Annotated in this window: 49 protein-coding genes, 3 tRNA genes and 2 pseudogenes (1 of these 54 cut by a window edge); 24 read left to right on the forward strand and 30 right to left on the reverse strand. The window is 72.6% G+C overall.

Annotation, left to right across the window (positions count from 1 at the left end; translation table 11 throughout):
* Nucleotides 1-114: 114 nt before the first annotated feature.
* The 10 genes and pseudogenes from nirD to ABZ948_RS09810 all read right to left on the reverse strand — a co-directional run bounded on the left by nirD (nt 115) and on the right by ABZ948_RS09810 (nt 13,137).
* A complete protein-coding gene (gene nirD / locus ABZ948_RS09765; protein ID WP_359758389.1) occupies nt 115-465 on the reverse strand; it encodes a nitrite reductase small subunit NirD in 351 nt (116 codons plus the stop codon).
* Entirely contained in the window at nt 462-3,068 is a 2,607-nt protein-coding gene (gene nirB / locus ABZ948_RS09770) for a nitrite reductase large subunit NirB (RefSeq protein ID WP_359758390.1), read from the reverse strand. The genes nirD and nirB overlap by 4 nt, the downstream gene beginning before the upstream one ends.
* Nucleotides 3,068-4,285 (reverse strand): NAD(P)/FAD-dependent oxidoreductase, encoded by a 1,218-nt coding sequence (locus tag ABZ948_RS09775; protein ID WP_359758391.1) that lies wholly within the window; start codon nt 4,283-4,285, stop codon nt 3,068-3,070. The genes nirB and ABZ948_RS09775 overlap by 1 nt, the downstream gene beginning before the upstream one ends.
* Before the next feature lie 250 nt (nt 4,286-4,535).
* Nucleotides 4,536-6,902, reverse strand: coding sequence for an SAV_2336 N-terminal domain-related protein (locus tag ABZ948_RS09780; protein WP_359758392.1), 2,367 nt, complete (start codon nt 6,900-6,902; stop codon nt 4,536-4,538).
* A 4-nt stretch (nt 6,903-6,906) separates the two neighbouring features.
* Nucleotides 6,907-7,977 carry an AAA family ATPase gene (locus ABZ948_RS09785; protein WP_359758393.1) on the reverse strand — a complete coding sequence of 357 codons (1,071 nt, stop codon included), beginning with the start codon at nt 7,975-7,977 and terminating at the stop codon, nt 6,907-6,909.
* Nucleotides 7,974-10,004: a VMAP-C domain-containing protein gene (locus tag ABZ948_RS09790; RefSeq protein WP_359758394.1), complete on the reverse strand. Its 2,031-nt coding sequence runs from the start codon at nt 10,002-10,004 to the stop codon at nt 7,974-7,976. The genes ABZ948_RS09785 and ABZ948_RS09790 overlap by 4 nt, the downstream gene beginning before the upstream one ends.
* Complete coding sequence (locus ABZ948_RS09795) at nt 10,001-11,254, reverse strand: hypothetical protein (RefSeq protein WP_359758395.1); 1,254 nt, start codon at nt 11,252-11,254, stop codon at nt 10,001-10,003. The genes ABZ948_RS09790 and ABZ948_RS09795 overlap by 4 nt, the downstream gene beginning before the upstream one ends.
* 77 nt (nt 11,255-11,331) lie before the next feature.
* Complete coding sequence (locus ABZ948_RS09800) at nt 11,332-11,868, reverse strand: hypothetical protein (RefSeq protein ID WP_359758519.1); 537 nt, start codon at nt 11,866-11,868, stop codon at nt 11,332-11,334.
* 96 nt (nt 11,869-11,964) lie between these two features.
* Nucleotides 11,965-12,195, reverse strand: a pseudogene (locus ABZ948_RS09805) (winged helix-turn-helix domain-containing protein); the annotation flags it as partial.
* Between the two features lie 48 nt (nt 12,196-12,243).
* Nucleotides 12,244-13,137 carry an NAD(P)-dependent oxidoreductase gene (locus ABZ948_RS09810; protein WP_359758396.1) on the reverse strand — a complete coding sequence of 298 codons (894 nt, stop codon included), beginning with the start codon at nt 13,135-13,137 and terminating at the stop codon, nt 12,244-12,246.
* A gap of 105 nt (nt 13,138-13,242) precedes the next feature.
* Here ABZ948_RS09810 and ABZ948_RS09815 point away from each other — a divergent pair, with 105 nt between their 5' ends.
* Complete coding sequence (locus ABZ948_RS09815) at nt 13,243-13,635, forward strand: winged helix-turn-helix transcriptional regulator (RefSeq protein WP_359758397.1); 393 nt, start codon at nt 13,243-13,245, stop codon at nt 13,633-13,635.
* Here the strand turns inward: ABZ948_RS09815 and ABZ948_RS09820 are convergent.
* Together ABZ948_RS09820 and ABZ948_RS09825 are read right to left on the reverse strand one after the other, a co-directional pair.
* On the reverse strand, nt 13,573-14,313 hold the full coding sequence (locus ABZ948_RS09820; protein WP_359758398.1) for a class F sortase: 741 nt from the start codon (nt 14,311-14,313) through the stop codon (nt 13,573-13,575). The genes ABZ948_RS09815 and ABZ948_RS09820 overlap by 63 nt on opposite strands.
* 111 nt (nt 14,314-14,424) lie before the next feature.
* On the reverse strand, nt 14,425-14,946 hold the full coding sequence (locus ABZ948_RS09825) for a GVDTG sorting domain-containing protein (RefSeq protein ID WP_359758399.1): 522 nt from the start codon (nt 14,944-14,946) through the stop codon (nt 14,425-14,427).
* A 269-nt stretch (nt 14,947-15,215) separates the two neighbouring features.
* On the opposite strand from ABZ948_RS09825, the gene ABZ948_RS09830 reads away from it, so the two are divergent.
* Nucleotides 15,216-15,836, forward strand: a complete 621-nt coding sequence (locus ABZ948_RS09830) for an NADPH-dependent FMN reductase (protein ID WP_359758400.1) — start codon at nt 15,216-15,218, stop codon at nt 15,834-15,836.
* Between the two features lie 254 nt (nt 15,837-16,090).
* Here the strand turns inward: ABZ948_RS09830 and ABZ948_RS09835 are convergent, their stop codons facing one another.
* A complete protein-coding gene (locus ABZ948_RS09835; RefSeq protein ID WP_359758401.1) occupies nt 16,091-16,576 on the reverse strand; it encodes a gamma-glutamylcyclotransferase family protein in 486 nt (161 codons plus the stop codon).
* A gap of 138 nt (nt 16,577-16,714) precedes the next feature.
* Between ABZ948_RS09835 and ABZ948_RS09840 the strand changes: the two genes are divergently transcribed.
* On the forward strand, nt 16,715-18,361 hold the full coding sequence (locus tag ABZ948_RS09840; RefSeq protein ID WP_359758402.1) for a M4 family metallopeptidase: 1,647 nt from the start codon (nt 16,715-16,717) through the stop codon (nt 18,359-18,361).
* Here ABZ948_RS09840 and ABZ948_RS09845 read toward each other — a convergent pair.
* Nucleotides 18,348-20,624, reverse strand: a complete 2,277-nt coding sequence (locus ABZ948_RS09845) for a molybdopterin oxidoreductase family protein (RefSeq protein ID WP_359758403.1) — start codon at nt 20,622-20,624, stop codon at nt 18,348-18,350. The two genes, ABZ948_RS09840 and ABZ948_RS09845, sit on opposite strands and share 14 nt — an antisense overlap.
* A gap of 419 nt (nt 20,625-21,043) precedes the next feature.
* Between ABZ948_RS09845 and ABZ948_RS09850 the strand changes: the two genes are divergently transcribed.
* From ABZ948_RS09850 to ABZ948_RS09860, 3 genes are read left to right on the forward strand one after another with little or no spacing between them, the layout of a single operon-like run.
* The gene (locus ABZ948_RS09850) at nt 21,044-22,564 is read left to right on the forward strand and encodes an amino acid adenylation domain-containing protein (RefSeq protein ID WP_359758404.1); all 1,521 of its coding nucleotides are present in this window, start codon (nt 21,044-21,046) and stop codon (nt 22,562-22,564) included.
* Nucleotides 22,561-23,817: a ferredoxin reductase domain-containing protein gene (locus ABZ948_RS09855; RefSeq protein WP_359758405.1), complete on the forward strand. Its 1,257-nt coding sequence runs from the start codon at nt 22,561-22,563 to the stop codon at nt 23,815-23,817. The genes ABZ948_RS09850 and ABZ948_RS09855 overlap by 4 nt, the downstream gene beginning before the upstream one ends.
* A gap of 20 nt (nt 23,818-23,837) precedes the next feature.
* Complete coding sequence (locus ABZ948_RS09860; protein WP_359758406.1) at nt 23,838-24,605, forward strand: enoyl-CoA hydratase-related protein; 768 nt, start codon at nt 23,838-23,840, stop codon at nt 24,603-24,605.
* Between the two features lie 89 nt (nt 24,606-24,694).
* Here ABZ948_RS09860 and ABZ948_RS09865 read toward each other — a convergent pair whose 3' ends face one another.
* Nucleotides 24,695-25,003, reverse strand: a complete 309-nt coding sequence (locus ABZ948_RS09865; RefSeq protein ID WP_359758407.1) for a hypothetical protein — start codon at nt 25,001-25,003, stop codon at nt 24,695-24,697.
* A gap of 157 nt (nt 25,004-25,160) precedes the next feature.
* Nucleotides 25,161-25,859, reverse strand: a complete 699-nt coding sequence (locus tag ABZ948_RS09870) for a SanA/YdcF family protein (protein WP_359758408.1) — start codon at nt 25,857-25,859, stop codon at nt 25,161-25,163.
* Nucleotides 25,860-26,072: 213 nt separating this feature from the next.
* Here ABZ948_RS09870 and ABZ948_RS09875 point away from each other — a divergent pair, with 213 nt between their 5' ends.
* The 5 genes from ABZ948_RS09875 to ABZ948_RS09895 all read left to right on the forward strand — a co-directional run bounded on the left by ABZ948_RS09875 (nt 26,073) and on the right by ABZ948_RS09895 (nt 33,113).
* Complete coding sequence (locus ABZ948_RS09875; protein WP_359758409.1) at nt 26,073-26,846, forward strand: sirohydrochlorin chelatase; 774 nt, start codon at nt 26,073-26,075, stop codon at nt 26,844-26,846.
* A gap of 132 nt (nt 26,847-26,978) precedes the next feature.
* Nucleotides 26,979-28,256: a deoxyguanosinetriphosphate triphosphohydrolase gene (locus ABZ948_RS09880; protein WP_359758410.1), complete on the forward strand. Its 1,278-nt coding sequence runs from the start codon at nt 26,979-26,981 to the stop codon at nt 28,254-28,256.
* Nucleotides 28,257-28,420: 164 nt separating this feature from the next.
* Nucleotides 28,421-29,686: an NAD(P)/FAD-dependent oxidoreductase gene (locus ABZ948_RS09885; RefSeq protein ID WP_359758411.1), complete on the forward strand. Its 1,266-nt coding sequence runs from the start codon at nt 28,421-28,423 to the stop codon at nt 29,684-29,686.
* Nucleotides 29,687-29,799: 113 nt separating this feature from the next.
* On the forward strand, nt 29,800-31,725 hold the full coding sequence (gene dnaG, locus ABZ948_RS09890) for a DNA primase (protein WP_359758412.1): 1,926 nt from the start codon (nt 29,800-29,802) through the stop codon (nt 31,723-31,725).
* Between the two features lie 86 nt (nt 31,726-31,811).
* Nucleotides 31,812-33,113: an RNA polymerase sigma factor gene (locus ABZ948_RS09895; protein WP_359758413.1), complete on the forward strand. Its 1,302-nt coding sequence runs from the start codon at nt 31,812-31,814 to the stop codon at nt 33,111-33,113.
* 86 nt (nt 33,114-33,199) lie between these two features.
* Here ABZ948_RS09895 and ABZ948_RS09900 read toward each other — a convergent pair whose 3' ends face one another.
* From ABZ948_RS09900 to ABZ948_RS09915, 4 genes are all read right to left on the reverse strand, one after another.
* The gene (locus tag ABZ948_RS09900; protein ID WP_359758414.1) at nt 33,200-35,128 is read right to left on the reverse strand and encodes an ABC transporter ATP-binding protein; all 1,929 of its coding nucleotides are present in this window, start codon (nt 35,126-35,128) and stop codon (nt 33,200-33,202) included.
* Nucleotides 35,128-36,861, reverse strand: coding sequence for an ABC transporter ATP-binding protein (locus tag ABZ948_RS09905; protein ID WP_359758415.1), 1,734 nt, complete (start codon nt 36,859-36,861; stop codon nt 35,128-35,130). The genes ABZ948_RS09900 and ABZ948_RS09905 overlap by 1 nt, the downstream gene beginning before the upstream one ends.
* Nucleotides 36,862-36,963: 102 nt before the next feature.
* Nucleotides 36,964-38,412 carry a xylulokinase gene (locus ABZ948_RS09910; protein WP_359758416.1) on the reverse strand — a complete coding sequence of 483 codons (1,449 nt, stop codon included), beginning with the start codon at nt 38,410-38,412 and terminating at the stop codon, nt 36,964-36,966.
* Nucleotides 38,413-38,565: 153 nt separating this feature from the next.
* A complete protein-coding gene (locus ABZ948_RS09915; RefSeq protein WP_190048557.1) occupies nt 38,566-38,871 on the reverse strand; it encodes a YtxH domain-containing protein in 306 nt (101 codons plus the stop codon).
* A 158-nt stretch (nt 38,872-39,029) separates the two neighbouring features.
* Here ABZ948_RS09915 and ABZ948_RS09920 point away from each other — a divergent pair.
* From ABZ948_RS09920 to ABZ948_RS09935, 4 genes are all read left to right on the forward strand, one after another.
* Nucleotides 39,030-39,102: transfer RNA gene (locus tag ABZ948_RS09920), tRNA-Asn, on the forward strand.
* A 5-nt stretch (nt 39,103-39,107) separates the two neighbouring features.
* Nucleotides 39,108-39,180, forward strand: a tRNA-Asn gene (locus ABZ948_RS09925).
* 178 nt (nt 39,181-39,358) lie between these two features.
* Nucleotides 39,359-39,432 (forward strand) — tRNA-Ile (locus ABZ948_RS09930).
* A gap of 253 nt (nt 39,433-39,685) precedes the next feature.
* On the forward strand, nt 39,686-39,874 hold the full coding sequence (locus ABZ948_RS09935; protein WP_359758417.1) for a hypothetical protein: 189 nt from the start codon (nt 39,686-39,688) through the stop codon (nt 39,872-39,874).
* 272 nt (nt 39,875-40,146) lie between these two features.
* On the opposite strand, the gene ABZ948_RS09940 is transcribed toward ABZ948_RS09935, so the two are convergent.
* Both ABZ948_RS09940 and ABZ948_RS09945 read right to left on the reverse strand, forming a co-directional pair.
* The gene (locus ABZ948_RS09940; protein WP_359758418.1) at nt 40,147-40,509 is read right to left on the reverse strand and encodes a hypothetical protein; all 363 of its coding nucleotides are present in this window, start codon (nt 40,507-40,509) and stop codon (nt 40,147-40,149) included.
* A 53-nt stretch (nt 40,510-40,562) separates the two neighbouring features.
* The gene (locus ABZ948_RS09945; protein WP_359758419.1) at nt 40,563-40,985 is read right to left on the reverse strand and encodes a hypothetical protein; all 423 of its coding nucleotides are present in this window, start codon (nt 40,983-40,985) and stop codon (nt 40,563-40,565) included.
* A gap of 60 nt (nt 40,986-41,045) precedes the next feature.
* Between ABZ948_RS09945 and ABZ948_RS09950 the strand changes: the two genes are divergently transcribed.
* The 3 genes from ABZ948_RS09950 to ABZ948_RS09960 all read left to right on the forward strand — a co-directional run bounded on the left by ABZ948_RS09950 (nt 41,046) and on the right by ABZ948_RS09960 (nt 43,634).
* Nucleotides 41,046-41,804 (forward strand): GntR family transcriptional regulator, encoded by a 759-nt coding sequence (locus tag ABZ948_RS09950; RefSeq protein ID WP_359758420.1) that lies wholly within the window; start codon nt 41,046-41,048, stop codon nt 41,802-41,804.
* Nucleotides 41,805-42,055: 251 nt separating this feature from the next.
* The gene (locus ABZ948_RS09955; RefSeq protein ID WP_359758421.1) at nt 42,056-42,565 is read left to right on the forward strand and encodes a hypothetical protein; all 510 of its coding nucleotides are present in this window, start codon (nt 42,056-42,058) and stop codon (nt 42,563-42,565) included.
* Nucleotides 42,566-43,097: 532 nt separating this feature from the next.
* A complete protein-coding gene (locus ABZ948_RS09960) occupies nt 43,098-43,634 on the forward strand; it encodes a hypothetical protein (RefSeq protein ID WP_359758422.1) in 537 nt (178 codons plus the stop codon).
* A 492-nt stretch (nt 43,635-44,126) separates the two neighbouring features.
* On the opposite strand, the gene ABZ948_RS09965 is transcribed toward ABZ948_RS09960, so the two are convergent.
* A complete protein-coding gene (locus ABZ948_RS09965; protein WP_359758423.1) occupies nt 44,127-44,552 on the reverse strand; it encodes a PASTA domain-containing protein in 426 nt (141 codons plus the stop codon).
* 197 nt (nt 44,553-44,749) lie between these two features.
* Here ABZ948_RS09965 and ABZ948_RS09970 point away from each other — a divergent pair, with 197 nt between their 5' ends.
* A complete protein-coding gene (locus ABZ948_RS09970; RefSeq protein ID WP_359758424.1) occupies nt 44,750-44,932 on the forward strand; it encodes a hypothetical protein in 183 nt (60 codons plus the stop codon).
* 31 nt (nt 44,933-44,963) lie between these two features.
* Nucleotides 44,964-45,296, forward strand: a pseudogene (locus ABZ948_RS09975) (site-specific integrase); the annotation flags it as partial.
* Between the two features lie 297 nt (nt 45,297-45,593).
* On the opposite strand, the gene ABZ948_RS09980 reads toward ABZ948_RS09975, so the two are convergent.
* Nucleotides 45,594-46,475 (reverse strand): helix-turn-helix transcriptional regulator, encoded by an 882-nt coding sequence (locus tag ABZ948_RS09980; protein ID WP_359758425.1) that lies wholly within the window; start codon nt 46,473-46,475, stop codon nt 45,594-45,596.
* A 169-nt stretch (nt 46,476-46,644) separates the two neighbouring features.
* On the opposite strand from ABZ948_RS09980, the gene ABZ948_RS09985 reads away from it, so the two are divergent.
* Together ABZ948_RS09985 and ABZ948_RS09990 are read left to right on the forward strand one after the other, a co-directional pair.
* Nucleotides 46,645-47,055, forward strand: a complete 411-nt coding sequence (locus tag ABZ948_RS09985) for a (R)-mandelonitrile lyase (RefSeq protein ID WP_359758426.1) — start codon at nt 46,645-46,647, stop codon at nt 47,053-47,055.
* Between the two features lie 48 nt (nt 47,056-47,103).
* Nucleotides 47,104-47,871 (forward strand): SDR family NAD(P)-dependent oxidoreductase, encoded by a 768-nt coding sequence (locus ABZ948_RS09990; protein ID WP_359758427.1) that lies wholly within the window; start codon nt 47,104-47,106, stop codon nt 47,869-47,871.
* A gap of 9 nt (nt 47,872-47,880) precedes the next feature.
* Here the strand turns inward: ABZ948_RS09990 and ABZ948_RS09995 are convergent, their stop codons facing one another.
* From ABZ948_RS09995 to ABZ948_RS10010, 4 genes are all read right to left on the reverse strand, one after another.
* Nucleotides 47,881-48,786 carry a hypothetical protein gene (locus ABZ948_RS09995; protein WP_359758428.1) on the reverse strand — a complete coding sequence of 302 codons (906 nt, stop codon included), beginning with the start codon at nt 48,784-48,786 and terminating at the stop codon, nt 47,881-47,883.
* 14 nt (nt 48,787-48,800) lie between these two features.
* The gene (uppS, locus tag ABZ948_RS10000) at nt 48,801-50,654 is read right to left on the reverse strand and encodes a polyprenyl diphosphate synthase (protein WP_435857475.1); all 1,854 of its coding nucleotides are present in this window, start codon (nt 50,652-50,654) and stop codon (nt 48,801-48,803) included.
* Between the two features lie 41 nt (nt 50,655-50,695).
* Nucleotides 50,696-50,830, reverse strand: coding sequence for a hypothetical protein (locus tag ABZ948_RS10005; RefSeq protein WP_359758429.1), 135 nt, complete (start codon nt 50,828-50,830; stop codon nt 50,696-50,698).
* 160 nt (nt 50,831-50,990) lie between these two features.
* Nucleotides 50,991-51,734: an ANTAR domain-containing protein gene (locus ABZ948_RS10010; RefSeq protein ID WP_359758430.1), complete on the reverse strand. Its 744-nt coding sequence runs from the start codon at nt 51,732-51,734 to the stop codon at nt 50,991-50,993.
* A gap of 185 nt (nt 51,735-51,919) precedes the next feature.
* Here ABZ948_RS10010 and ABZ948_RS10015 point away from each other — a divergent pair, with 185 nt between their 5' ends.
* On the forward strand, nt 51,920-52,276 hold the full coding sequence (locus tag ABZ948_RS10015; protein WP_359758431.1) for an STAS domain-containing protein: 357 nt from the start codon (nt 51,920-51,922) through the stop codon (nt 52,274-52,276).
* Nucleotides 52,273-53,226 (forward strand): anti-sigma factor RsbA family regulatory protein, encoded by a 954-nt coding sequence (locus tag ABZ948_RS10020; RefSeq protein ID WP_359758432.1) that lies wholly within the window; start codon nt 52,273-52,275, stop codon nt 53,224-53,226. Before ABZ948_RS10015 ends, ABZ948_RS10020 begins: the two co-directional genes overlap by 4 nt.
* 18 nt (nt 53,227-53,244) lie before the next feature.
* Here the strand turns inward: ABZ948_RS10020 and ABZ948_RS10025 are convergent, their stop codons facing one another.
* Entirely contained in the window at nt 53,245-54,282 is a 1,038-nt protein-coding gene (locus ABZ948_RS10025; protein ID WP_359758433.1) for a rod shape-determining protein, read from the reverse strand.
* A 168-nt stretch (nt 54,283-54,450) separates the two neighbouring features.
* Nucleotides 54,451-56,701: the 3' portion of an SAV_2336 N-terminal domain-related protein gene (locus tag ABZ948_RS10030; protein ID WP_359758434.1), read on the reverse strand. The gene runs 2,213 nt beyond the window's last position; only the last 2,251 of its 4,464 coding nucleotides appear in the window; its start codon lies beyond the right edge, outside the window; its stop codon occupies nt 54,451-54,453.

A 56,701-nucleotide genomic window follows, 5' to 3' on the forward strand; every position in this document is an offset into this window, starting at 1 on the left:
GCTTCACCGCCGCGGCCGCGATCTCGTCCAGCGTCGCCTGGACCGAGTCCTGCGCCCGGCCTCCATGGCCGGCGGGGATCCCGCGCGTGGTGGGTCGCTTCTGTGTCCGGACCGTCAGGCGGTGCGGACCTTGTACACCGTCACCTGTACCGTCTCGTCGTCCAGGCACTGCCCGGAGGCCAGGTCGAAGCGCTGCTTCAGCAGCGGGGAGGCCACGAACGGGCGGCCCTGGTGGGTGCCGGTCAGGCCGCGGGACAGGACCGCGGCACCGGTGAAGGGGTCGCGGTTGTCGACGGCGAACAGCTCGCCGGAACGGTCGCGGAAGATCGCCGCCTGGCGGCCGTCCGGCAGCAGTGCCGCCACCCCGCGGCCCGGGAGCAGCATGCTCAGGTCGCAGACGGTGAACCAGTCGCCGTCCAGGGCGAGCTGGACCTTCAGGTCGGTCGTCTCAGGTGCCAGGGTCATCGCTGGGCGCTTCCTTCCAGAACGTCGGCGGGTCGCATACCGATGGACAGCAGCGGCAGGTCGGGCTTCATCTGGTCGCGCTCGGGCACGAAGGCGACGACCGGGTCCGGAGTGTCCGGCGCGTTCACGAAGGACACGAACCGGGCGAGCTTCTCGGGGTCGTTGATGGTCTCGGACCACTCGTCGCGGTAGTGCGCGACATGGTCGGCCATCAGCTTCTCCAGCTCGTCGCAGATGCCGAGCGAGTCGTGGACGACGACGTCCCGCACGTGGTCCAGGCCGCCCGGGATCCGCTCCAGCCAGGTCGAGGTGCGCTCCAGGCGGTCGGCCGTACGGATGTAGAACATCAGGAACCGGTCGATCAGGCGCACCAGTTCGGCGTCGGACAGGTCCTGCGCGAGGAGGTCCGCGTGGCGCGGGGTGGCGCCGCCGTTGCCGCCGACGTAGAGGTTCCAGCCGTTGGCGGTGGCGATCACGCCGAAGTCCTTCGACTGGGCCTCGGCGCACTCGCGCTGGCAGCCGGAGACCGCCGACTTCAGCTTGTGCGGGGAGCGCAGGCCCCGGTAGCGCAGCTCCAGGTCGATCGCCATGCGCACCGAGTCCTGGACGCCGTAGCGGCACCAGGTCTGGCCGACGCAGGACTTCACCGTGCGCAGGGCCTTGCCGTAGGCGTGGCCGGACTCGAAGCCGGCGTCCACCAGCCGGGCCCAGATCAGCGGCAGCTGCTCGACGCGCGCGCCGAACATGTCGATCCGCTGACCACCGGTGATCTTCGTGTAGAGGCCGAAGTCGCGGGCGATCTCGCCGATCACGATCAGCTTCTCCGGGGCGATCTCGCCGCCGGGGATGCGGGGGACGACCGAGTACGAGCCGTTCTTCTGCAGGTTGGCCAGGAAGTGGTCGTTGGTGTCCTGCAGCGCGGCCTGCTCGCCGTCCAGGACGTAGCCGCTCGCGCCGATGGTCGGGGCGAGGGAGGCGATGATCGAGCCGACGGCCGGCTTGCAGATCTCGCAGCCGTCGCCGCCCCGGGCCCCCTCGCGGCCGTGGCGGTCCAGCAGCTCCTGGTAGGTGTTGATGCGCAGCGCGAGGACGATCTCGTACAGCTCCTCGCGGGTCTGCGAGAAGCAGCCGCACAGGCCCTTGTCGACCTCGACGCCGGACGCCTCCAGCTCGGCGTTGACGAGCTGGCCGAGGACCTTGACGCAGGAGCCGCAGGTCGTACCGGCCTTGGTGCACTTCTTCACCTCGGGCACGGTGGTGCACTGGTGATCGGTGACCGCGCCGCGGATCGTGCCCTTGGTGACGTTGTTGCAGGAGCAGATGATCGCGTCGTCCGGCAGCGCCGTCGGGCCGAGCTGGGCCGGGGCGCCGGCGCCGGCGGGCAGTACGAGCGACTCGGGCGAGACCGGCGGGACCGAGCCGGTGAACGCCTTCAGCGTGCCGTAGGCCTCCGCGTCGCCGACCAGGATGCCGCCGAGCAGCGTGCCGTCGCGGCCGATGACCAGCTTCTTGTACAGGCCCGCGCGGGAGTCGGAGTAGACGACGTCCAGGCAGTCCTCGGCGGTGCCGTGCGCGTCACCGAAGGACGCGACATCCACGCCGAGCAGCTTCAGCTTGGTGGACAGGTCGGCGCCGGTGAAGGCGGCCTCGTCGGCGGCGATCGTCGCGGCGGCCGTCTCGGCCTGCTCGTAACCGGGCGCGACCAGGCCGTAGACCCGGCCGTCCGCCGCCAGCGCGCACTCGCCGATCGCGAACACGTGCGGGTCGGAGACCGTGCGGCACTGCTCGTCGACGGTGATGCCGCCGCGCTCGCCGACCGTCAGGCCGCAGTCGCGGGCCAGCTGGTCGCGGGGGCGGACACCGGCGGAGAACACCACCATGTCGGTGGCGAGTTCGGAGCCGTCGGACAGCTTCATGCCGGTCACGGCGCCGTCCTCGCCGACGACGATCTCCTGCGTGCCGACGCCGGTGTGGACGCTCAGGCCCATGTCCTCGATGGTGCGCAGCAGGGCGGCGCCACCGCCCTCGTCGACCTGGACGGGCATCAGCCGGGGCGCGAACTCCACGATGTGCGCGTCGACTCCGAGGCCCTTCAGCGCGCCCGCGGCCTCCAGGCCGAGCAGGCCGCCGCCGACGACGGCACCCGTGGTGGCCTTGCTCTTCGCGTACGCCTCGATCGCGAGGAGGTCCTCGATCGTGCGGTAGACGAAGCAGCCCTCGGCGTCCTTGTTCGGCACCGGCGGCACGAACGGGTAGGAGCCGGTGGCCAGGACGAGGACGTCGTAGTCGAAGACCTCACCGGACCTGGCGGTGACCTTGCGGACCTCGCGGTCGACGGTGATCGCCGGGTCGCCGACCCGGAGCTCGATGCCGTGCTCCTCGATGAACGCCATGTCCGTCATGGACAGGTCCTCGGGCGTCTTGCCCGAGAAGTACGAGGTCAGCTGGACCCGGTCGTACGCCGGGCGCGGCTCCTCGCAGAGCACGACCACGCGGTGCGTGGCGGTCAGGCCGCGCTCGGCGAGCGCTTCGAGGAAGCGCTGGCCGACCATGCCATGGCCGACGAGCACGATCGTGGGGTTCGCCCCCGGGGTGGCCGTCATCAGGAGCCTCCATCATTGGTGAGCAGGTGGAGCAGCGGGCCGCCGTCGGAGGGGAGCGGCTCTGCTCCCTCCCAGGCGCGGGCGAGCGCGCCGACGGTGCCGAGTTCGCCGACGAGGACCCCGCCGACCAGGCGGTCGTCGCGGACGACGACCTTGCGGTAGGTACCGCGGGTGGCGTCGGCGAGCTGGACGACGTCGTCGCCCGGCAGCGCCTCGGTCTCGCCGAACGCGGCGAGGTCGAAGGGGCTGTCGTGCCCCGTGAGGGTGAGCCGGGTCAGGGACCGCGTGCCGGTGTACCGGGCGGTCGCGTCACCGGCCAGCAGCTCGGCGAGCGCGTCGGCCTGCTCCAGCGCGGGAGTGGCGAGACCGTAGAGGACGCCGTCGTGCTGGGCGCAGTCGCCGATCGCGTGGATGTACGGGTCGGAGGTGCGCAGTTCGTCGTCGACGACGATCCCCTTGCGGACCTCGAGTCCGGCGGCCTGCGCGAGTCCCACCCGGGGGTGGACACCGCAGGCGACCACGACGAGATCGGCGTCGAGCGCGTACCCGTCGGCCATCTCCACCGAGCGGACGGCACCGCCGACGCAGCGCACGTCCCGCACGCGGCACTCGGTGTGCACCTCCACGCCCAGGTCGGTCAGGTGCCGGTGGACGAGCCCGGAGGCGCCCGGGTCGAGCTGGCGTTCCATCAGCCGCTCGGACTGCTGGGCGAGCACGACCTGGGCGCCGCGCAGGGCGAGCGCCCGGGCCGCGGAGACACCGAGGAGCCCACCGCCGATGACGACGGCCTTCGCGCCCGGCCGGACCGCCTTGGACAGGCCCAGGCAGTCGTCCATGGTGCGGAACGCGTGGACGCCCTCGGGCAGTTCGTGGTCCTCGGTGAACAGCCCGCGCAGCGGCGGCAGGACGGGGTTGGAGCCGGTCGCGAGCACGAGCCGGTCGTATGCGATCACGGAACCGTCCGCGCACGTGACGGTCCGCTCCGCCCGGTCGATGCCGGTGACCCGGCCGCGCCGCAGCTCGGCGGGCGCGGGCAGGGCGATCACCTCGGGGCTGTAACGTCCGGCCAGCACTTCGGCGAGCAGCACCCGGTTGTACGGCCGGTGCTCCTCCTCGCCGATCAGCGACGCGGGCGTGCCGAGCTCACCGAGCCGCCGGGCGAGCCGTACGCCCGCGAGGCCGGTGCCGATCACCACCACACGCTCATTCGAGGTCATGTCCTTGAGCGTGCGGTGCCGGTGTTACCCGGCAGCATCACCTCTGTTTCCCACGCGGAACGCTGCCCTCAGCGGGGGCGAGGGGTGGGTGTGAGGGTTCCTGGTGGGAGGCACCGGCGGGCTGTGAGGAGGCCCCGCACAGGGCTCCGATCATGCCCGGCATATCGCTGACCATGATCGTCCGGCTCTGCCTCGCGGCCCCCGCGACCGGCCCGGCGACCCGTCGCTAGATCCTCTTCGTCCGGGTCGCCTAGTCCGCACCGAGCAGGTTCCACCAGGAGTCGAACCAGGACCGGGTCTCCGCGACCCGGTCCTCGGGCAGCAGGCGCAGCGGGTGGGGATCCGGCCCGGGGACGTGGAAGTAGGACGTGAGGGCGGTCCGGTCGTTGATCAGGTACACCTCCGTGGGGGGCGGGGACGTGGACGTGCGGAGCTCGAACTCCACCGCGCCCCGCTCGCGGTTCGGCGCGTCCTCCAGCAGGCGCCGCAGCTCCTCGACGTCACGGCCGTCCCCGTCGCCGCCCATGCGCAGCACCCGTACGCGGATCGAGGCAGGCGTCACCGCACCCTGGTCGACCCTCGACAGCTGTGGCCTCAGCGCCGCCAGCAGTGCCGTGGCGCCGGCGACGACCGCGTCGATCCTGACGTCGCGGGCCTCGAACGCGTCCCGGAGGGCCTCGCCCAGCCCGGCGTCCCGGGCCTGGCCGGGTTCGTCCGGTACCTCGACGGGACGCGGGCCCGGGACGATGACAGTGGCACCGCTGCCCTGCCGGGACTCCACCAGTCCCATGGCCTCCAGTTCCCGGATGGCTCGCTGCACGGTTCCGCGTGACACACCGAACCGTTCGGCCAGCCGGAATTGCGAGGGGAGCCTGCTCCCCTCCGGGTGGACGCCGGAGAGGATCTCTTCCCGCAGCACGGCGGCCACGGCCAGGTACGCGGGACGCGGCGGGGAGTCGTCGTCCGTGCCGGGAGCCGCCGTGTGGGCGAAGGGGAGGGCGTCGGAGGCGATCGTGCGGGTCCCGGCCCCGGCGGACGCGCGCCGGACCGCCGGGAAGTCGCTGCCCGTGGGGAGCCCGTCCAGGTAGGCGGACACCTCGCGGTGGACGAGTGCCCGCACCGAGGTGATCTCCTGCCGGAGCCGGCTGCCCTGGAGCGTGTCGCGGACTCCCGGGAGGAAACGGAACTCCAGGTGCGCCGGGTCGGCCCGGTGGTACGCCTCCCACGGTTCCAGCAGCCCGCCCAGCGCGACCTCGGCGAGGTGCCCGTGGTCCGAACCGGGGAGCATGGCGCGTCGGACGAGGTTCATCACCGGGAGCGTGAGCGGCACGGCCGACAGGTATCCCGCCAGCTCCCTGGCGGCCGGGGAGGCGCTCTCCTCGAACCAGCGCACGGCACGCAGCGCGGCCTGGTCCGCGTCGTCGGTTCGGGCGGCCCTCGCGTCCCGCGGCCGGAGCCGAGGTTCCTCGCCGGTCTGGCCCGCAGACCGGTCCGCGTCGAGCGGGAGGCACGGCAGGCGGTGCCGGCGCCCGCTGCCGGAGACCAGCGAGGCGAGGACGGACAGGGCCCGTGGAGACATGTCGACCACCGGCAGGGCGACCCTCGGGGCGGCCGGCGCACCCGTGGGCCGCCACGTCCGGCCGGCATGCGGCACGGCCGGGCTCCAGGAGGCGGTGGGGGAGGCCGGACCGGTGGCGCGCAGCAGACAGGGGACCGGCTGGACGGCACACCGGCCCCACAGACGCCGGGGCAGGACGTTCAGCAGCGCCACGGCTCGATGCGCGCACCACTGGCCGACGACCCCGCGCAACTCCGGCCGGAGCCAGGCGTCGGACACCGTGTCGGTGACGAGCAGGACCAGGCCGTGGCCTCGGCCGGCGGTGACCTCCCGGGGGCGGCGGGGCTCACCGCCGGGCCTGGTGGACACGGTGATCCGCGCGCCCGGCCCCCTGCTGCCGGAGACGTTCAGGAACCACATCCGCACCGTGCGGAAGAGGCCGGTCTGTGTGAGGAGCGTGCGCAGTTCGGCGATCACGTCGTGCCACAGCAGCATCGAGCGGTGCGTGTCGACGACCAGGGTCAGATCGAGCCAGTGGTCCCGGGCCGGGCGCAGCACCGGCAGCAGCACGCGGTGGTCGACGCTGGCCGACACCGTCGGCTCCTCGTCCAGCTCCATCCGGTTGCCGGGGACGCGGCGACGGCCCAGGGGGCGGAGCGCACGCATCACGGCGAGCGGATCGTCCAGGGAAGAGGCCCGGCGGACCCGGACCGGCGTGCCGCGCTCCGGCTGCGGACCGGGCGACTGCGGCGCACCGGGCGCGTCGCGCGGGTCAGGAGGCCGGGGGCCGGCTGCGGACCTTCCCGGGCCGGGTCCGGGGGAGGTGAACAGGGCGGCGCCCGTGGGCGGGTCGGCGGGAGGTTCCGGCAGGGACGGCCCGGCGGGGCGGGGCGCCGGGGCACCGTCCGTCCGACCGGTCGCGGAGCTCTCGGGGCGGCCGTGCGCCGGGTCTGTGTCCGGTTGCGCCATGCACCGGGCCAGCCACAGGATGTCGGCGAGTTCCTCGGCGCCCGCCTCCGCTCCCGCGTCCGCGATGGCCCGGCGCAACCGGTCGATCACGGCGTCACTGACGGGGGTTGCCGGTCAGCTGCTGCATCGCGATGTCCAGCAGCCTTCCGGAGTCGGCGGGATCGGACCAGGCTCCGCTCAGGCGCAGTTGGATGGCGTTGAGCAACTGGTCCGTCGCGAGGTCGCCGTCGGCCTGCCGGTCGAGGAACTCCTGGATCAGCTCGCGGCAGGGTTCCTCGGTGGGTGACACGTTGAGCCGTCGGCGGACGATCTCTTCCAGTTTCTCCTTCTCGGGCGGCTCGATGTGCAGCCGGATGCACCGGCGCAGGAACGGCGGCGGGAAGTCGCGTTCGCCGTTGCTGGTCAGGATGACGACCGGGAAGGTCCCGCACTGCACCTGACCGCGCTCCACCCGCACCTGCGGGGCCGGGTCGTCCTGTGTGCCGATGCGTACCCGGGGGTGATGCGCGGCGGCCCGGGCCAGTTCGGGGATCTCGAAGGAGCCCTCCTCGAAGACGGTCAGCAGATCGCCGGGGAGGTCGAGGTCGCCCTTGTCGATCTCGTCGACGAGCAGCACGCGGGGCTGTTCCTGGGGCAGGAGCGCGGTGCCCAGGGGGCCGAGCCGCAGATAGGGGGCGATCGACGCCGCACCGGAGGAGGCCCGCCCGGTCCGCCGGGAACGTGCCGCCCGCAGGCTCGACGGGCCGCGCGGCTCGGCCGCCAGCCGGCGCAGGTTGGCGTCGTGCAGCCGCCCGAGGGCGTCGTACTGGTAGAGGCCGTCCCGTACGGCGGTCCGGCTGCTGACCGGCCAGCGCAGTACGGGCCCCAGGCCGAGGTCGGCGGCGACGCTGTACGCCAGCGTGGACTTGCCGACCCCCGGCTTGCCGGTGACGAGCAGCGGGCGGCGGAGGTACAGGGCGGTGTTGACGACGTCGGTCGCTGAGTCGTCCGGGACGTAGCCGAGTCCGCGCCGCCGGGTCTCCTCCCAGGCGGCCCCGCTCGTGGGCGGCCGGTAGTCGGGGTCCTGGGTGCCGGTGAAGCGGCGCCAGGGCGGCAGGCTGTCGCTCAGCCGCTCCAGCCGTTCCGCGCGCGATCCCGGGCCTTGGTAGATCCACCAGTGCTTCACTGCGCCTCCGTCCTGGGCGATGTCCTGTGCGGCGGGTCCACTTCCAGTCGCTGGAGCAGGGGTCTTCGGTTCGGGTCGTCCCACAGGAGCGCCAGGGGATGACTCCGGCCCTCCTCCGTGGCCGAGGCGCCGGCCTGGATGCGCAGCTTCAGCAGGGTCCTCGGCAGCCTCCGCAGGTCGAGGCTCCGGCCCCCGGGGGATGCCAGTCCGGTGGCCAGGTCGCCGGTGCCGGCAGGGCCTTTCGGCGGTCCGCTCCGGTGCCACAGGGCTATCGGGACGCCCGAGGCGACCACGGCGCCCAGCGCCTCCGGGAGCCGCTCGCGGTCGACCTGCACCAGGACCCCCACCGGGAAATCGGCGAAACGCAGGAACGCGGCCAGGTTGGGAGGCATCCCGTCCTCGGTGATGAGCCAGATCGGGTGGCAGGCGTCGAGCGTGGGCGACTCCCACTGGCCTTCGCCGTGCGCCTCGAACGACCGCCACTTGTCTCGCCACTTGGCTGCGGAATCATCTCTCGCGTCGGGGCAGCGCACGACGACCTCGTACAGCTGGCCCACCTCCTGGGGCAGCCCGCCCTGCCCGAAGGGCATCGACCATGTCTCGAACTCCTCGTCGAGCAGCTCCACCGGGATGTGGAACTCGACCCGCCCCGTGCCCTTGGCGCTGTCCTTCGCGGCGACGGCGCCGATGCGTGCGCCGAGTTGGCTCCGGGCGTCGGACAGCGCGACGGGGTCCGGGGACTCCCACTCGAACGAGAACGTCCTCCGGTAGAGCCAGACGCGTACGAAGTACCGGCCCTTCTCGTCGGCCTCGGCGAGTTGCACGTGTACCTGCGCCGGCTCCGCCGGGCGTTCCGGCGCGGCGGCCACGGGCCGGGCGCCGATCCGCTCCCGGGTGCGGTCGACCCAGTCGTCCAGCCGGGCACCCCACTCACGGTCCTCGGCGTGAGCGGCCAGGTACCGGACGAACGGCAGGGTGAGCGGCTTGCCCGGCCTGCCCTGCCGGTCGTCGAGGTCGCGGACGAACTCCGTCAGGCTCCCGGCGGGCGTGGCCTCCTGCGGGGGAGCGGCGCAGCCGCAGACCTCGAAGGCCCACCGGTAGGCGTCGTGGACACAAGGGGGTGCCTCACGGCCCCGCGTCAGGGCGGCGAGGTCGTTCCAGGCCTTCTGGTCCAGCAGGGGCGCCGTGCCCGAACTGTCGGTCCAGTCGCCGCCGTAGGCCTCGAAGTCGCCCCATCCGCGGATCAGGTAGGACGGTCTCTGCCAGGCTTTCTGCCGGGCGCACAGCACGTCGAAATCCGCCTGGAGCCCGCGCGTCACGTCGGGCAGGGCGCGGACGCCCTGCCCGACCGTCATGCCGTTCAGGGCGTCCAGCAGCTTGTCGGTGAACAGGCCTGCCCGGCGTTCCTCCTCGTTCCTGGCGGCCTCGCCGGGCCGGGCGGCGTAGAGGACGAACTGGCCGCGGCCGTCGGCGCGATCGCCCCCGCCGTAGTCGACGCTCCAGAAGTTGAGGCGGGGCGAGCGACGGCGGTCCACGCGGCAGGCGTCGGTCATGGCGATCTGGTGCCGGAAGCGCCTGCGGTCCACGCCGGTCGATCCCCACCAGCGCAGCGCCGCCTCCAGGTTGAGGTGGACGGTGTGCGGGCCGGTGGCGTCGGCGTACGGCAGCAGGAGGTGCCCGTCGTCGTGGAAGCCGTGTCCCGCCCAGTAGATCCACAGCAGGTCGCCGTCGCGCGAGGGGAGGTCGTGGAACAGGGCCCGCTTGATGTTCTGCTCGGTCGCCGGCTGGTGGCTCGGCAGGCCCCGGCCGCAGGCCAGGTCGGTGTCGGGCAGCGGTGAGAGGAACAGGCGCAGGTTGGCGGGCGGTACCCGGCCGGAGCCGGTGAGCCACGCGGCGAAGCGCTGGGCGTCGCGGGCCGCACCGGGCAGCCGCCAGCCGTCGTCGACCGTGTAGGACTCCACCCCCACCACCAGGGCGTAGGTCCGTTCGGCGGCGACGTCGGGCAGGTCGTCGGCGCGGTGGCTCACTCGGCGGCCCCCGGCTCCGGCCTGCCGGAGGCCGGGAGCGCTTCGGCGATGCGCTCGTACAGCGCCTCGATCTTCCAGTAGGCGCCGTGGGACAGCGGAAACGGCTGACGGCTGGTCACCTCGTGGTCGCTCACCCGCGCGTCGTCGGGGAACACCGGCGCGGCCCGGAACGCGAGCAGGTCCTGCCGGTCGTAGATGTTCAGCCACCGCGGGAAGCCCGGTGGGAGGCCGGCACCGGGCGGCAGTCCGGTGAGGGCGCCGCACTCGTGCAGGAAGGGCGCCTGCGATCCGACCGTGACGAGCAGCCGCACGTCGGACAACGGCGCCTGCCGTATCGCCGCCATCGCGAGCAGGTCCACCAGCGCGATCCCACCGAGGCTGTGGCCGATCAGGACGGCCGGTCCCGTGCCGGACCTGATCACGCCTTCCAGGTGGTCCCGCAGCGGCCCGCCCCGCGCCTGGTAGCGCAGGATGTCGCCGAGCGCGGGTGCCGAACCGTCGGTGAGGGGTGCCCGCCAGTGGTTCAGCGCCGGCTGGGTCAGGATCCGCAGGGCCAGGGTGCCGAGCAGGGCCGTGGCCCGCCCGCCGGGCGCCCGTACGGTTCCGCCCAGGAGTCCGCCGAACAGGTCCGCCAGCCGGTCCCGTTCGGCGCCCGTGCACATGGCCTCGTCCTCCGCGGCGGCGAGCAGACCGGCCGTCACGGCCCGGGCGGCGGCAGCGGCCACCTCACGCGCGTCGACGGGATCCCGGGCGCGGACGCAGGCCTCGGCGAGCTCCGTCGAGCCCGCGACGCGGTGCAGCACCGGGCCGTAGTGTCCGGTGACCCCCAAGGAGTCGAGCAGGACGGGCAGTTCACCCGTCGTCGGGCGATGTGCCGCGAGGTCGGCGAGGCGCCGGGCGACCGTCTCACCGGGGGACCGCACCCCCGGCATGCCGTAGTCCTCGCCGCCGGACGCCGCCGCCAGCACCCGCAGTTCGCACAAGGGGTCGGCCAGCAGCAGCGACCACAGGGCGACCTCCTGCTCCAGCGGCCCGGCCGCCGGGACGTCGTCGAGCACTCCCCGCGTCACCCGCTCGGCGGGGACCGATCTCAGCCCGCCGGTCACCGTCACGCCGAAGTCCCCTCCCCAGTAGCAGGGGACCGGGTCGGCGTCGGGGAGGTGGTCGCGCAGAGAGCGGGCGACCTGGTCGAACGTCGCGTCGAAGCGCTTCTGCCGGACGCCCGTGCCGTGCACGAAAAGGACCCGCAAACCCGTTCCCCCCTCGGTCCCTCCCTCTGCGGGCTACGACCATAGCGCGGCACGGGCAGCCGGAAATCGGTCTTGCGTCAGCCCGTCCTGGACGGCTCCGCGTTCGCCCACGCGTGCTCGTACCACCGCTGGGCGCTGTCCACGACGGCGACGCTCTCGGGGTCGGGGCGCTCGCCGGCCACGGAGTGGTGGTGGAGGGGCGAGCCCAGACCGAGGATGTCGTGGACCTCGATCTCGTCGGAGGAGTCGAGGACCACCCGGCGCCGTATGACCTCGTAGTAGCCCGTGAGGACGTCGGTGGTGTTCAGCAGGTAGAGCTTCTGCAGGGGAGCGACCGGGGTCTCCGCCGTCTCGAACCGCACGTTCGGCACCAGCCCCTCCGTCCGGAGGCCATGGAGGGAGGCCCGGATGGAGGCCGTGGTCCTGGCCGCCACCTGCCGCAGCCGGTCGAGTGCCCTGCGGTCTTCGGGTTCCCCCACGGTCGTGAGCAATCGGAGATCACTGCCGACTCGGGCCAGCAGCAGCCGCACGCTGATCGACTCGGGCCGGATCTTCCCCATCCGGACCCTCTCGGCGGACAGCCGCAGGTGCGGGTCGAGCGTCTCACCTGTCAAGGAGAAGGCGTCGATGGTGACGGCCGGTGACTCGAAGGCTGCCTGGACAAGGTCGCCCAGGGGCGCACCGGTTCGGCTCGGCCGCCGCATGACACGGACTCCGCTGCCCTGCCGAAACTCGACAAGCCCTTGGACGCTCAGCTCCCTCAGCGCACGCTGCACCGTGTCGCGCGACGCCCCGAATTCCTCGGCCAACGCACGTTGGGTCGGAAGCACCGCCCCGGGCGGGAGAGTGCCGTCGGAGATCCGCTCCACCAGGACACGCACGACGCGGTCGACCTCCGGGCTCGCGCCCGCCCGCCCACTTTCCTCGTCCAAGGAGCCCACCTAGCTGTCTCTGGCCAGCGGGGAAAACGGACTATACGCCCGCCGACCTCAGTGCGTCCCCTCCATCAGCAGCTCGATCATCCCCGTCCCGTCCTCGTCCCCGTGCCCCTGTGCCACCCGCCTCTTCATCAGCTCCAGGTACGGCGTCAGCAGCTCGGGGCTCACCTGCTGTTCCTCGGCCGTGCGCAGGAACGTGGGGATGCCCGCCGCCTGCATCGCGAGGTTGGAGACGACGTCCTTGGTGTAGTCGCCGCTCTCCAGCTGGTCGGCGGTCTGGTGGACGGCCGGGGCCATCGCGGTCAGCCAGTCGGCGAGCAGCGGGGCGAAGTCCTTCGGGGCGATGTCCTCCCGGCGGATCAGGGCGAAGGCGTGCAGCATGCCCGCGAACATGCCGTTCATCGCGCTCAGCAGGGCCACGTCGTGCAGCGCGGCGAAGCCGGGGTCGGACCCGACGTAGCGCGTGCCGGCCGGGACGGCGAGGGTGTCGCGGTGCTCCTCGAACGCCTCGGGGGAGCCGCTGTAGAAGACGTAGCCGCCGGAGTCCGGGACCCCGATCATCGGCGGTACGGCCATGATCCCGCCGTCCAGGAAACGCGCCCCGCGCGCTTCGGCCCAGGCGGCGCGGGCCCGGCCCTCGGCAGGGGTGCCGGTGGTGAGGTTCACCAGGTCCCGCCCCGTGAGGTCGGCCCCGTCGAGGGCCTCGTCCACGGAGGCGTCGTCGAGCAGGCAGGCGATCACCAGCCGGTGCGCGGCCACCGCCTCGGCGGCGGTCCGGGCGACGGTGGCGCCGTCGGCGGCGAGGGCCTCGGCGCGGGAGGGGGTGCGGTTCCAGACGGTCACCTCGTGACCGGCGGCGAGCCAGGCGCGGGCGAGGGCCGTGCCCATGGCGCCGGCGCCGAGAAGGGTGAGAGGGGTGCGGGAGGCAACTGCGTTGTCGGTCATGGCGTTTAGGCTCGTCGTAGGGGAACGGCCTGCTCAAGTACGTACTTCGAAGTGGGTGGTTACCCCGGGGGAAGGGTGCAGGCAGCGGCAGGGGAGGTCTGGGGCATGGGGACGAGGGAACGGCGGCCGGGCGGATACGTCTGCGGGATCGACGCGGCCATGGACGTGATCGGCGGCAAGTGGAAGGTGCTCATCCTGTGGGCGCTGCACGAGCGGCCCTGCCGCTTCGGCGAGCTGCGCCGGGAGCTGCCGGGCGTCACCGAGAAGGTGCTCGCCTCGCACCTGCGGGAGATGGAGGCCGACGGCCTGGTGCACCGCGAGGCGTACGACGAGGTGCCGCCGCGCGTGGAGTACTCGCTGACGCCCCGGGGCCACTCGCTGAACGCGGCCCTGGAGCCGCTGGGCGCGTGGGGGAGGGACAACGTCCTGGGCGGGTCACCGGCTGCCGGTCAGGTGCGCGAAGACGACGACGTTCCCCTGGTAACCGGTGCCGCGTGAGTAGCCGCCCCCGCAGGTGATGACGCGCAGCTCGGGGCGGTGGGCGGCGCCGTAGACCTTCTCGTCGGGGAAGTCCTTCGCGGCGTACACCTCGACGGCGTCCACGGTGAACACCGCGACGCTGCCGTCCCGCCGGTCCACCTCGATCGTGCTGCCCTTGGCCAGGGCGCCGAGGGCGTAGAAGACGGCGGGTCCCTCGGCGTTGTCGACGTGGCCGGCGACGATCGCGGTGCCCTTCTCGCCCGGGGTGGTGCCGGCCTCGTACCAGCCGGCGAGGTTCTTGCGCGCGGCCGGCGGCACGTCGAGGCTGCCGGTCCTCGTCAGGCCGAGCCCGGTCAGGGGCGCGTTCACCCGGATCGCCGGGATGCGGATGCGGTCGGGCGGCGAGGGCGGCAGCGCGGCCACGACGGCCTGCTCGCGGGCCCGCCCGTCGTGACCGGTTCGCCCGTCCAGCCCGCCTCGACCGTCGTGGCCTTCCCGCCCTCCCCTCCGATCCAGCCCGTCCTGCCCGTCCTGTCCGGCCCGGGCCTGCGCGGCGGACGGCTGTGGCGGGGCGTGCGTCTCTGCGCCGTTGCGCAGCAGCCACGCCCCGGAGCACAGGGCGAACACCGTGACGGCCGCCATGGCCGCGTTCGCGGGGTTGCGGACGCCGCTGCCGTACCTGGGGAACCTGCGCATACCCACCCTTTCCTGATCTCCGCCCCGTGCCCCCCTCCGGGCCGCGAGGGGCGTCGGACCCGGAGGGGGAGGGGACATGCGGTACCGGCGACGGACAGCGGAGGGTGTCCGTCAGATCCCGTCGCCTCTCGCCCGGCGATGCAGGAGCCAGGTACCGCCCGCGGCGGCGACGGCGAGGGCCGCCACACCGGCCGCGGTCTGCACGGGATCGGGGCCCAGAGCGCCACCGACCCCCGTCTTCACACTCCCCCGGGGATGCACCTGCTCGCGCCCGGATCCCAGCGTGACCACCAGGTCACCGGTCACCCGCCGGCCGCTCCCGGTGCACGTCGCGGTGATCTCGTACGTCCCCGGCTGCGCGCTCGGCGGCACCCGGAACCTGCCGGTCGCGTCCTGCTCGTGCGGCCCCGGCGCCAGGCCGAGGGAACCGGCTCCGACCGCGCTGGCGTCACCCGTCGCCGTGCCGCCGGCGCCGCAGGCCGCCGTGCGCACCGCGACCTGCCCGCCCGGCACCACCGAGGACGGGGACACCTCCAGGTCGCCGGCGGGCGCGCCGTACGCGGGGGTGGCGGCGAGAGCCGCGGCGGCGACGGCGAGCGCGGTAGCGGTCAGCGGCCGGGCGGGACGTCGCATCGGTGCTCCTTCGCGCTGGTCGGTCGTGCACCTGCCCTTCCGAGGTAACGGGCAGCCGGGCGGCCGCGCTTTCTGAGACGTCGTCAGAATTGGGGTGAATGGGTGTCAGGAGCGGCGGGCCCGACGACCCGTCAGGGGCGTTTCGCCAGGTCACGGCCTATGCGGCGGACGGGGCGCGGAAATCTGCGGAAGGAGCGTGTGAACGGGTGACCCCGTTCCGCGCGGCCGGGCTTGACCTGAAGCAAGGTTGAGGTACGAGTCTGTGCGGCATGAACACAGCCGCCACCACCACGCCCGCGCGCCGACAGCCCTCGGCCGACCGCCCCCTCCACGTCACCCTCGTCGTCGGCAGCAACCGCCACGGCCGCTTCGGGCCCGTCGTCGCCGACTGGCTGCTGGACCGTCTCCGAAGCCGGGACGACCTGGTCGCCGAGGTCGTGGACGTCGCCGGGACCGAGCTGCCGATGTCCTTCGAACGGACCCCCGAGGCGACCGCCGCGCTGGCCGGCATCACCCCGAAGCTCGCCCGCGCGGACGCCTTCGTGGTCCTCACCCCCGAGTACAACCACTCCTTCCCGGCGGGCCTGAAGAACCTCGTCGACTGGCACTTCACCGAGTGGCGGGCCAAGCCCGTCGCCCTCGTCTCCTACGGCGGACTGTCCGGCGGCCTGCGCGCCGTGGAGCAGCTCCGGCAGGTCTTCGCGGAACTCCACGCCGTGACGATCCGCGACACCGTCTCCTTCCACAACGCCGGCGCGTCCTTCGACGACCAGGGCACCCTGCGCGACCCGAGCGGCCCGGACGCCGCGGCCAAGACCATGCTGGACCAACTGGTGTGGTGGGGCAGGGCATTGAGCGAGGCCAGGGCGAGGCGCCCGTACGCGGACTGACCCGGCCACGGGAACGCTCGACAGGGGCGCGGTGACAGGGACTGGGACCGGCGCGAAGCGCCGTCACAGGGGCGCGGGGAACTGCGCGAGCAACCACATCGGACCCGCGGCCGTCGTACGACCCGCAGTCCCCGTACGGCCCGCGAAAGGCGCTTCGCGTACAAGCGCCGCCTCCGGCAACGCCGAGTAAGGGGCGCGGGGAACTGCGCGAGCAACCACATCGGACCCGCGGCCACCGTACGACCGCAACCGCCCTACCGCTCGCGCGGAACCCCCCGCCCCCGTGGAACCCCACGCCCCCGTGGAACCCCCTGTCCCCGCGGAGCGCCCCGCCCCCACCACTCCCCACCCTCGATGCGCCGCCCGGCATCCCGCAACCTCGCCGCCACCCCGGCCCCCGCCACATAGACCCACGCCCGGACAGCCACCCCGTCCGCCTCCCGGAGTACCTTCCGCTCCACCCTCACATACAGGCTCCGCGGATCCCCCGGCACGTACTCCTCCAGCCGGTCCAACTCCGCGAGCAGCGCCCCGTACGACTCCGGCCGCGCGGTCACCAGCTCCCCGCTCACCCCGCCGCCACCCGGCTCCTCCACCGCGTACGGATAGCCCGGCCCGTCGTACAGCACCGCGTCCGCGAGCCGCCCCGGCTCCTCGGAGAGGGTGCGGCCGCGCAGGAAGAGGTCGTGGTTGACCTCGCCGGGGCGAAGCGTGCCGTAGACGAAGAAAGGCAGGGTCACAGGAACGATTCTGCACCCTCACACACCTCCACAGCGGGGCTATGGACATGCCAGGGCCCCCCGACTTGACTCGCGGTCAACATCAACGCCGCCCCCGGTCGACCCCACGCGACCGGGTGCGCCCGTATGAGGAGACCGATGAGTCGGATACGTCATGTCCGCGGTTCCCGTCTCGCCACCGCCGGTGCCGCCGTCACCGGCACCGCCGCCCTGCTGGCCGCCGCGCTCTCCCCGACCGCCGGCGCGGCCGAGAGGCCGACCAGGGCCGAAGCGATCGAGGACGCCGAGACGGTCCTCGCCGACCGGGCCGCGGAACTGGGCCTCACCTCCGCGCAGGAGACGAAGGTCCGGGACGTCATCGTCGACCAGGACGGCACCCGGCACGTCCGCTACGACCGCACCTACCGCCGACTCCCCGTCCTCGGCGGCGATTTCGTACTCCACCTGAACCCGGACGGCAGCTACCGCGGCACCGACCGGGCGACGAGGTCCGCGCTCTCCCTCACGGGCGTCACCCCGAAGGTGTCCGCCCCCAGGGCCGCCGACCTCGCGGCGGGCCTGCTGCGCGCCGCGCACCTCGGCGAGACCCTGAAGAAGCTGACCGCCAAGCCGCGCCTGGTCGTCGACGCCCTGCACGGCGCCCCGAAGCTGGCCTGGCAGACCGACGCGGTGGCGCACGACGAACTCGGCAACCCGGTCGGGCGCACGGTCCTGACCGACGCGACGACCGGCGACCGGATCGACGTCTGGGACACCTTGGAGTCGGCGTCGGGCGACGGCGAGTCCCTCTACGGCGGCACGGTCCCGCTGGAGACGACGAAGTCGGGCGCGACGTACCAGCTCAAGGACGCGACGCGTGGCGGCACCTACACCGGAGACGCCGAGAACAAGACGGACCAGTGCCTGCTGACCATCTGTCTGACCCGCGCCCCGGCGACGCTCTTCAAGGACGCCGACAACCACTGGGGCACGGGCGGGTCCACCGACCGTGCCACGGTGGCGGTGGACGCCCAGTACGGCACGGACGTGACCTGGGACTACTACAAGAAGGTCCACGGCCGCAGCGGCATCGCCGGCGACGGCAAGGGCTCGTACAACCGTGTCCACTACGGCAAGGACTACAACAACGCCTTCTGGGACGACACCTGCTTCTGCATGACGTACGGCGACGGCGACGGCGAGAAGCTCGGCCCGCTGGTGTCGCTGGACGTGGCCGGGCACGAGATGTCCCACGGCGTGACGTCCAAGACGGCGGCGCTGACGTACTCGGGCGAGCCCGGCGGGCTGAACGAGGCCACGTCGGACATCTTCGGCACGCTGGTGGAGTTCTACGCGGACAACGCGAAGGACCCGGGTGACTGGCTCATCGGCGAGAAGGTCGTCCGCTCCGGCCTCGGGCGGGAGGCCCTGCGCTTCATGGACAAGCCGTCCAGGGACGGCGAGTCGGCCGACTGCTGGAGCAAGGAGGTGGCCGACCTCGACGTGCACTACTCCTCGGGCGTCGGCAACCACTTCGCGTATCTGCTCGCGGAGGGCAGCGGCAAGAAGACGATCAACGGCGTCGTCCACTCCTCGCCGACCTGCGACGGCTCCACCGTCCAGGGCATCGGCCGGGCCAAGCTCGGCAAGATCTGGTACCGCGCGCTGACGGTCCACATGACGTCCTCGACGGACTACGCGGGAGCCCGCACGGCGACCCTGGACGCGGCGAAGGACCTCTACGGCGCCGACAGCACCGAGCACAAGGCGGTGGCCGCGGCCTGGAACGCGGTCAACGTGCGCTGACCGCTTCCCGCTCGACCGATCCCGCCCCGACCGATCCCGCCCCGACCGATCCCTCCACGGCCGATCCCTCCGCGACCGATCCCTCTCCGGTCGATCCCTCCTCGGCCGCCTCGCGCTCGACCGCTTCCAGCCGCACCGCGCACGCCTTGAACTCCGGCATGCGGGACGTCGGGTCGAGCGCGGGGTTGGTGAGGGAGTTGGCGCGGCCCTCGCCCGGCCAGTGGAACGGCATGAAGACGGTGTCGGGCCGGATGGCGTTCGTGATCCTCGCGGGCGCCACGGCCCGGCCCCGCCGGGACACCACGGCGACCGGGTCGCCCTCGGCCGCGCCGAGCCGGGCCGCCAGCCGCGGGTGGATCTCCACGAACGGCCCGGGCGCGGCGGCGTTCAGCTCCGCCACGCGCCGGGTCTGCGCACCGGACTGGTACTGCGCGACGACCCGCCCGGTGGTGAGCAGCACGGGGTACTCGTCGTCCGGTTCCTCGGCGGTCGCGCGGTGCGAGACGGGCACGAAGTGGGCCCGTCCGTCGGGCGTGGCGAAACGGTCGAGGAAGAGGCGGGGCGTGCCCGGGTGCGCGGTGGGTGTCTCCCGGGCGGGGTCGTCGGGCAGCGGCGTGTCGAGCAGGGCGTCCTCGCCCTCCTCCACCGTCTCCTGCGCGGCCGGGCAGGGCCAGAACACCCCGTTCTCCTCCGCGAGCCTGCCGTACGTGATCCCCGAGTAGTCCGCGGGCCCGCCCGCGCTCGCCCGGCGGAGTTCCTCGAAGACCTCCTCCGGGTCCGTCGGGAAGCCCTTCTCCACGCCCAGGCGGGCGGCCAGCTCGTGCATGACCTCCAGGTCGCTGCGGACGCCCTCGGGCGGGGTGATCGCCCGGCGGCGGAGCAGGACCCTGCCCTCCAGGTTGGTCGTCGTGCCGGTCTCCTCGGCCCACTGGGTGACCGGCAGGACCACGTCCGCGAGCGCCGCCGTCTCGGACAGCACCACGTCGCACACCGCCAGGAAGTCCAGCGACCTGATGCGCTCCTCGACGTGCGCGGCCCGCGGCGCCGACACGACCGGGTTGGACGCCATCAGCAGCAGCGACCTGATGTCCGTGCCCAGCGCGTCCAGCAGCTCGTACGCGCTTCGCCCCGGCCCGGGCAGGCTGTCCGGGTCGACGCCCCACACCTCGGCGACGTGTCGTCGCGCCGCAGGGTCGTTGAGCTTGCGGTAGCCCGGCAACTGGTCGGCCTTCTGGCCGTGTTCACGCCCGCCCTGCCCGTTGCCCTGCCCGGTCAGGCAGCCGTAGCCCGACAGCGGGCGGCCCGCCCGGCCGGTCGCCAGGCACAGGTTGATCCACGCGCCCACCGTGTCCGTGCCCTTGGACTGCTGCTCGGGCCCGCGCGCGGTCAGCACCATCGCCGACTCCGGCTCGCAGAACAGCCTTACGGTCTCGCGCAGTTGGGGAACGGAAACCCCCGTGATCCGCTCCACGTACTCCGGCCAGTGCGCCATCGCGGCGGCCCGGGCGTCCTCCCAGCCGGCCGTGCGCTCGCGGACGTACTCCTCGTCCACCCGCCCCTCGGCGATGACGAGGTGCAGCAGGCCCAGGGCGAGCGCCAGGTCCGTGCCCGGCCGCGGCGCCAGGTGCAGGTCCGCCTGCTCGGCCGTCCTCGTGCGGCGCGGGTCGATGACGATCAGCGTGCCGCCGTTCTCCTTCAGCTCGGTGAAGAAACGCAGCGACGGCGGCATGGTCTCCGCCAGGTTCGAGCCGACGAGGATCACGCAGCCGCTCTTCGGGATGTCCTCCAGCGGGAACGGCAGCCCCCGGTCCAGTCCGAACGCCTTGATGCCGGCGGCGGCGGCCGACGACATGCAGAACCGGCCGTTGTAGTCGATCTGGGACGTGCCGAGCACGACCCGCGCGAACTTGCCGAGCGTGTACGCCTTCTCGTTGGTCAGCCCGCCCCCGCCGAACACGCCGACCGCGTCCGGCCCGTGCTCGGCGCGCGTGCGGCGCAGCCCCGCAGCGATCCGGTCGAGGGCCTCGTCCCAGGAGGCGGGCACCAGCGTGCCGCCCGCGTCGCGCACCAGCGGCGAGGTCAGCCGGACGTTCCGCGCGAGCACCGCCGGCGCCGTACGGCCCTTGCCGCACAGCGCGCCCCGGTTCACGGGGAAGTCCGCGCGCTCGCTCACCTCGACGGTCCCGTCCGGCGTGGGCGTCAGGTTCATCCCGCACTGCAGGGCGCAGTACGGGCAGTGCGTGGGCGTGGCGGTGTTCTGCATGCCGTCCAGCGTGCTTCGGCCGTGTTACGCCCGGGACGGTTCCCTGTTACGCGGCCGGGACGGGGACCTCCCCGCCGCCGGCCCGCCCTCGTGAGGGCACAGGTCCGTCTCCGTGAAGGGCACAGGACCGCCCCTGTGAGGGCACAGGCCTGCCCACCTTCACGTCGCCGCCGACCGGCACCGACGTTGCCTCTGTGACGGAAAACGTCACAGGTGGCTCATTGCGTTCCTTTCTTGGCCGATCCGGCCTAGTTGAGTGTTGAAGCAGCAGGGCTACGCTCTCGCTACGCGCAGCGCTCGCACGACTCCGCACGGCGTTCGACACCCGGGCATGCCCGCCGTTCATCCGGCTGCATCCACGCGCGGCCACGCCGCCTGTGGCAATCCGACCCTCGAAACAGCCAGGAGGCCACCCGACCATGCCTCTGCGCCACCTCACCCCCAAGGACCGGCACCTCTTCCGGCAGTTCGGCCGGGGTCCCGCCGTCCCCGTCCCCGACCCGCTCCTGCACCACGCCATCGCCCGGCGCGCGGCGGCCGCCCCGCACGCCGTGGCCGCCGAACACCAGGGCGCGCACCTGACCTACGGCGAGCTCGACCGGTACGCCGACGCCCTCGCCGCCCGACTGGTCCGCGAGGGCGTACGGCCCGGCGACCACGTCGGCCTCTTCGTCCGCCGCTCGCTGCCGATGCTCGTCGGCCTGCTCGGCATCCTGAAGGCCGGCGCCGCCTACGTCCCGCAGGACGTCGGCCTCGCGCCCCCGGCCCAGCTCACCCACGTCATTCGCACCGCCCGCACCCGCGTCGTCCTCACCACCGCCGAACACGCCCACCGCGTACCGCTGCCGGACGGCCACCTGCTCCTCCCTCTCGACGAACCGCAGCCCCCCGCCCCGGACCCGCGCCCGCGCGTCACCGGCGACCACGGCTGCTACGTCCTGTTCACCTCCGGCACCACCGGCCGCCCCAACGGCGTGCAGGTCACCCACCGCAACGTCGCCAACATCCTGCTCACCGCGCCGGGCGACCTCGGCATCCGCCCCGGCGACCGGGTCGCCCAGCTCCTCAACATCGCCTTCGACATGGCGGCCTGGGAGATCCTCGGCTGCCTCGCCCACGGCGGCACCCTCGTCATCCGCGGCCGCGACATCGCCGCGGCGGCCCGCACGGCGGACGTGCTCGTCGCCACGCCGACCGTGCTGTCCGGCCTCGACCCCGCCGCCTGCCCGCGGGTGCGCACGGTCGCCGTCGCGGGGGAGCCCTGCCCGCGCCCGCTGGCCGACCGGTGGGCCCGGCAGGCCGCCTTCCACAACTGCTGCGGCCCGACGGAGACGACCATCGTCAACACGATGGGACGCCACGACCCGTCCGCCCCGCTGCTCACCATCGGCCGCCCCACCCCCAACAACACCGTCTACGTCCTCGACGCCGACCGCCGCCCCCTCCCCATCGGCGAGGTGGGCGAGATGTGGGCGGGCGGCGACTGCGTCTCCGCGGGTTACCTCGGCGACGACGCCCTCAACGCCGAGCGCTACGCCCCCGACCCGTTCCTCGGCGGCGGCCGCCGCATGTTCCGCACGAGGGACCTCGGCCGCTGGACCCCCGACGGGCAGCTCGAACACCTCGGCCGCACCGACGACCAGGTCAAAGTGCGCGGCTTCCGGGTCGAGCTGGACTCCGTCTCCTCGGTGCTGGAGTCGGCCGCCGGCTGCACCCGCGCGGTCACCCTGCGGCGCGACGCCCGCACCCTGGTGTCCTTCGTCTGCCCGGCGGACGTCGACCCGGACGCGGCCCGGCGCGCCGTGGCGGACGCCCTGCCGTACTACTGCGTGCCGGAGCGGGTCCTGCCGCTGGCCTTCCTGCCGGAGACCGACCGCGGCAAGGTCGACAAGCAGGCGCTGCTGCGGATGCTCGACGAGTCCCTGGCGGTGGCCCGATGACCACGTCCCCGCCCCGGGCCCGCCAGGACACCGGCGGCCTCCCGCCGCTGCTCCCGGCCGCGCGCCGCGCGCTCAAGCACCCCGCCCTGATGCACTACAACCGCCTCGCCGCCCTGGTCCTGCTGGCCAACGCGGCCTTCGCGGTGGCCTGCCGGCCCCTGGCGACGCCCACCCTCGGGCACGCCGCCCTCGCCAACCTCGCCCTGGCCGTCCTGATACGCCAGCAGTACGTCATCAACCTGCTCTTCCGGCTGGCGACCGCGGCCCCGACGACCTGGCCGCTGAAGGTCCGCTGGACGCTCGGCAAGGTCTACCACTTCGGCGGACTGCACGTGGGCGGGGCGCTGGCGGGCACGGCCTGGTTCCTGGCGCTGACGATCAGCACCCCGGACGGCGCCCTCAGGGCCGTCGGCTGGAGCCTGCTGGCGCTCCTCGCGCTCGTCATCGCCACCGCCCTGCCGCCCTTCCGGGCCCGCCACCACGACCGGTTCGAGCGGATCCACCGCTTCGGCGGCTGGGCGGCCCTCACCCTGTTCTGGACGCACACGCTGCTGGCGTCGCCCGGCCCCTGGCAGGTCGGCGTGCTCGCGGTCGTCACCTTCAGCGTCGCCCTGCCCTGGCTGCGGCTGCGCAAGGTCGACGTGCGCCTCGAACGCCCCTCCCCGCACGTGGTGCTGGCCCGCTTCGACCACGGCGAGACCCCCTTCGCCGGCTCGTCCACCGCGATCAGCCGCAGCCCGCTGAAGGAGTGGCACTCGTTCGCCAACGTCCCCGCGCCCGGCGAGTCCGGCTTCCGGCTCACCATCTCCCGGGCGGGCGACTGGACGGGCTCGTTCATCGACGACCTGCCCGAGCGGGTCTGGGTGAAGGGCATCACCACGGCCGGCGTCGCCAACATCGAGGTGCTGTTCCGCAAGGTGGTCTACGTCGCGACCGGCAGCGGCATCGGCCCCTGCCTGCCCCACCTGCTCGCCGCCGAGGTCCCCTCCCGCCTGGTCTGGGCGACCCGCGACCCCCGGGCCACCTACGGCGACGCCCTCGTGGACGAGATCCTCGCCGTCCAGCCGCACGCCCTGGTCTGGGACACCTCCCGGCACGGCAAGCCCGACATGGTGCGCCTCGCCCACGAGGCCTACCGGGACTTCGGCGCCGAGGCGGTCATCTGCATCTCCAACAAGAGACTGACCTGGCAGGTGGTCCACGGCCTGGAGCGGCGGGGGATTCCGGCGTACGGCGCGATCTGGGACTCATGACCGGCGTGAGGAGAAGACAGATGGACAACCTGAAGGTCGAGCGCCACGGCCGTGTCGTGACCGTGCGCCTGCATCGCCCGCACGTCCGCAACGCGCTCGACGGCGAGCTCCTCGCCGAACTCCTGGACACGCTCCGCCCGCTGGACGCGGACCCCGGGACCGGCTGTTTCGTCGTCACCGGCTCGGAGCGGGTCTTCGCGGCGGGCGCCGACATCAAGGAGATGGCCCCCAGGTCGGCCGTGGACATGGCGGCCGAGGACTACTTCGCCGCCTGGGAGGAGTTCGCCGACCTGCGCACCCCGAAGATCGCCGCCGTCAACGGCCCGGCCCTGGGCGGCGGTTGCGAGCTGGCGATGATGTGCGACCTGGTCGTCGCGGGGGAGTCGGCGGTCTTCGGCCAGCCGGAGATCAAGCTGGGCGTGATCCCCGGTATCGGCGGCACCCAGCGGCTGACCCGGCTGGTCGGCCGGGCCAAGGCGATGGACCTGGTCCTCACCGGCCGCACGATGGACGCACGGGAGGCTGGAAGCTGCGGTCTCGTCTCCCGAGTGGTCCCGGACGACCGGGTCCTGCCCGAGGCCCTCGAAGCGGCCGCGACGATCGCCTCGTACGGCCGCATGGCCGTCAGGGCGGCCCGCGAGTGTGTCGACCAGGCCCTCGAAACCGGCCTGCGCGACGGCATCCGCTTCGAACGCCGCGTCTTCCACGCCCTGTTCGCCACCGACGACCAGAAGGAGGGGATGACGGCGTTCCTGGAGAAGCGCCCACCCGTCTTCCGAGGGCGCTGACAGCCGGGGCGGCGGACGCGGAGCGCGCCGGCCGCACTGCCGCCCCCGGCCGTGTTCACGGGCCGTGCCTGATCAGGGCACGCCCCGGATCAGCACTCGTACGCGTAGTACGGCTCGTCGTCCGCGTCCAGGCCGATGCGTCCGACCCCGCCGGGGCCGATCTGGATGCACGACGGGTCCCAGCCGTCGACTTCCACGCTGGCGGAGATGGTGTGCCCGCACACGTTGTGGATGTCCGCCCACCCGGGGCCGTAGGCGCCGAGCTTGGCGCACCCCGGCTCCGGAGCCCGGACCGCCCCGGCCGCCACGGGTGCCGCCGAGGCGGTCCCCATGGCGGCCGGCACGGCCAGCAGCGCGCCCGCGGCGGCCATCACCAGCGCGGAGCGAAGTCGAGTCATCAGGTGTCCTTTCCCCCAGTTCGCGGCGGCGGCCCGATCCGCCGCCGCACGGCGAAGACACTAAGCGTGAGCGAATGAACACGGAGAGCGCCGGGTTGTTTTTCACGCTCCAGGGTGAAATGTTCTCGTCAAACCCGTCGGGGGAGAACGTCCGGATTCATCCGAGAGGCCTTTCGGCCCTGGCCAACGCCTGCTCCACGCCCGGCTCCCGGGGCCCCAGGAACCGCGGATCCGGCCGGAACACCGCGTCCAGAGCGGCCTTCCCGGCGGCGAAGATCTCCCGGGTGCCCCCGTAGTACCAGGTGGCGTCATGCACCGCGTCCACCCCGACCCCGTACGACTCGACCCCCGCCGCCTGACAGAGCGCCACCGCCCGCCGGATGTGGAACCCCTGGCTGATCAGCACGGCCTCGTCCACACCGAAGATCTTCTTCGCCCGCACGCACGAGTCCCAGGTGTCGAACCCGGCGTAGTCGCTGACGATCCGCCCGTCGGGCACCCCGTGCCGCGTCAGGTACCCGCGCATCGCGTCCGGCTCGTCGTAGTCCTCCCGGCTGTTGTCCCCGGTCACGAGCACCACCTCGACCCGCCCCTCGCGGTACAGCTCCGCCGCGGCGTCCAGCCGGTGCGCGAGATACGGCGAGGGCTCCCCGTCCCACAGCCCGGCACCGAACACCACGGCCACATCGGTCCGCGGCACATCGGCCGTCGTCCGCAGCCGGTCGCCCGCCGCCACGTACATCCAGGTCGCCGGGAGCAGCCCGAGCACGCACCCCGCCATCACGGCCTGCACCAGCCGCCGCCGCCCCCGCCGGGTACGCGGCAGCCGCGGTCTGCGAAACGCCGGAAGACGCATCGGACGGTCCCTCCCCAGGTCGGCTCTCGACAGTCAGGGACGCCCTGCCGGGCCGCCCGGTTCATCCGCGGTCACGTGACCAGGTTCACCCCGCTCGTGGAGACCCCAGCTCACGACACCTCACACAGCCCGTGTCCCGCATGGTGAACCGCTGGAAAACACCCGTGACGCCCACGCAACGGGAAGGCAACGTGGCGCCGCGACCATCGACCCATGCCCAGCCAGCTCAGCCTCGTCCCGCCGCCCGCCACGCGCCGCCCGGCCCCGCCCGCCCTCGTCGTCGTGGCCCACGGCAGCCGCGACCCGCGCGCGCTGAGCACGGTCCGCGCACTTCTCGACCGGGTCCGCGCCCTGCGCCCCGACGTGCCGGTGCACCTCGGCCACATCGAACTGAACGCCCCCCTGCTCCCGGACACGCTCGCCGCCCTCGGAGACAGGGAAGCGGTCCTCGTCCCGCTCCTCCTCAGCCGCGGCTACCACGTCAAGCAGGACATCCCCGAGATGGCCGCGGCCTCCCCGGCCCGCACCCACCTGGCGGCCCCCCTGGGCCCGCACCCCCTCCTCGTGGACGCCCTCCAGGCCCGCCTCACCGAGGCCGGCTGGGGCGCGACCCCCCGCCGCACCAGCGCGGTCGTCCTCGCCGCGGCCGGCTCCCGCGACCCGGACGCGAAGACGGACACCGGCCGCACGGCCCACCTCCTCGCCGCCCGCCTCGGCGTCCCGGTCCTCCCGGCCTACGCCTCCGCGGCGACCCCGACGGTCGAACAGGCCGTCCGCACCCTCCTCGCCCGGGGCCGCCGCCACATAGCCCTCGCCTCCTACTTCACGGCCCCCGGCCGCTTCGCCACGGAGTGCGCCCAGTCGGCCCCGTGGATCGCCGCAGCCCCCCTCGGCACGCACCCCGCCATGGCCCACCTCCTCCTCCACCGCTACGACGAGACGCTGGCGGCGGCTTCGCCGGCTGTGCCCGAATTGGCTTCGGCTTAAAACGCGGGTCGGTGCACGTACGCAGGGGCGCGGGGAACTGCGCGACCAGCCACACTCAACCCGCACCCGCCACACACCCGAACCCGGCAAACGCTCAGGCACACAGCACACCCATACCCGTACTGTCGACACATGGCAGGCACCCCGACAAACCCCCCGGCCTACGACCCGACGTCAGTCGACCGCTGGGCCCCGGAACCAGACAAGCGCCCCGGCCGCACCGCCTTCCAACGCGACCGCGCCCGGATCCTGCACAGCGCCGCCCTCAGAAGACTCGCCGGCAAGACCCAGGTGGTCACGCCCGGCACGCTCGGCCCCGCTTGGGACGCCAGCCCCCGCACCCGCCTCACCCACTCCCTCGAATGCGCCCAGGTCGGCCGCGAACTCGGCGCCGCCCTCGGCTGCGACCCGGACCTCGTGGAAGCCGCCTGCCTCTCCCACGACCTCGGCCACCCGCCCTTCGGCCACAACGGCGAACAGGCCCTCAACGAGTTCGCGGCGGACTGCGGCGGCTTCGAGGGCAACGCCCAGTCCCTCCGGCTCCTCACCCGCATCGAGCCCAAACGGTTCACCCCCGAGGGCTCCGTCGGCCTCAACCTCACCCGCGCCGCCCTCGACGCCGCCACCAAGTACCCCTGGCCCCGCGGCGCCCACCCCACCGACCCGGCGTCGCACAAGTTCGGCGTCTACGAGGACGACCGCCCCGTCTTCGACTGGCTCCGCAAGGACGCCCCCGGCACCCGCACCTGCTTCGAGGCGCAGGTCATGGACTGGTCCGACGACGTCGCCTACTCGGTGCACGACGTGGAGGACGGCCTGCACGCCGGCCACATCGACCCGAACTGCCTGCACGCGGAGCCCGAACGCCGGGACGTCTTCCAGGTCGCCCTCGGCCGGTACGTCCCGGCCGACAGCGACCCCGCCGAACTCGCCGAGGCCCTCGACCGGCTCCTCGCCCAGGAGTGGTGGCCGCACGGCTACGACGGCACCGCCGTCGCCCAGGCCCGGCTGAAGGACGCCACCAGCCAGCTCATCGGACGCTTCTGCCTGGCCGCCGAGACCGCGACCCGGGCCGCCTACGGCACCGGCCGGCTCACCCGGTACGCCGCCGAGCTGGTCGTCCCACGCGAGACCCGCATGGAGTGCGCCGTCCTCAAGGCCGTCGCCGACCTCTACGTCATGCAGCGCGCCGAACAGGAGCGCCTGCGCGCCGACCAGCGGATCGTCGTCGCCGAACTGGCCGAGGCGCTCACCGCCCGCGCCCCCGAGGGGCTGGACCCGCAGTTCCGCGCCCTGTTCGACCGGGCGCCGGACGACCGCGCCCGCAAGCGGGTGATCGTCGACCAGATCGCCTCCCTCACGGACACCTCGGCCCGTTCGCTTCACGCCCGTCTGACGGGGCACGCATGAGACTGACGGGAAACCAGGGGCCCCAGCCCGCCCGATGGTGACCCTCCGTGGCCTGATCGGGTCACTCCCTCTTCCCGCATCACGCTCCGTGCGGGACGCTCGCAAGTGGCGACACCCGCTGTTCCCTGGGGAGACACCCCCCAGACCCCCGTAGGAGGCATCAAGTGGTCGACGCGGATCAGACATTCGTCATCGTCGGAGGAGGACTGGCCGGCGCCAAGGCGGCCGAGACGCTCCGCGAGGAGGGCTTCAGCGGCCGCGTGATACTGATCTGCGACGAACGGGACCACCCCTACGAGCGCCCGCCGCTGTCCAAGGGCTACCTCCTCGGCAAGGAGGAACGCGACAGCGTGTTCGTGCACGAGCCCGCCTGGTACGCGGCGCACGACATCGAGCTGCACCTCGGCCAGACCGTCGACGCGATCGACCGCACGGCGAAGACGGTCCGCTTCGGCGACGACGGCACGGTCGTCCACTACGACAAGCTGCTCCTGGCGACCGGCGCCGAGCCCCGCCGCCTCGACATCCCGGGCACGGACCTGGCCGGCGTGCACCACCTGCGCCGCCTCGCCCACGCCGAGCGCCTCAAGCACGTCCTGACCAACCTCGGCCGGGACAACGGCCACCTGGTCATCGCGGGCGCCGGCTGGATCGGCCTGGAGGTGGCGGCGGCGGCCCGCGAGTACGGCGCGGAGGTCACCGTGGTCCACCGCGGGCCGACGCCGCTGCACTCGGTCCTCGGCCCCGAGCTGGGCCAGCTCTTCGCCGAGCTGCACCGCGAGCACGGCGTCCGCTTCCACTTCGGCGCCCGGCTCACCGAGATCGTCGGCCAGGACGGCATGGTCCTCGCGGCCCGCACCGACGACGGCGAGGAGCATCCGGCGCACGACGTCCTCGCCGCGATCGGCGCGGCCCCGCGCACCCACCTCGCGGAGACGGCCGGCCTGGAGGTCGCCGACCGCGCCCACGGCGGCGGCATCGTCGTCGACGAGCGGCTGCGCACCTCCGACCCGGACATCTACGCCACCGGCGACGTCGTCTCCTTCCCGCACACCCTGTTCGACACGCGGCTGCGCGTGGAGCACTGGGCCAACGCGCTCAACGGCGGCCCGGCGGCGGCGCGCTCGATGCTGGGCCACGACGTGACGTACGACCGCGTGCCCTACTTCTTCTCCGACCAGTACGACCTGGGCATGGAGTACTCCGGCTGGGCACCGCCGGGCAGCTACGACCAGGTGGTGATCCGCGGCGACGCGGGCAAGCGCGAGTTCATCGCGTTCTGGCTGAAGGACGGCCGGGTGCTGGCCGGCATGAACGTCAACGTGTGGGACGTCACAGACAAGATCCAGCGCCTGATCCGCGGCAAGGACCGGGTGAACACGGAGAACCTCGCAGACCCTCACATTCCGCTCGAAACACTCGCCCCCTGAGTGTCAGTCCGGCCCCGTGCCGCATTTCCCGGGGGGGGGCAACCCCCGGACCCCCGGCCGGGGGTCGGACGTCTCGCCCCGGACGTGTCAGTCCCGCCCCGTAGAATTCACGCGTGGCAGGACGGATCAACGACGAGGACGTGAAGGCGGTACGGGACGCGGTCCCGATCGACGCCGTGGTGTCCGAGTACCTCCAGCTGCGCAACGCGGGCGGCGGCAACCTCAAGGGTCTCTGCCCGTTCCACGACGAGAAGTCGCCCTCCTTCCAGGTCAGCCCGAGCAAGGGGTTCTTCCACTGCTTCGGCTGCCAGGAGGGCGGCGACACCATCACGTTCGTGATGAAGATCGACCACCTCTCCTTCTCGGAGGCGGTCGAGCGCCTGGCCGGCCAGGCGGGCATCACCCTGCGCTACGAGGAGGGCGGCTACAACCCCTCCCACCAGCGCGGCGAACGCATCCGCCTGGTCGAGGCCCACAAGATCGCCGCCGAGTGGTACGCGGAACAGCTCGCCACCAGCCCCGAGGCCGACACCGGCCGCGTCTTCCTCGCCGAGCGCGGCTTCGACCAGGCCGCCGCCGTCCACTTCGGCGTCGGCTACAGCCCCCAGGGCTGGGACCACCTCACGCGCTATCTGCGCGGCAAGGGCTTCACCGACAAGGAGCTGCTGCTCTCCGGTCTCTCCCAGGAGGGCCGCCGCGGCCCCATCGACCGCTTCCGCGGCCGGCTGATGTGGCCCATCCGCGACATCGGCGGCGACGTCGTCGGCTTCGGCGCCCGCAAGCTCTACGAAGCGGACAACGGCCCCAAATACCTCAACACGCCCGAGACGGCGATCTACAAGAAGTCCCAGGTCCTCTACGGCATCGACCTGGCGAAGAAGGACATCGCCAAGGCGTCCCGCGCGGTCGTCGTCGAGGGCTACACGGACGTCATGGCCTGCCACCTCGCCGGTGTCACGACCGCCATCGCCACCTGCGGCACCGCCTTCGGCGGCGACCACATCAAGATCCTCCGCCGCCTCCTCATGGACAACGGCTCGGCCCGCGTCATCTTCACCTTCGACGGCGACGCCGCAGGCCAGAAGGCCGCCCTGCGGGCCTTCGAGGACGACCAGAAGTTCGCCGCCGAGACGTACATCGCGATCGCCCCCGACGGCATGGACCCCTGCGACCTGCGCCTCGCCAAGGGCGACGAGGCCGTCGCGGACCTGGTCGAACCCCGCACCCCGCTCTTCGAGTTCGCCCTGCGCCAGATCGTCGCCCGCTACGACCTCGACACCCCGGCGGGCCGCGCCGCCGCCCTGGACGAGGCCGCCCCGATCGTCGCCCGCATCAAGAACAGCGGCGCCCAGCACGAGGTCGCCGTCCAGCTCGCCGGCATGCTCGGCATCCTCGACACCCAGTTCGTGGTCAAGCGCGTGGCCCAGCTGGCCCGCTGGGCCCGCGAGCGCGGCGGCAAGGACGGCCCCGGCCCGGACCGGCCCGGCCGGCACCGGCCGTACGACGGGCTGCCCCAGCCGGCCGCCACCCCGCGTGGCCCGGCCCTCAACCTCCGCAACCCCGTCTACGCCACCGAACGCGAACTGCTCAAACTCGCCCTCCAGCGCCCCGAGCTGGTCTCCCCGGCCTTCGACGCGTACGGCGTCGACGAGTTCACGGCCCCGCCCTACGCCGCCGTACGCCAGGCCATCCTGGACGCGGGCGGCGCCGAACAGGGCGTCGCGGACCCCCAGGACTACCTGGTCAGGGTCCGCGAGGCCGCCCCGGACGACGCGGTCCGCGCGATGGTGACGGAGCTGGCCGTCGAGGCGATCATGCTGCACAAGGGCGTGAAGGGCGTCGACGAGACGTATGCCGGAGCCCAGTTGGTGACGGTCCGCCGCCGGGCCGTCGAGCGCCGCATCCGCGACATCACCAGCCGGCTCACCCGCCTCGGCACGAACGGCGACCCGGCCCAGCTGGCCGCCGTCCAGAACGAACTGTGGGTCCTCCAGCAGTACGACCAGACCCTCCGCGAACACGGCGCCGCCGCGCTCTGACGTCACCGCGCGGTCACGGACGGGAAGCAAAAAGTCATCGCACGCCCCTCGTGGCGACGATGTGTCTTACCCCACACTGGGTTGCGGTGCCTGAGTCCTCGGAGCGCGGCCGGTCCGTCACCGACGGGTCCCTGATCCCCGCGGTTCCGCTCATCGCGTACGGGACGGAAAGCGGCGAGGCCGTCGACTCCGCCCCCGAAGTACCGCTGCCGCACTCCATGGCAGCGATCATCCTGGAGGTCGCCCCCGTGCAGACCCAGACCCTCACCCAGACCGGCGTCGGTGCTGCCCTCGGCGCCGACGGCACAGCCCCGGACGCGGAGGCCGACGCCCTGTCCGCGGTCCCGGCGCAGAGCCGCGTCGCGCACCACCCGGAGACGGAAGCGGAGCCGGAGGAGCCGCCCGCCGAGGCCGTCGAGACGGCCGAGGCCCCCGAAGCCGTCGAACCGCCCCCGGCCCGCGCCGACACCGGCAGTGGTCCCTCCTCGGACCTGTTCCGCCAGTACCTGCGGGAGATCGGCCGCATCCCCCTGCTGACCGCGGCCGAGGAGGTCGAACTCGCCCGCCGCGTCGAGGCCGGCCTGTTCGCCGAGGAGAAACTGAGCAACACCCCCGACCTGGACAGCCAGTTGGCGCTGGACCTGGACCGGCTCGTCGTCATGGGCCGGATGGCCAAGCGCCGCCTCATCGAGGCCAACCTGCGCCTGGTCGTCTCCGTCGCCAAGCGCTACGTCGGCCGCGGCCTGACCATGCTCGACCTCGTCCAGGAGGGCAACCTCGGACTCATCCGGGCCGTGGAGAAGTTCGACTACGCCCGCGGCTACAAGTTCTCCACGTACGCGACCTGGTGGATCCGCCAGGCCATGTCCCGCGCCCTGGCCGACCAGGCCCGCACGATCCGGGTGCCCGTCCACGTCGTGGAACTCATCAACCGCGTCGTCCGCGTCCAGCGCCGGATGCTGCAGGAGCGGGGCTACGAGCCGACGGCCGAGGAGGTCGCGGCCCACCTGGACCTGCCGCCCGAGCGGGTCGGCGAGGTGCTGCGCCTCGCCCAGGAGCCGGTGTCGCTGCACGCCCCGGTCGGCGAGGAGGACGACGTCGCCCTCGGCGACCTCATCGAGGACGGCGACGCGACCTCTCCCGTGGAGTCGGCGGCGTTCCTGCTGCTCAGGGAGCACCTGGAGGCGGTGCTGTCGACCCTGGGGGAGCGGGAGCGGAAGGTGGTCCAGCTCCGCTACGGCCTGGCCGACGGCCGGCCGCGCACGCTGGAGGAGATCGGCCGCATCTTCGGCGTGACCAGGGAGCGGATACGGCAGATCGAGTCGAAGACCCTCAACAAGCTGAGGGACCACGCTTTCGCGGACCAGCTGCGGGGTTACCTGGACTGATGCCGTCCGCGGGCCCGGCGGGGGTTGGTCGCCCCCACCGGCCCGCAGCCGCCCCGCGACCCCACTCGGCACCCCCGTGACGCGACTCAGTCCACTTCCGCCACCGCCTGCGCGAACTGTGCCTGGTACAGCCGCGCGTACGCCCCGCCGGCCGCCAGCAGCTCGCTGTGCGTGCCCTGCTCGACGATCGCCCCGTTCTCCATGACCAGGATCGCGTCGGCGTCCCGGATCGTGGAGAGCCGGTGCGCGATGACGAACGAGGTCCGCCCGTGCGCGAGTTTCGCCATGGCCTTCTGGATCAGCACCTCGGTCCGGGTGTCGACGGAACTCGTCGCCTCGTCCAGCACCAGGATCACCGGGTCGGACAGGAACGCCCGCGCGATGGTGATGAGCTGCTTCTCACCCGCGCTGACCCCGCTGCCCTCGTCGTCGATCACCGTGTCGTACCCGTCCGGCAGCGTCCGGATGAACCGGTCCGCGTGCGCCGCCCGGGCCGCCTCCTCGATCTCCCCGCGGGTCACCTTCCGGGACGCCCCGTACGCGATGTTCTCCGCGATCGTGCCGCCGAACAGCCAGGTGTCCTGCAGCACCATGCCGATGCCGGCCCGCAGTTCGTCCCGGGACATCCGCGCGATGTCGACGCCGTCGAGGGTGATGCGCCCGCCGGTGACGTCGTAGAACCGCATGAGCAGGTTCACCAGGGTCGTCTTGCCGGCTCCGGTGGGGCCGACGATGGCGACCGTCTGCCCGGGCTCGACCTTCAGCGACAGGTCCTCGATGAGCGGCTTGTCGGGGTCGTAGCGGAACGACACGTGCTCCAGCGCCACCTGCCCGCGCAGCTCCTCGGGCCGCACGCCCGGCACCGGATCGGCGCTCTGCTCCTCCGCGTCGAGCAGCTCGAAGACCCGCTCGGCGGAGGCGACACCCGACTGCACCAGGTTCGCCATGGACGCGACCTGCGTCAGCGGCATGGAGAACTGCCGCGAGTACTGGATGAACGCCTGCACATCGCCGATGGACAGCGAACCGGAGGCGACCCGCAGCCCGCCGACGACCGCCACCAGCACATAGTTCAGGTTCGACACGAACATCATCAGCGGCTGCATGACCCCGCTGTTGAACTGCGCCCGGAACCCCGCCTCGTACAGCGCCTCGTTCTGCTCGGCGAACTGCCGCGCCGACTCCTCCTGCCGCCCGAACACCTTCACCAGGGTGTGCCCGGTGTACATCTCCTCGATGTGCGCGTTCAGCTTGCCCGTCGTGCGCCACTGCTGCACGAAGTGCGGCTGCGACCGCTTGCCCACGCGCGTGGCGACGACGAACGACAGCGGCACGGTCACCAGCGCGACCAGCGCCAGGATCCACGAGACGTAGAACATCATCGCGAGCACGCCGATGATGGTCAGCACCGAGTTGATGAGCTGCCCCATCGACTGCTGGAGCGTCTGCCCGATGTTGTCGATGTCGTTCGTCGCCCGGGACAGCACCTCACCGCGCTGCCGCTTGTCGAAGTAGGACAGCGGCAGCCGCGACAGCTTCGTCTGCACGTCCTCGCGCATCCGGAACATGGTGCGGTTCACGGCCCGGTTCACCAGCCGCGTCGCCACCGCCATCAGCAGCCCGGCCACCAGGAACACACCCAGCGCGAGCAGCAGCACATGCCCGACGGCGGTGAAGTCGATGCCCTCGCCCGGGGTGAAGTCGGTGCTGCGCAGCATGTCGGCGACCTCACCGTCCCCGCGCTGCCGCATGGACTCCAGGACCTGCTCCTTGCTCGCCCCCTCCGGCATGCCCCGCCCGATGATCCCCGCGAAGACCAGGTCGGTCGCCTTGCCGAGGATCCACGGCCCGACGACGTTGAGACCGACGCTGAACACCACGCACAGCAGCAGCACCCAGATGGTGATCCGCTCCGGCCGGAACTGCGCGACGAGCCGTTTGCCCGACCCCTTGAAGTCCAGCGAGCGCTGGTCGGGGCCGCCCCCGGCCATCATCCGCCCCATGGGCCCCGCCATCAGGCAGCCTCCGCTTCCGTGAGCTGGGAGAGCACGATCTCCCGGTAGGTCTCGTTTTCCGCCATCAGCTCGTGGTGCCGCCCGGTGCCGACGACCCGGCCCTCGTCGAGGACGACGATCCGGTCGGCGTCCCGGATGGTCGCCACCCGCTGGGCGACGATCACCACGGTCGCCTCGGCGGTCTCCTGCGCCAGGGCGGCCCGCAGCGCGGCGTCCGTGGCGTAGTCGAGCGCGGAGAAGGAGTCGTCGAAGAGGTAGATCTCCGGGCGCTGCACCAGCGTCCGGGCGATCGCGAGCCGCTGCCGCTGCCCGCCCGAGACGTTCGTCCCGCCCTGCGCGATCGGCGCGTCCAGCCCGCTCTCCAGCCCCTCCACGAAGTCCTTGGCCTGCGCCACCTCCAGCGCGTGCCACAGCTCCTCGTCGCTGGCGTCGGGATTGCCGTAGCGCAGGTTGGTCGCCACCGTCCCCGCGAAGAGGTACGGCTTCTGCGGCACCAGCCCGACGGTGCGTGCGAGCAGCCGCGGATCGAGGTCCGCGACCTCCACCCCGTCGACGAGGACCTGTCCCTCCGTCGCGTCGAACAGCCTGGGCACCAGCCCGAGCAGGGTCGACTTGCCGCTGCCCGTCGACCCGATCACGGCGGTCGTCTCACCCGGCCGGGCCACCAGGTCCACGGCCCGCAGCACCGGCTCCTCGGCACCCGGATAGCGGAAGCCCGCCCCCCGGATCTCCAGATGCCCGTGCCGGCGCAGCTCCCGCACCGGTGCCGACGGCGGCACGACGCTCGACGAGGTGTCCAGCACCTCCTGGATGCGCTCGGCGCACACCTCCGCGCGCGGCACCATCATGAACATGAAGGTGGCCATCATCACGGACATGACGATCTGCATCAGATAGGCGAGGAACGCGGTCAGGTCACCGATCTGCATCCCGCCGCTGTCGATCCGGTGCGCCCCGAACCACACCACGGCGATCGACGACAGGTTCACCACCGTCATGACGATCGGGAACATCAGCGCGAGCAGGTTGCCGGTGCCCAGCGCGAAGTCGGTGAGGTCGGTGTTGGCCTTCCGGAAGCGCCGCTGCTCGTACTCGTCCCGGACGAAGGCCCGGATGACCCGGTTGCCGGTGATCTGCTCGCGCAGCACCCGGTTCACCGCGTCCAGCCGCTCCTGCATCGACCGGAACAGCGGCCGCAGCCGCCGCACGATCAGCGTCACGCAGATCCCCAGCACCGGCACGACCGCCACCAGCACCCCGGACAGCGGCACGTCCAGTCCGAGCGCCAGCACGATGCCGCCCACGCACATGATCGGCGCCGACACCAGCAGCGTGAACGTCATCAGCGCCAGCATCTGCACCTGCTGGACGTCGTTCGTCGTCCGGGTGATCAGCGACGGCGCCCCGAAGTGACCGACCTCACGCGCGGAGAACGACTGCACCCGGTCGAACACGGCACCGCGCACGTCCCGCCCGAGCGCCGACGCCGTACGGGCGCCGTAGTACACGGCCCCGATGTTGCACACGACCTGCACCAGCGAGATGCCGATCATCAGGCCGCCGTAGCCCATGATGTAGCCGGTGTCGCCGTTGACGACACCCTCGTCGATGATGTCCGCGTTCAGCGTGGGCAGGTAGAGCGTGGCGCAGGTCTGCAGGAACTGCAGCAGCACCAGCAGGGCGATGGGTCTCTTGTAGGGCCGGAGATGGGTTCGCAAGAGTCGTATGAGCACGCTGCTTCTCTCGGAGTGGTCGACGGGGCGGTTGGTTGCCCTTGGCCCCTATCGTCGAACACTCCACCGGCGTTACCTCAACCGAATTAACCCATCAGGCGGTCAGAACGCTCCGGGATGCGTCTGCTCCCGCACCGACACGAACTGCTGCCGCACCGCCTGTCCCACGGCCAGCTCCTCACCGGGCTCCAGCACCTGCGCGACCGCGCCCTGCCACAGCGGCGGCATCCGCGTGTCGAGCGTGCCCTGCGACACCCCGAGCGCCCAGGCCGCCTGCCGGGCGGCGCCGATCGCCGCGTAGTCCGCGGGCTGCGGCACCACGACCTGCGTCCCGAACAGCATGGGCGCCGCGGCCTGCACGGCGGACAGTTCGGCGGCCGGCCCCAGCAGGAACACCCGCCGCACCTCCACACCCCGCCCGCGCAGCACGTCCAGCGCGTCCGCGAGCCCGCAGAGCATGCCCTCGAACGCCGCTCTGGCCAGGTGCTCCGGCTTCATCGACTCCCGCCTGAGCCCCGCCAGGGTCCCGGCGGTGTGCGGCAGGTTCGGCGTCCGCTCGCCCTCCAGATAGGGCAGCAGCACCAGCCCGTGCGCCCCCGGCGTCGACTTCATCGCCAGATCGGACAGGCTCTCCAGATCGGGCATCCCGAGCAGTTCGGCGGCCCCGCGCAGGGTCCGCACGGCGTTCAGCGTGGTGACGACGGGCAGGTGCATGCCCGTCGCGTCGGCGAGCGCGGTGATCATCCCGGAGCCGTCCACCAGCGCCTCGGGGTGCACGGCCATCACGGACCCGGACGCGCCCAGCGACACGACCGCGTCACCGAGGCCGATGCCCAGCCCGAACGCCGCCGCCATGGTCTCGCCGGTCCCGACGGAGATCAGCAGCCCCTCGGGCGTCGTACCGGCGGCGTCCGCCGGGCCGATCACCTCCGGCAGCATCACCTGGTGCCCGAGCGCCAGCTCCACCAGGTCGGGACGGTAGGCGCCGGTCGCCGCCGACCAGTACCCGGTGCCGGACGCCCCGCCCCGGTCGGTGGTCCGCCGCACCGGCCGGCCCAGTAGCTGCCACACCAGCCAGTCGTGCGCCTGCAGCAGGATCGCGGTGCGCTGCGCGTTCTCCGGTTCGTTCCGCGCCAGCCAGCGCAGCTTCGTCACCGGCTGCGCGGCCTGCGGCACACACCCCACGGCCTGCGCCCACGCCTCGCGCCCGCCGAGCGCGTCGACCAGATCGGCCGCCGCGACCTGCGTGCGCTTGTCACCGCCGACCATCGCCGGCCGCACGGTGTTGCCCTGCGCGTCCAGCGGCACGACGGCGTTCTGCTGCGCGGAGACGCCGATCGCCTGCACGCCCTCCAGCAGCCCGCCGCCCGCGGCCTCGCCCAGGGACAGCAGCCAGGCCTGCGGGTCGACGTCGGACGGCCGGCCGCCGCCCTCGGGGCTCTCCACCGGATGCGGCGCATATCCCTGCCTGAGCACGGCTCCGGTGTCCGTGTCACAGACGACGATACGAGTGAAATCGGGTGAACTGTCCAACCCGGCGACTATCCCCATGGCCAAAATTCTGCCGTACCGCTGCGCTGGCTCGGGCCGTGGGCGCCGTGGATCTTGATGCCGGGTTTCGGGTGCGGGCTTCGTCGTGGCTGGTCGCGCGGTTCCCCGCGCCCCTTGCCGGCATGGCCGTACTCGGCGCCTGAGAAGGAACTGTTACGTGTTGCTCGTGCCCCAGTCGTCTTCGCCGCCGTTGTGGGTGGCGCGCTCCTTGAGGTGGCGGACGCGGTCGGCGACCGAGTCCGGGACGCGGTCGCCGACCTTGTCGCTGACCACGTGGTAGGCCTTGCCCGCGATCTCGCGGCCCTGCTGGGCGGCGGACTCGGCGGTGTTGCGGACGGCCGGGTTCTGCGCGAACTGCCGGGCCGACTTCTTCAGCTGCTCGTAGCGCTCGCGCCCGGCCCTCGTGCCCAGCACGTAACCCAGGACGACTCCGGCGACGAACGTGAGCCGGTAACGCATGGCGGCCACCCTTTCCTTGCGTAGGTCTCCGGTACGGCGTCGGCGCCGGGGAGTACCGATTGGCGGAGCACCCCCCTGCTTGCGCTAATGTATGTGTCGCAGCGAGCGCGCGCCCCCTGGCGAATACCCAGGTAGGTACGTTCGATGCAACGAGACCTTCCTCGGTAGCTCAATTGGCAGAGCAGCCGGCTGTTAACCGGCAGGTTACTGGTTCGAGTCCAGTCCGGGGAGCTCGGTCCTCCGTAGCTCAATTGGCAGAGCAGCCGGCTGTTAACCGGCAGGTTACTGGTTCGAGTCCAGTCGGGGGAGCATGGTGAACGAGGACCCCTCAGGGGTCCTTTTTCATGTCCGGTGGAACCGTCCGGGCCGTGGCGGAGTCATCAAGGTCACGAACGCCGTGGCCGAGCCGACCATCCGAAGCAGGAGATCGTATGAGCGGCTATGCTGCGGCAGACGGCGCGCACACGTGTACGCGACACGCCGCTATGGGGCGGTAGCTCAGCCGGTTAGAGCAGCGGACTCATAATCCGTCGGCCGTGGGTTCGAGTCCCACCCGCCCCACTTTTGCCTGGCAGTGCAGGAACGTTTTCACCTGCGGCGCAGGATCGGCCCCCTCCATCTAGAGGGGGACTCTTCGTCTTCGGAGATCGTTAGCTGGCCCGCTGCTGGCCCCAACGGCTGACGATCATGTCGAAAGCCCTATGGCACGCGGCGCCGCCTGGCAGCCTGGCGGGCATCGACTCACCAGGAGACAGCGGCACCCGAAGACCCGACAGGCGGCTATGTCGCCAACCCGCGAGAGACCAAGCTCCTCATGACCCAGGACCTCGAGGACGTGCGGCGGTTCATGGAGGGCGCTGAGATGCTCGGCACGGGTCTACAGGTGCGGCGGGTGGCCATCCCGAAGGGCCACTCTGATCCCTACGTCTTCCAGGAGTGGTGGGAAGTTCGCGTGTTCGATGATCCTCACCTCGGCCGAGAGTACGAACCGAAGCAGACGTGAAGCGGCCCCGGCTGGCGTCGGGGGAGGCGCCAGGCCGGGGCCGCAGGGATCGTCACCGGTGCGTCGGCGCACACCGGTGACGGTGGTTCAGAGGTCCTTCGGTGTCCTATGGGGGTGGCGGCGGATCTTCACGTTGCAGTCGATGACGGTGGTGTGGTCTCGCTGCTGCCTTGCGTCTTCTCGCTGGCGGGCCAGGGCCTGGCACTCGGCGCAGTCGTGCACCGGGTCCGGCTCCGGCGGAAGCGGAAAGCCGACATAGGTGGGTCGGGAAGTCACAGGCGTCCCTTCCGGAGGACCAGTCGGCGCAGGGCGACGGCGATCTCGCACCGGGTGTCCTGCACGACACCGTCCACGACGGTCTGCTCCTCCTTGCTGCACACCTCGCAGTCCCCCAGGCAGTGCATGAACAGCGCCTCGTATGCCGCGCTGGCCACGTGCTTGGGGCAACCACGCGGGTGCCTCTTGTCGCGCTCCCCGAGGGCGACGGCTGTCTCCTCGGTGAGCGGCTCCTCCTCGCTGTCCCAGACGCACGTGAAGCCGCGCGCCTGATCTTCGGTGAGGCCGTCGAGGCTCGGAACCTCCAGTAGCCCAAGCGCCAGCTCTACGGGTGTGAACTCGGTCTGCTTACTGCTCATCGGCTGTCCCTCGTGGCTTGCTCGTCGGTGGGGGCCGTTCCTCGGGGGCTGGGTCATCGGCTCGTCCGTAACTGCGCCCACAGCCCGCACTCGTCGGCGGTGAGTCCGGAGGTGCTGGCAAGGCCGGTGATGATCTGCCAGCCCGGGCCGTGGCTGTAGAGGAGCGGGAGCGGGTCCGGCCCCAGCGCCGTGATGCGGATGCGTTGCCCTGCCGTCGACAGGGTCATCCCCACGGCGGGAGCGCCCGAGCTGAGGATCGCGACGTACAGCTCGTTGGCGACCGCAGGGGCGTCGGGGTGCCTCACGCGGCCGGCCACCCACAGGCGGACGTGGCGCGCCTCGATCGGCTCTGCCTTGAAAGGCTTCTGCCACGAATAACCCGTTTCGGGCATAGCTGTCCCCCGGAAACCATTGTTTTCTGAGTACAGGAACGGCTTATCTGTACTCACAATGTCGCCGGGATTGGCGCTGGTCAAGTAGGACGGGAGAGTATGTGTACTCAGATTGACGTGGACCGTCGAAGTGGGGGTGTCCTGGTGGCACAGCCTGAGTACCTGCGGATCGCCGCCGACCTGCGACGCCGCATCTCCGAAGGGGAATACGGGCCGGGCGACCAGATCCCGACGCTCCCCGAGCTGTGCGTCATGTACGGCGGTGTCTCGCAGACCACCATCCGTAACGCGCTGGCCCTGCTGCGCAACGAGGGCCGGATCGAGACCCGGGCCCGAGCGGGTACGCGTGTCCGCCCGCGTCCACCCGTGCACCGCATGGCGGCCGACCGGTACCGGTCCATTCCGGGGGCCAAGTCGACGCCCTACACGCGGGATCAGGGCATCGGCTGGTCCGAGTACCGGCTGGACAAGCGGTTCGAGCGGGTGGAGGCGGACGCCGAACTGGCCGCGCTGTTCGAGTGCGAGGTGGGCGAGCGGCTGCTCGCGCGGCACTTCGTGTTCTACGACAACGACCAGCCCACGCAGATGTCCACCAGCTACGTGCGGTGGTCCGACGTCGCCGGCACGCCCGTCGCCGATCCCATCAATGAGCCCTGGCCCGGCGGCACCCGGGCGCAGCTGGGCAGCCTCGGCATCCGCGTCACACAGGTCACCGAGAGCTTCACCGCGGCCATGCCGACCGAGCTGGAGGCAGCCACGCTCCGGATCGGCGCCGGCGTGCCCGTGCTCCGATACACGCGCAGGCACATCGCCGACACCGGCCGGGTCGTTGAGGTCGCCCACCCGATCGTCAGGAGGGGCGACACCACCATCGTCGACTTCCGCATCGACCTCGACGACTGACCCCGGGCATGACAGATAGCCCCCTGCGCAGCCCACGTTGCGCCGTAGAGGGCATCGAGTCGTGCCGGGGGTAACTCCAGTCGCTGGAAGGGGCGGTGTATGCTCCGGGTCGGCAAGACGCGCACGCCAACCGCCGACACCAGTGCCCACGCCGCCAGGTGATCGACCGGCCAAGGTCCTCCGGGGCCCGCGACCCCAACGGCGCACCGTGACCGGCGGGAGCGTGGGAGACCGCCAGGAACGAGCCCCGGATGCCGAAGAAGCAGCCGACCGCCGCGCGGAAGGCCCGTCAGCGCCAGGCCGCCACAGGCGAGAAGTACACGACCGCCCTACGAGCCCAGCTTCCCGCGCCTGTCCGTCACCGCGAGTTCAGCGCTCGCGGTGCTGGCTGGGACCCGATCACCCAGCGCGCCGCGCGACGCCTCGCCGAGGTCTGGCCCGAGTGCCCCGCGCCGATGTGGGAGGAGAAGTTCGGCGACCTGTGCTGGAAGTACTGCCCGCTGGACGCGCCGGCCGAGGTACGAAGGGTGCTCGGCGCCGCGATGACGGAGGCATCGACCACGTGTCAGACCTGCCCGTCGCCCGGGCGTAAGCGCGTGGTGTGGACAGGGGGCAGCTACTACGGGTGGGTCCAACCGTGGGTGAAGACCTGCTGCGACGCCTGCTACCGCATTCCGCCGGGACTGTGGGACAACCCACGGTACGGGCTGCTTCGCCGGGCCCACGAGGACCTCGTCGATATGTACGAAGACGCCGACTGAGCGGGTAGGGCGCCTCTCCTGGGGCCTACAGCCCACCCCAGGCACGACGAAACGCCCCCAATCACGGCCGTAATGACCGTGGTTGGGGGCGTTCGTGGTTCAGCGGGCGATGAGCGCGATGGTCGTTCCATCCACCAGGCTGCTCACGTGCTGTGTGCCTGCTGTGTGCGCCTTCGTCATGGCCTGCAGGTTCGCACAGTCGTGGCCGCGCGGCCCCAACGGTCCGAGCCCGTCACGGTGGTTGACCTCGGTCGCCCTGGGCCTGATGAGAGGAGGGAGGGCCTCGCGCGCCTCGCACTCACACAGTGGGTGTGCCCGAAGGTACCCAGCTCGTGTGCGGGCCCATCAGACGTCGTAGCCCTTGGCGGCCGTGGTGGTGCGTTGGCGGCTGGCCATGCGCCGGCACGCCTCACAGCGTCCGCCCTGGGTGAGCGTGGGGCAGCCGGGGGTTGGGCAGACCTGGAGGGCTCGACTCACCTGTCACCTCCGGAAGTTGCCCCGTGTAGACACGTCTGCGGGCAGGATTCATGCCATGCGGATGACTGAGCCGTTCGCCTCCACCGTTGCCGCTGTCGCGCCTGTGATCTGGCTTGTGGGGGCAGTTGAGGTGCACCAGATGCTCAAGTACATGCGGGAGCACACTGAAGCCGGACGGTTGTGGGCTGAACGGCTTGCAGCGGAATCACAGGACGCTGATGACGCGACCGTTGCGGCTCTGGATCTGAAGCCGCCCGAACAGGCGAAGGCGTTGGGGTACCAGGGCTTGTTTGCTGTCTGGTTGACTTTGTCAGTCGTGTTGACCATTTCGACGACCCGTGCACTCAACTGGCTTGCTCAGGAGAAGAGGACTCCGGACCAGGCGCTGGCCGCGTTCTGCTATGACTCCATCCTCTGGGGGATGGTTACAGTGGTCCTTTTCCCAATGGCTGTCGCTGCCATCAGGATGCTGCCGTCCGAATGGCACCAAACCAAATCACTGCGCGTCGTCAAGCGCCGACGAGCGAGAGCCAGGGCCCGCCTCGCTGCTCAGGCGTCGGGCGATGACGACAGTGGGGCGGAGGGGAGGTGACCCAGTGAAGCCCCGGACGGGGTGGGGCAGACCTGCACGGCCTTACGCCGCACCATGGGGTCTGTCGCGGACGATCCGGCAGATCATGTCGAGCATGCTTCCGTCGCCCCCCCACGCCCGTGATGCTGATCTTCTGCCCGGCTGGAGAGTTCGCGGTCGACGGCGGCACTCTTATCGGTGAAGCCGGTGTTCAGCCCGCAGGGCAGACGGCGCACGCGCGGCCGGTGGGCTCGTAGCGGGCCCATCCGTCCTCGGGCGGGAGTTCGCGGAGCTCGGTAACGAGGTGGGAGTGATGAAGCATGTTCACCTCCAGAGTCGATCGGCGCCCAATGGCCTAGGACTGGGCGCCGTCACGGTCCTTGCGGATACCGCTTCCCGTGGTCGCTGTCGGGTGCACTTGGGCGGGAGAGCGGCAGTTCCGTGCGGGACTTCCTGCACGGGAGAGCCCCCGGGTTCAGGTCACCGGGGGCTCAGTCGTGTGTCTGTGGTGGATCAGCAGGACTCGTCGAGCTTGACGGAGTAGATGGCGACGCGGAGGGCGTCCGTGGCGCCGGGCGCCGGGTCTTGGCGGCAGACCTTCCAATTGCTGTTGTCGAGGACCCAGCGGCCCTCGGGCGACGCGTCCTCCTCGTTGACCATGAAGCCCTTGCTGCGCAGCAGACTCTGCGCCTCGCCGTGGTTCATGCCGACGACGTCGGGCACCTCGCTGGTCTCCGGCTCGGCCTCGTCGGCGTTGGCCTCGGTGGCGGGCGTGTCCGTGTCGGTCTCGGTGGTGCTGGTGTCCTGCTTCGTCTGGCCGCTGGTGTCCTCGGCGGTGGTGTCCGGCTTGCTGGAGCTGGTGGCGCTGGTGCTTTCGCAGGCGGTGAGCGTGAGCAGGGCTGCGGCTGCGAGTGTGGCGGCGATGGTTCGGGTGCGCATGGTCCCCCCTGAGCGGTTTGGTGCTGAGGGGCCATCATGCGGCATGTGAGGGTGGCGTGAAGGTGCTGTCACGGTGCTGTGACACGACGAAGCCCCGACCGGGGGACCGAGTCGGGGCTTCGCCGTGTGTCTAGATGAGCCCCGGCCGCTCCGCGACGAGCGGTGGATGCCGGGGCTGATTCCTGGCCGAGCCGAGCGTGGCGACCTCCCTGGCGGCGTACCAGGGCTGGCGCTCGGTGCCCTCCGGAGCGGGCGAGCTGGCCGCGTCGGACCATCTGCCGGACGGCGTCCAGGCCGACGCCGAGGACGCGGGCGGTCTGGTGGGCGGTGAGGCGGCCGGGCCGGATGATGTGCGACTCCTGAAATCGGTACGTCGCTGAGGAGCGGGCGAAGGGCAAGGACGTCGCCGACTGGGTCGACACCGGCAAGGCCTTCACCGACGTGGACGGTGCCTGGCTGCACCCGGAGAAGGTCAGCGATGAGTTCCGTCGGATCTGCCGGCGGGCGGGCTTGCCTCCGATCAACCTCCGGGACATGAGGCATTGCGCCGCCACGCTCATTCACGCCGGCGGTGGTGACCTGCATGCGATCAAGGAGACGCTGCGCCACTCCACCATCAAGCTGGCGTCGGACACGTACACCTCCTTGCTCAAGGAGGTCGACCTGGAGATCGCCGAGAAGGCGGCCGCACTCGTGCCTAGGGCGCGGAAGCCGCGCGACGGCGCTGCTCTCGAAGGGGCGTAGCGGGTATCCTGGGAGCAGACAGCAGGGCCCTCGTCATCGCAGGTGACGGGGGCCTTCTTGCTGGCCCGCTGCTGGCCCGAACGCCCCGGAACAGGTCGACACGGGGCGGCATGAGGCGTCATCAAGAAGGGGCGGCCCTGGGTGTACACCCGGCCGCGACCAGCATCTTTCGGGTCGGCCCGTCACGAGGCGACATGACCCGGAACAGGGCGTATCGAGAGACTCATATCCCGTCGGCCGTGGGTTCGAGTCCCACCCGCCCCACTGCGCAGGTTCATGACCTGCGGAAACGTCTCGTCACGCCTGGTGGGCCGGTGAGCCGGCCCCTTGACTGGCGGTCCAGGACGCCAGGACGCGCAGGGCTTCCTCCGAGGGGGAGCCGGGTTCGGCGGTGTAGACGGTGAGCGTGAGGCCGGGTTCGGCGGCCAGCTCCAGGGCCTCGTAGGCGACGGTCAGTTCGCCGACGGCCGGGTGGTGGAAGCGCTTCGTGCCGGTGCCGTGGTGGCGGACGTTGTGGGCTCCCCAGCGCGTGCGGAATTCGTCGCTGCGGGTGGAGAGTTCCCCGACGAGGTCGTGCAGGTCCTTGTCGTGGGGGTTGCGGCCGGCCTCGGTGCGCAGGATGGCGACGGCGATGTCGGCGGCCTGCTCCCAGTCGGGGTAGAAGCGGCGCGCGGCGGGGTCGAGGAAGTTGAAGCGGGCGAGGTTCGCCTGGTTCCGCGGTGTGGCGTAGAGGTCGCTGTAGAAGGCGCGGGCGAGCTGGTTGGCGGCCAGGACGTCCATGTGGCCGTTGCGCACGAAGGCCGGCCCGGCGGTGATCGCGTCCAGGGTCCACCGCAGGCCGCGGTGCGGGGTCCACTGCCGGGTGGAGCGGCGCCGGGGGCGCGTGAGGGCGTCGGAGCCGTCGGCGGCCTGCGCCAGGTGGAGGAGGTGGGCGCGCTCCGCCTCGTCGAGCTGGAGGGCGCGGGCGACCGATTCGAGGACGGCGGGGGAGACGCCGGCGAGGTTGCCGCGCTCCAGCTTCGCGTAGTACTCGACGCTCATGTCGGCCAGGGCCGCGACCTCGCTCCTGCGCAGGCCGGGGACGCGCCTGCGGCTCCCGGCGGGCAGGCCGGCCCGCTCGGGGGTGATCTTCGCCCGCCGCGAGGTGAGGAACTCGCGGACCTCTTCACGGTTGTCCACACCACGACGGTACGGCGTGCGCGACGCGGGAGGGGTGTACTGCCGGTACACCCCTCGACGGTGACTGGTTGCGCGCGGGGCGAGGGCGTTGCCTGGGGCGTGGTGCTTCCCGCCCGGCCGTGCTCGCGCGGCGGGTGGAGCCCGTGACGTCCACGACGAAGGAAAGACCTTGCAGATCACCCGCAGCTCCATCGACACCGCCAAGGGACCGGCCGACTGGTTCACCGGCGCCGTCTACATCGACGCCGTCGCCGCGGCTCCCGCACCCTCCCGGGTCAGCGCGGCCCTGGTGCACTTCATGCCCGGTGCGCGCACCCACTGGCACCGCCACCCGCTGGGCCAGACCGTCTTCGTCACCGAAGGGGTCGGGCTGTGCCAGCGCCGCGGCGGGCCGGTAGAGGTCATCCGGCCCGGCGACCGCGTGCTGTTCGAGGCCGACGAGGAGCACTGGCACGGCGCCGCGCCGAACCGGCTGATGGTCCACCTGGCCATCAACGAGGGCGACGCCGACCACGACGTCGTGCACTGGCTGACCCCCGTCACCGACGAGGAGTACGCCGCGGCACCGGCCACCGACTGACCGACCGCTCCGGCGACGCGCTCGCACCGCACCCTCCAGGAGGCACGGATGAACCCCATCTACGACTTCGCCGGGCAGGTCGCCTTCGTCACCGGCGCCGGCTCCGGCATGGGCCTCGCCACGGCCCGGGCCTTCGCCCGGTCCGGCGCCGCCGTCGCCCTGACCGACGTCGACGAGACCGCGCTGAACACGGCCGCGGAGCATCTCGCCGCCGGCGGCCACCGGGTCCTCGCCCTGACCTGCGACGTCAGCGACGAGGAGCAGGTCGCCGCCGCCGTCGACCGGACGGTGGAGACCTTCGGCCGCCTCGACATGGCCTACAACAACGCCGGCATCCAGATTCCGCCCGTCGACGCCGCGGAGGAGGGCGCCGAGCAGTTCGACCGCGTCCACGGCGTCAACCTGCGCGGCGTCTGGGCCTGCATGAAGCACGAACTGCGGCACATGCGCGCCCGGGGCAGCGGCGCGATCGTCAACTGCTCGTCCCTCGGCGGGCTCGTCGGCCTCCCCGGCCGCGCCTCCTACCACGCCACCAAGCACGGTGTGATCGGCCTGACCGGCAGTGCCGCCCTCGAGTACGCCCCGCGCGGCATCCGGATCAACGCCGTCTGCCCCGGCACCATCGACACGCCCATGGTCAGCGCCATGATCGCCAAGGGGGAACTCGACCGGGCCGAGGTCGAAGCCAATCAGCCCATCAACCGCCTGGGCACCGCGGAGGAGATCGCCCAGGCCGTCCTGTGGCTGTGCAGCCCCGGGGCCGCCTTCGTCGTCGGCGTCGCGCTCCCTGTCGACGGCGGCTACGTCGCCCAGTGAGCGGTTCGCTCAGACGTCCTCGAAAACGGGGAAGCGAGCCGGCTGGGCGATGCCCGCCTGCTTCAGGCCCTCGACCGTGGACTCCAGGCTGCTCAGACGCGACTCCAGCGCCGGCCGGGAGACGCGGTGGTGGTGGTCCTCCGGGCCGCTCCACGGCGGGTCGAAGCTCCACGGGACCGGGCCCGTCAGCTCGTTGGCGGCCATCCAGTCGTCGATCCGGGCGTCCACCCAGCCGTGCAGCTTCCAGAAGACCGGGTTCACATGCGCGGAGTAGGTGTCGGCGAGCCAGTCGTACTCGGAGTCGTCCCAGCGGGGGTCGACGCTGAAGACGTCCCCGCCGGGCCGGTAGTCGGGCATTTCGGCGGCCCAGCGCAGATGCATCCGGTTGTGGATGCCGAACTCGATCCTGGCGCCGAGGCGGCGGAGGGTCATCTGGCGCAGCGCGGCCGGGTCCGTGAACTCCGCTTCCCAGGCGCGGATCTGATCGAACGAAGCCTGGGTCTTGGCACTCCGGATGGCGTCGGAGGTCGCGGGGTCGTCCGGGATGTCGAAGGCGGGCGGGATCGGGTACGCGGTGTCATCGGGAGCGGGGACCGTCGGCCATCCCTCCACCCGGGGATGCTGCGGGTCGCCCACCTCGGCGAGGATCTCGTCGACCGAGGCGATCATCTCGCGGTGCATGTACAGGAAGTCCTCGCCCGAGCCGTTGTCGCGTTCCACGGACCGGACGCCGGTGACGGGGTGCGGCGCCGTCAGGGAGGGGCGCGGCGGATCCCAGCCGTGGTCGCGGAAGACCGCCTTCTCCTGCGGTGTGAGGACGGCCCAGGAGTCGCGTGCGGTGTGCCACAGCATGTGGTGCAGGCGCATGGCCCGCGCGGCCATGGCGTCGATCACGGGCTTGGGGAAGGCGTTCATGTCACTCCACCGTTCTACTCCGGCCTGTTTCCACTGTGACGTAGAACACTTATTGGTGCATCTGGGTGCAGAACAGAGGTGGGCGGAGCGGTGCCGTGGCGGCGTTGGCGGTGGGTGTACGCGGTGACCGCCTGCCACAGGTCGCGGCGGTCGGTGTCGGGCCAGAGGCCCGGGGTGAAGTGCAGCTCGGCGTAGGCCGTGTGCCAGGGCAGGAAGTTGGAGGTGCGCCGCTCGTTGCCGGTGCGCCAGAGCAGGTCCACGTCCGGCAGGTCCGGGTGGGGCAGGTGGCGGGCGAAGTCGTCCTCGGTGATCAGGTCGGGATCGAGGTCGCCTGTGCGGGTCCGGCGGGCCAGGGCGGCGGCGGTGCGGGTGAGTTCGTCCCTGCCGCCGTAGTCGATGCACATCGTCAGGGTCAGGCCGGTGCGGGTGCGGCTGGTGCGCTCCCTCAGGTGGAGGAGGTCGACCAGGTCGGGGGGCAGGCGGCCGGAGCGGCCGTGCCAGCGCAGGCGGACGTCGAGATCGCGGAAGGGGTCGTCGTCCAGTTCCCGGCGCAGGACGTCGAGGAGCGCGTCGACCTCCTCGGTGTCGCGGCTCCAGTTCTCGGTGGAGAAGGTGTAGAGGGTCAGGTGCCGCAGACCGAGCTCCAGGGCGCCGTGGACCACCTCGCGGGCCGCGGTGGCGCCGGCGCGGTGGCCCTCGTGCCGGGGCAGGCCCCGCTGCTGGGCCCAGCGGCCGTTGCCGTCCATGATCACGGCGACGTGGTGGGGGAGGTGGCCGGGCGGGATCCGCGGGGGGCGTTGGCCGCTGGGGTGCGGCGGCGGGAGGCGGAGGCCGGCAGTGGGTGCGGGACGGGCGGCCGCGGGAGGCCGGTGCGGGCCGGGCCGCTGCGGTGGCGGCACCGTGAGCGGGGTCAGGCTCCAGGCCAGTGCGGCGCGGGCCCGGGCCGGGGCGAGGATGCGGGCCCGGGTGCGGAGCGGGGGCCGGGGCCGGGCGCGCAGGAGGGCGGGACCCGCGGAGGCGATGGCGTCGAGCTGGGCGCGCAGCAGGGCGGCCATCGTCCGCAGGACGGTGGCGGGGCCCGGGTGCATGCCCCGGACGAGGGAGTCCTGCGTCACCCACCGGCGGGCCAGGCCGGTCAGGTCCGTGACCAGGGCGGCCACCGCGGGGCTCCAGCGGCGGCGCACCAGGTCGTCCGCCGACCCGGGGTGCCGGTCGAGTGCCTCGCCGGGCAGCAGGAGGTCGCCCTGGGCGAGGTCGGCGGACAGGTCGCCGAGGATGTCGGTGAGCCGGACGCCGTCCAGGAACTCCTCGTAGCTCTCCCGCGTGTCCAGGCGCAGCGCCACGGGAACGCCGGAGTGGTCGAAGACGGCGCGGACCTGGCCGAACCAGGGCAGCAGGTTGTCCCGGCCCCAGGTGCGCCACGCGGTCCAGTCGTCGAAGCGCCGGCCGCGGGTGTCGTCCCGGACCTGGGTCATGGCCTCGTGCAGTTCGGACAGGTCCAGGCGCCAGCGGGTCGCCGTGTCCACCAGGGCGCGGCGGATCGGGTCGGGGCTCGTGCCGGTGGGCAGTTCGCGGTGCAGGGCGGTGATCCAGGCCTCGACCCGGGCGGCCCGCTCGGCGGCGGGCGCGGTGCGGTCGTCGCCCAGGTCGTCGAGGGCGTTGGCCGCCGCCCACAGGGCGTGCAGCGCCGGGCGCAGGGGCGGGGGCACCAGCTGGATCAGCGCGTACTCCGCCGGGTCCTCGGCCCTGGTCCGGCGCCGGCACAGCCGGTAGGCCGCCCGCAGTGCCGGGTCGCCGCCGGTCACCGGCGGTGCGGGGGGCTCGCGTCGGTCTGCCGGTGCAGCGGTCGCGGGAGGCACATCGCTCACACCGAGGACGGTACGTCCTGGGCGTGCGGCGGCGTGCCTGTTCACGACGCCGTGTCGTCGTCCTCCGTGTCGCTCTCGTCCCGGTCGCCTTCCGCCTGGGACGGGGTCGGCTGAGGAGTGGTGTCCTGCTCGTCGTCGCGGTCGCCCTCGGCCTGCGACGGGGTGTGCTCGCTCATGGCGGTGCCTCCTGAGGTCGCTGTCGACGGCTGAGTACCCCCCTGGGCCGTGCGGCACCACGGCGGCACCCAAGGGCCGGCCGGAGGGGCTTCACCGGCGAGGGCCGTTCGCCGAGCCCTGGTCGGGCGGGGTCCGGCGGGCTCGGTGAACGGCTCTGCGCTAGCCCGGGTGCGGGCGGCGTCGCGCGAGGGCCCTCTGCAGGGCCGTGCGGAGTTCGGGGGGCGGCGCCGGGCCGTCGGACTCCGCGCTGGCCGTGACCACGGCGGCGACCTCGCGGAGCTTGGTGTTGGAGAGCTGGGAGGTCTCCCGGAGGATGTGCCAGGCCTCGTCGGACGTGCAGCCGTGGGTGGCCATCAGGATGCCCCGGGCCTGGTCGATGACCGGGCGGGAGACGATGGCCTGCCGGAGCTGCTCGACCTCCTCCTGGAGGATGTGCAGGCGCTCCGCGCGTTCCATGGCGACCGCCGAGGAGGCGGGAGCCGGCGGCGGCACGGTGCCGGGGGCGGTGCTGTCCGGACCGGTGATGCCCAGGCCGGGCAGGGGGTCGGTGGTGCCCAGGCCGGACAGGGGGTCGGTGGCGTCCAGCCCCGCCAGCTCCAGGATCCGGCGCGGCTGGCCGTTCCAGTTCGTGGCCGTGACCGTCAGCGACCGCTGCCGGGCGTAGTCCCCGAGCACGTCCAGGAACTGGAGTCCGGCCGTGTCCATGAAGTGGACGCCGCCCATGTCCAGGTCGATCCGGGTGACGGTGGGCGGCAGGTCGGAGAGGGTTCTGGCCAGGATGTCCGCGCAGCCGTGGACGAGCTCACCACGCGGGGTGAGCTCGGCGCGGTCCGCGTCGACGCGGCCACAGATGACCAGGGTGTTCAGCCCTCCTGTGAGATGTGGTGATGCCGCTGACGTCATGTCACCGCCTTGTCGGTCCTCGTCGGTCGTCGTTCGTCTGGCCGGACTGCACGACGTCTCGCGCCCCCGTGGACGTCGGTGTGAGGTGCGCCTGCCCGCCGTACGGCGTACTACACACGGATCGGGGGAATGAGCTTGTCCCGGACGGGTACGAGCGCTGTGGTCCAGGAGCGTGGGGAGAGGGCGTGAACACTCAGTATCCGGTGCCGGCCACCGGGCCCTGCGGGCCCGCGCCGGGCCTGGCCGTGTTCCCGCTGGCCGGGCGGCGGGGCGTCCGGGCCGCGGGGGAGGTGGGCCTGACGACACGTGCGATCTGGGAAGGTGTACTGGAGCAGGCCGTTCGTGAAGGTGAGGACGTGTACTACCTGGAGCTGTCCGATGTGACGTTCGTCGACGTCGCGGGCGCCGGTGCGCTCGCGGCCGCCGCCGGGCAGCTGAGCGACGGCCGCCGGTTCGTGGTGCGCCGTCCCCCGGCCGCCCTGCGGCGGACGCTCGACCTGCTGTGGCCCGACCAGACCGGGATCGAGGTCGCGCCGTCATGACCGCTGCCGTGACCGAGCCCTTCGGGCCCCTGGAGCCGTTCGTCCACCCCGCGCTCTTCTACCGCGACGAGCAGGAGTACCTCGCCGTCACGGTGCCCTTCGTACGCGACGGCCTGGAGGCCGGCGAGCCGGTGGCGGTCGCGGTCCCCGGCAAGAACCTCGCCCTCATCCGGGACGCCCTGGGCGACGCCGCCGGGGCCGTGCGGCTGCTGGACATGCGGGAGGCCGGCCGCAACCCGGGGCGGATCATCCCCGGCGTGCTGCGCGCCTTCGCCGACGCCCAGCCGGCCGGCCGCCGGGTGCGGATCATCGGCGAGCCCATCTGGGCGGGACGCTCCGACACGGAGTACCCGGCGTGCGTCCAGCACGAGGCGCTCATCAACGCGGCCTTCCGGGGCCGTACGGCCACCATCCTGTGCCCGTACGACACCGAGGGGCTTCCCGATCACGTCCTCGCCGACGCGTACGCCACCCACCCCACCGTCATCCCCTCCGGCTCCCGGACGGCGCAGGACAGCGACGCGTACGCCCCCGGAGCCGTCGTCGACCGCTACAACGAGCCGCTGGCACCCGTGCCCGACGCGCTGACGTTCGCCTTCGACTCCGACTCCCTCTCCCATTCCCGGCACGTGGCCGTCGGGGAGGCCGCGCGGCTGGGGCTCGCCGGCGTCAAGCTGGACGACCTGGCCCTCGCCGCGGCCGAGCTCACCACGAACAGCGTGGTGCACGGCGGCGGTTCGGGCGTGCTGCGGGTGTGGGCCGAGGACGGGTACGTGGTGTGCGAGGTGCGCGACGAGGGACGGCTCGCGGACGTCCTCGCCGGGCGCAAGCCCGTACCGCGCGACCAGCGCGGCGGACGCGGGCTGCTGCTGGTCAACCTGATCGCCGACCTGGTGCGGGTGCACCGGGGCGACACCGGGACGACCGTGCGCTGCTGGTTCGCCCGCTGAGGCCGGGCCCCGCTCCGGTCAGCTGCCGAGCGGGTTCAGCGCCAGGGGTTCGATCCGGCCCTCCAGCATCGCGCCGAGCCCCTGCACGGCGCACACGTCCGGGCGCTCCGCGATGTGCACCGGCATGTTGGTCGCCTGCCGCAGCATCTGGTCCAGGCCCGGCAGCAGCGCGCTGCCGCCGACCATCATGATCCCCCGGTCGGCGAGGTCGGCGACCAGGTCGGGCGGGCAGGACCGCAGCACCTTGCCGATGCCGTCCAGGATGGCGGTGAGCGGCGTCTGGATGGCGTCCCGTACGGCCGCGGTGTCGACCTGCACGGAGCGGGCCAGGCCCGTGGCGACGTCCCGCCCGTGGATCTCCGTCGAGGCCGGGCCCTGCGGGGTCAGGCCGTTGCCGGACAGGGCGATCTGCAACGGCCGCACCGACTGGCTGGGCAGCATCAGCTCGTGCTCGTGGCGCAGGTGCTGCACGATCGCCTGGTCGACGGCCTCGCCGCCCACCGGGATGCGCTCGGCGGTGACGATCGCGCCCAGGGACAGCACGGCCACCTGCGTGGCCGCCGCCCCGCACACCATGATCATCGTGGCCTCGGGCTGTTCCACGGGCAGCCCGCACCCGACGGCGGCGGCGATCAGCGTGTCGACGAGTTCCACGCGGCGGGCCCCGAGGCCGACCAGCGTCTCGATCGCGGCGCGCTGGGCGAGCGGGTCGGCGTCGTGCGGGGTGCAGGCCGCGGCGCGCAGGATCGGCTTGCGGCGCAGGCTGCGGCGCATCTTGTCGCCGAGCAGATGGCGCAGCATGCGCTGCGCCATCTCGATGTCCACGACGGTGCCGCCGGAGACCGGCCGCCGCACCCGGATGTAGTCCGGGGTGCGGCCCGTCATCTTCTCCGCGAGTTCGCCGACCGCGATCAGCGCGCCGGTGCGGGTGTTCACGGCGGCGGCGGACGGCTGGTCGACGACGAGGCCGGCGCCCTTGACGTAGACGCGGGTGCGGGCCGCCCCCAGGTCGACGGCGAAGTGGCAGCGGCGCAACTGCTCCAGACTGGCGGTCATGGCAGGTCCTCCCGAGAGCACAGACCGTGGGGGGCCGCCAGGTGGCGGGCCTCGCAGACAGGGGCCGCCGGGCGGCGGGCCTCCCTCGCATCGTGCGCGGGAGGGCACCGGGCCGCCTGTCCAAGGGGGCCGGGCGGGGCGCCGCCGAACGGGGGTTTCCCCGCCCGGTCACAGCGAGCGGGCGGCCTGGAGCAGGGGCGCGAGGGAGGTGACGGTGGTCTCGCAGCCGGCCTCGCGCAGCTGCCGCCCGGCGGTGGTGTTGCGGGCGAGGCCGACGAAACGCAGCCCGGCCTGCTGGGCGGCGGTCAGCTCGGCGACCGTGGAGCCGATCAGGACACCGGTCGCGGCGGCGCCCCCCGAGGAGTGCATGGCGCGCAGCAGGCAGTCGGGGTGCGGGGTCAGCAGGGTGAGGTCCGTGCCGCGGCCGTGGATGCCGGCCAGGGGCAGGCCGTAGGGGTCGAGGTAGCGCTGTACGGCCCGTGCGCCGGCGTCCGAGACGACGCTCACACGGCGGCCGGAGTCGTGCAGGGCGCGGACCAGCGGCACGGAGTTGTGGGTGGTGGGCGCGTCGGGGACCGCGCGCAGTTCGAGTGCGTCGAGGCGGTCGCGCAGGAGCGGGCCGAGCCGGTCCCGGGCGAAGGCCCGCAGCACGTCCAGCGGGTGTGTGAAGGTGTCCCGCACCGCGGCGGGCACGGCGGCGTCCCGCGGGTCGCGGTGCTCGGCGACGAGGGCGAGCAGGTCGAGCACGGCCTCGTTCGCGGCGTGCGCCGAGAACAGCCGGGCCATGGGCCCGTCGAAGCCGAGCAGCACCGTCTCGGCGTCGGCGAGCAGGCCGGACAGCGGGCGGTCGGACGGGGCCGGGCCCTGCGGTCCGGGCAGGGCCGCGCCCTCCGGGGCCAGTTGCACCGACGCCGCCACCGACAGGCCCGGCACGGGCCACCGGCGCAGCCCGGCGTTGACCGCGCGCTGGGCCGCGCCCGCCCGGCGCAGCGGATGCCGGCGGGTGATGCGGGCCGCCTCCTCCAGCAGGTGGTCGAGCAGCGGCTCGGACACCCGGCCGACCTCGCCGCGCACGAAGGCGACCGGGTCGTCGACGTGCCAGGACAGCTCGACCGCGGCGGCGAAGGCGCCCTTGCCGGAGCTGGGCAGGGAGACGCGGTGGTGGGACTGCTGGGTGGTGAGGTCCACCTCGTAGTACGTCACGGGCCGCGGCGGTCCGTCGCCGTACGGCCGGGCGGGGTCGAGGAGGGTGAGCGGGCCGTCGGTGCGGGTGTGGACGACGGCCGTGCGGCCCGGGGCCGGTATCCCCAGCCGGCGCAGGTCGGGCGTGATGAAGGGGCCCCGCACCAGGTCGCGGACCTCGGGCTCGGGGGCCGCGGCCGGGGTCAGCGGGCAGTACCAGGCGACGGGCGGGATGTCCGTGGCGCCGCCCTGGTAGAGGGGCTGGAGGCGCTGGGGGCCCTGGGCGGCGGAGCTGGCGGCGAACTGCTCGTACACGGCCGGGGACACCACCACCTGGATGCCGGCCGGCCCGGGCGGCGCCACGGGTGGCGGGGTGGGCCGGTCCCAGAAGGTGACGGTCAGGGGCGGCGGGTCCACGAGCCCGGTGAGGACCTCGGGGAGGCCGCGCAGGACGGCGACGAGGACGGGCAGGACGAAGGTGCCGGGCTCGGTGTGGACGACGTAGCCGTTGGGGCGGACACGCACGTCGAACTGGTGGGGTGCCAGGGCGCCGCGGGAGAGCATCTCGTGCACCGCGTATTCGAGGGTGATGCGGGCCTCGGGGTGGCCGGTGAGGTCGTCGGCCTCGAAGAGGACGGTGGGGGCGGCGGCTTCTTCGGTGGAGGCTTCTTCGATGGCCGCTTCTTCCGTGACGGCCTCTTCGGGGACGGTCTCCTCGGCGGCGGCCTCTCCGGCGACGGTCGGCGCGGCGGCGGTCTCCCCGGTGACGGTCTCCTCGGTGACGGTCTCCTCGGCAATGGTCTGGGCCGCCTGGATGTCCCGTCGGAGGGCGCGCAGCCGGTCCCGGGTGGCTGCGGCGGCGGGGCCGGGGACGCCGTCGAGGGGGTCGCCGTACCAGAGGCCGAGGGCGCCGCGGGTGTCCTCGGCGAGCAGCTCCTCAAAGTGCCGGACGTCGACGTACACGTCCGGGGCGTGCAGGGCGTAGGAGTGTGAGAAGGAGACGAGGCGGTCGGGGGGCAGCACCCGCCGGGCCTCCGCCGCCAGCTCTTCGAGGCGGGCGGCGGCCTCGCGCTCCGGCAGGGGCTCCTCCCACAGGCCCCTGGCCAGTTCGGTGTGGGGCACGCGCCGCCCGGGGCGCAGCAGGAGCATGCACAGCAGTGCCAGGGCCATCGGTGCGGGTGGCTCGATGTCCCGCGTGCCGTCGCTGATGCGCGGCGGGCCGAGCAGGGTGAAGGAG

The organism is Streptomyces olindensis (genome assembly GCF_040645895.1).
GTDB lineage: Bacteria > Actinomycetota > Actinomycetes > Streptomycetales > Streptomycetaceae > Streptomyces > Streptomyces olindensis.

Bases quoted from the DNA above. Each gene is read 5' to 3' on its own strand.
- ABZ948_RS09875 (WP_359758409.1), top strand. From the start codon at position 26,073: ATGCCCAGCCAGCTCAGCCTCGTCCCGCCGCCCGCCACGCGCCGCCCG.
- ABZ948_RS09775 (WP_359758391.1), bottom strand. From the start codon at position 4,285: ATGACCTCGAATGAGCGTGTGGTGGTGATCGGCACCGGCCTCGCGGGC.
- ABZ948_RS09815 (WP_359758397.1), top strand. From the start codon at position 13,243: ATGGGGACGAGGGAACGGCGGCCGGGCGGATACGTCTGCGGGATCGAC.
- ABZ948_RS09990 (WP_359758427.1), top strand. From the start codon at position 47,104: ATGAACCCCATCTACGACTTCGCCGGGCAGGTCGCCTTCGTCACCGGC.
- ABZ948_RS09845 (WP_359758403.1), bottom strand. From the start codon at position 20,624: ATGCAGAACACCGCCACGCCCACGCACTGCCCGTACTGCGCCCTGCAG.
- nirD (WP_359758389.1), bottom strand. From the start codon at position 465: ATGACCCTGGCACCTGAGACGACCGACCTGAAGGTCCAGCTCGCCCTG.
- nirB (WP_359758390.1), bottom strand. From the start codon at position 3,068: ATGACGGCCACCCCGGGGGCGAACCCCACGATCGTGCTCGTCGGCCAT.
- ABZ948_RS10025 (WP_359758433.1), bottom strand. From the start codon at position 54,282: ATGACCGCCAGTCTGGAGCAGTTGCGCCGCTGCCACTTCGCCGTCGAC.
- ABZ948_RS09865 (WP_359758407.1), bottom strand. From the start codon at position 25,003: ATGACTCGACTTCGCTCCGCGCTGGTGATGGCCGCCGCGGGCGCGCTG.
- ABZ948_RS09995 (WP_359758428.1), bottom strand. From the start codon at position 48,786: ATGAACGCCTTCCCCAAGCCCGTGATCGACGCCATGGCCGCGCGGGCC.
- ABZ948_RS09810 (WP_359758396.1), bottom strand. From the start codon at position 13,137: ATGACCGACAACGCAGTTGCCTCCCGCACCCCTCTCACCCTTCTCGGC.
- ABZ948_RS10020 (WP_359758432.1), top strand. From the start codon at position 52,273: ATGACCGCTGCCGTGACCGAGCCCTTCGGGCCCCTGGAGCCGTTCGTC.
- ABZ948_RS09825 (WP_359758399.1), bottom strand. From the start codon at position 14,946: ATGCGACGTCCCGCCCGGCCGCTGACCGCTACCGCGCTCGCCGTCGCC.
- ABZ948_RS10010 (WP_359758430.1), bottom strand. From the start codon at position 51,734: ATGACGTCAGCGGCATCACCACATCTCACAGGAGGGCTGAACACCCTG.
- ABZ948_RS10005 (WP_359758429.1), bottom strand. From the start codon at position 50,830: ATGAGCGAGCACACCCCGTCGCAGGCCGAGGGCGACCGCGACGACGAG.
- ABZ948_RS09830 (WP_359758400.1), top strand. From the start codon at position 15,216: ATGAACACAGCCGCCACCACCACGCCCGCGCGCCGACAGCCCTCGGCC.
- ABZ948_RS09915 (WP_190048557.1), bottom strand. From the start codon at position 38,871: ATGCGTTACCGGCTCACGTTCGTCGCCGGAGTCGTCCTGGGTTACGTG.
- ABZ948_RS09965 (WP_359758423.1), bottom strand. From the start codon at position 44,552: ATGCGCACCCGAACCATCGCCGCCACACTCGCAGCCGCAGCCCTGCTC.
- ABZ948_RS09870 (WP_359758408.1), bottom strand. From the start codon at position 25,859: ATGCGTCTTCCGGCGTTTCGCAGACCGCGGCTGCCGCGTACCCGGCGG.
- ABZ948_RS09820 (WP_359758398.1), bottom strand. From the start codon at position 14,313: ATGCGCAGGTTCCCCAGGTACGGCAGCGGCGTCCGCAACCCCGCGAAC.
- ABZ948_RS09840 (WP_359758402.1), top strand. From the start codon at position 16,715: ATGAGTCGGATACGTCATGTCCGCGGTTCCCGTCTCGCCACCGCCGGT.
- ABZ948_RS09955 (WP_359758421.1), top strand. From the start codon at position 42,056: ATGCCGAAGAAGCAGCCGACCGCCGCGCGGAAGGCCCGTCAGCGCCAG.
- ABZ948_RS09935 (WP_359758417.1), top strand. From the start codon at position 39,686: ATGACCCAGGACCTCGAGGACGTGCGGCGGTTCATGGAGGGCGCTGAG.
- ABZ948_RS09860 (WP_359758406.1), top strand. From the start codon at position 23,838: ATGGACAACCTGAAGGTCGAGCGCCACGGCCGTGTCGTGACCGTGCGC.
- ABZ948_RS09960 (WP_359758422.1), top strand. From the start codon at position 43,098: ATGCGGATGACTGAGCCGTTCGCCTCCACCGTTGCCGCTGTCGCGCCT.
- ABZ948_RS09855 (WP_359758405.1), top strand. From the start codon at position 22,561: ATGACCACGTCCCCGCCCCGGGCCCGCCAGGACACCGGCGGCCTCCCG.
- ABZ948_RS09850 (WP_359758404.1), top strand. From the start codon at position 21,044: ATGCCTCTGCGCCACCTCACCCCCAAGGACCGGCACCTCTTCCGGCAG.
- ABZ948_RS09910 (WP_359758416.1), bottom strand. From the start codon at position 38,412: ATGGGGATAGTCGCCGGGTTGGACAGTTCACCCGATTTCACTCGTATC.
- ABZ948_RS09940 (WP_359758418.1), bottom strand. From the start codon at position 40,509: ATGAGCAGTAAGCAGACCGAGTTCACACCCGTAGAGCTGGCGCTTGGG.
- ABZ948_RS09900 (WP_359758414.1), bottom strand. From the start codon at position 35,128: ATGGCGGGGCCCATGGGGCGGATGATGGCCGGGGGCGGCCCCGACCAG.
- ABZ948_RS09880 (WP_359758410.1), top strand. From the start codon at position 26,979: ATGGCAGGCACCCCGACAAACCCCCCGGCCTACGACCCGACGTCAGTC.